The sequence below is a fragment of the Streptomyces meridianus genome, from assembly GCF_023703325.1.
GTDB lineage: Bacteria > Actinomycetota > Actinomycetes > Streptomycetales > Streptomycetaceae > Streptomyces > Streptomyces meridianus.
Map to the genome: position 1 here is coordinate 57,672 of NZ_JAMQGM010000033.1, position 57,166 is coordinate 114,837.

Sequence of the window (57,166 nt, forward strand, 5' to 3'; positions counted from 1 at the left end):
GGGCCTGCGCCGACCCCGGCATCCAGTACGACGACACCATCAACCACTGGCACACGTCGCCGGAGACCGGCCGCATCACCGCGTCCAACCCGTGCAGTGAGTACATGCACCTGGACAACTCCTCGTGCAACCTCGCCTCGCTGAACCTGATGAAGTTCCTGAAGGCCGACGACGAGGGCAACCAGTCCTTCGACGCCGCGCGCTTCGCCCAGGTCGTCGAGCTCGTCATCACCGCGATGGACATCTCCATCTGCTTCGCGGACTTTCCGACCGAGAAGATCGGGGAGACCACCCGCGCCTTCCGTCAGCTCGGCATCGGCTACGCCAACCTCGGCGCGCTGCTGATGGCCACGGGGCATGCCTACGACTCGGACGGCGGCCGCGCCCTGGCCGGAAGCATCACCTCGCTGATGACCGGCACCTCGTACAAGCGCTCCGCCGAGCTCGCCGCGGTGGTGGGGCCGTACGACGGCTTCGCCCGCAACGCGGATGCCCACAAGCGGGTCATGAAGCAGCACGCCGACGCCAACGCCGAGGCGACCCGCATGGACGACCTGGACACCCCGGTCTGGGCCGCCGCGACCGAGGCGTGGCAGGACGTCGTCCGGCTCGGCGAGAAGAGCGGCTTCCGCAACGCCCAGGCGTCGGTGCTGGCCCCGACCGGCACCATCGGCCTGATGATGGACTGCGACACCACGGGCGTCGAGCCGGACCTGGCGCTCGTGAAGTTCAAGAAGCTGGTCGGCGGCGGCTCCATGCAGATCGTGAACAACACGGTCCCGAAGGCGCTGAAGCGGCTGGGGTACCAGCAGGAGCAGGTCGAGGCGATCGTCGCCCACATCGCGGAGAAGGGCAACGTCATCGACGCGCCCGGACTGCGCCCCGAGCACTACGAGGTGTTCGACTGCGCCATGGGCGAGCGCTCCATCTCACCGATGGGCCATGTCCGCATGATGGCCGCAGCTCAGCCGTTCCTGTCCGGTGCGATCTCCAAGACCGTCAACGTCCCCGAGGCCGCAACCGTCGAGGAGATCGAGGAGGTCTACTTCCAGGGCTGGAAGCTCGGCCTGAAGGCTCTCGCGATCTACCGCGACAACTGCAAGGTCGGTCAGCCCCTCTCGACCAAGAAGTGGGAGGAGAAGGGCAAGGAAGCCGCTGCCCCCGTGGCGGAGAAAGTCGTCGAGTACCGTCCGGTGCGCCGTCGGCTGCCGAAGGGCCGGCCCGGGATCACCACCTCGTTCACCGTCGGCGGCGCCGAGGGCTACATGACGGCGAACTCCTACCCGGACGACGGTCTGGGCGAGGTCTTCCTGAAGATGTCCAAGCAGGGTTCGACCCTCGCGGGCATGATGGACGCCTTCTCCATCGCCGTCTCGGTGGGGCTGCAGTACGGCGTCCCGCTGGAGACCTACGTCTCGAAGTTCACCAACATGCGCTTCGAGCCGGCGGGCATGACGGACGACCCGGACGTGCGGATGGCGCAGTCGATCGTCGACTACATCTTCCGCCGCCTGGCGCTGGACTTCCTGCCGTTCGAGACCCGCTCGGCCCTCGGCATCCACTCGGCCGAGGAGCGCCAGCGCCACCTCGAGACCGGTTCGTACGAGCCGTCCGAGGACGAGGTGGACGTCGAGGGGCTTGCACAGTCCGCTCCGCGCCGCGTGGACACCTCCGCCGCGCAGCCGTCGAAGGCGGAGGAGTCGGCACCGCAGAAGCAGGCGCACAGCTCCACCGAACTGGTGGAGATGCAGCTCGGACTGAACGCCGATGCTCCCCTGTGCTTCTCCTGCGGCACCAAGATGCGCCGGGCGGGCAGTTGCTACCTGTGCGAGGGCTGCGGCTCGACCAGCGGCTGCAGCTGACGGTCGTCTGAGCGCGGGAAGGGGACCGGCCGGGTGACGGCCGGTCCCCTTCCCGCGTGCCGGCGGGACGCAGCGTTGGCCGGGAAGCCCCGTACGGAACGCTCCGGAGCCGTACGATGGCGCGGTGCTGGTCAAGTGGATGCGCTGCACGGTCGTCGACCGCCGCGGTTTCGAGCGCGGGCAGCGGAAGTGGGCGGGACTGCTCGGTGAACCGGGCTTCCGCGGGCAGGGCGGTGGCTGGAGCCGCAGCCGGCCGGGCGTGGTGCATCAGTTCGCGTTCTGGGAGAGCCGGGCCTTCTACGACTCGTTCATGGCGCGCTCCCACAACCGGCTTGCGGCGTCGCAGGCCGGCACGTACAAGGACCTCCGCACCCGCCTCTTCGAGCGCAAGTTCGACGTCAAAGTGGGGTTCCAGCCCCGTTTCCACGACACGGATGTCGCGCGGGTCGCCCACTGCCGGGTCCGTGAGGAGCGGGCCGAGCACTTCAGCCTCATGCAGGAGAAGGTCTGGAACCCCGCAATGGCCGGATCCCCGGGCATGCTGCGCGGTGTGTTCGGCGAGGCGCCCGGCAGCGAGTTCCTGGTGCTCTCGCTCTGGGACTCCCGTGCCGAGCACGGCAAGTACCGCTCCGAGAGGGTCGAGCGGCTGGCGATGCGGGCCCAACTCGAGGCCGATGTCTCCGCCATAGCGGGTGACGTCGTCGATCTCGAGCCTGCCTGGACGGTCTGAGCAGCAGGACGACCGGCGCGGTCGGTGCCTGCCGCAGCCGGGCGCCGCGGGGGCGATGCGGGCCCCGGGGGCGTCTTGTGGATCTTGCGGAGTTCGCGTGTCCCGGCGTCGCACCCCGAGACCGTCGGTCGCGGTCGCCGACGCTCCGCGTCGACCCTCTCCTCCGCCTTGCGATCCACGGCGCCGGACCCTGTTCACCGAACCGGCCCGATCCACGGGAGACCCCCTACGCTGGCTGCATGGCCAGGCCGCGTCGCATCGTTCTCATCAGGCACGGCGAGTCGGAGGGAAACACCGACGACACCGTCTACGAGCGGGAGCCCGATCATGCGCTCCACCTGACCGAAGCCGGACGGAAGCAGGCGGTGGAGGCGGGTGTCAGACTGCAGAAGCTGTTCGGCGAGGAGAGGGTCAGCGCCTACATCTCCCCCTACCGCCGCACCCACCAGACCTTCGGCCTGCTGGGCCTCGACCCGTCACGCGTCCGCATACGGGAGGAGCCCCGGCTGCGGGAGCAGGACTGGGGCAACTGGCAGGACGCGGTCGAAGTGCGCCGGCAGAAGGTCTACCGCGACGCGTACGGGCACTTCTTCTACCGGTTCGCCCAGGGCGAATCCGGCGCCGACGTGTACGACCGGGTGGGGGCGTTCCTGGAGAGCCTGCACCGGAGCTTCCAGGCTCCGGACCATCCGCCCAACGTGCTGCTCGTCACCCACGGGCTCACGATGCGGCTGTTCTGCATGCGCTGGTTCCACTGGTCCGTCGCCGAGTTCGAATCGCTCTCCAACCCCGGCAACGGTGAGACCCGGGTGCTGATGCTCGGCGAGGACGGACGCTACGTCCTCGACCGGCCCTTCGAGCGCTGGTGCACGCCGGAGTCGTACGGGGCCACGGGTTAGGGTGCAGGGCGATGACCACCGCTGACACCGCCCACGAGCTGCGGCTCGAACGCGCCCTGGCCAGCCTCCGCGGGCTGGCCGTGGGGGATGCGCTCGGCTCCCGTTTCTCCGTGCCCGCGCACCACGCCGCTCTGCGCCGGCGCGAGCTGCCCGCCGGCCCCTGGCGGTGGACGGACGACACGGAGATGGCCTGTTCCGTCCTGGCGGTACTCGACGGGCACGGCCGGATCGACCAGGACGCCCTGGCCCGGTCCTTCGCCGAACGGCATGACGCCGCACGGGGCTACGGATCGGCGGTCGACCGGTTGCTGGAACAGGTCCGGGCCGGCGGCGACTGGCGAGTGCTGGCCTCGGCGCAGGGCAACGGCCACGGCTCCTGGGGCAACGGCGCGGCGATGCGCATCGCCCCCTTGGGCGCCTGGTACGCCGGCGACCCCGAACAGGCCACGCACCAGGCCGAGATCTCCGCCTACACCACCCATCAGCACCGGGAGGCCGTGGCCGGTGCCATGGCCGTCGCTGCTGCCTCGGCGATGGTCGCCGATCCTGCCGGGTGCCCGGGCCCGGACGCCCTGCTGGAAGCTGTCATCGCCCTGCTGCCGCGCAGTGCCGTGCAGGCCGGACTGCGCCGCGCGCTCGACATGCTCGACTACGGCGACGTCGGCACCGTAGCGGCCGTGCTGGGCTGCGGTCGCCGCAACACCGCACACGACACCGTGCCGTTCGTGCTCTGGTCCGCGGCCCGGAACCTCGGCGACTTCGCCGAGGCTTTCTGGACCACGGTCCGGGCGGGCGGGGACGTGGACACCACCTGCGCGATCGTGGGCGGCGTCGTTGCCGCGGCGACTGCCGGTGCCCCGCCGACGGAATGGGCCGAACGCACGGAGGCGTTTCCCGCCTGGACACCGGTCGCCGCGAGCTGATCCGTCCCGGAGGCTGTGTCACGGTCGTGATACGAAGGCGCGGTTTCCGGGCGGTCGGCGGAAGCCGCCCCTAAATTGTGCCGGATGCGCGGATGACGATCATGACGCGCACCGAGGCAACGGGGCTCGGGCGCTGAATTTCGCCCGCGGGCCCCGGTCGGAGGGGGCCCCGTGAAAGATGTGCAACCAGCAGTTCCGCAGCAGCCGGACCGCTCGGCCGGACCGGCCGAGCCGCAGCCGCCGGTCCACGGGGGTGCGGCTCGGGCCGGCGCGGTTCCGCCGCCCGGGCCGCCGCCGGATCCGGAGTGGCTGGTGACCGTCCGTCCGGACACGGCCGCAGCGGTCCCCGCCGCCTCGCTGTGGTGCGCACTGGCGGCGGCGATCCTGGGCGGGCTGCTCCTCACGGAGGGGCTGGGACTCAATCTGCTCGTCGTCGCGGCCCCCGTCGTTCTGGCGGCTGCCTTCGCAGCGCGTGACGCGGGTCGCCGGGTCCGCCCCTGGACACTGGTCTGGTCGGCCGGGGGAGCGGCTCTGCTCGCTGTCCCGTTCCTGCGCGACGCCGGCTGGCCGACGTTCCTGGCGCTCATGGCCGCGGTCGGAGCGGGCTCGCTCGCGCTGCACGGCAGCCGTACCTGGCGCGGCGCGTTCCTGGGGTCCGTCGGTGTGTTCGGAGCCGTGCCGCCGGGTCTGCGCTGGGCCTGGCACGGTGTGCGCGAACAGGCCGGCGACGTACGCGACCGGTGGTGGCCCGTGGTTCGCGGGGTGCTCGCCGCGGTGCTGCTGCTGACCGTCTTCGGCGCGCTGTTCGCCGGTGCTGACGCCGCCTTCGCCGACCTGCTCGCCGACATCCTGCCCGATCTGTCCCTGGAAAGCCTCCCGCTGCACGCCCTCTTCTTCGCCCTGGTCCTGGCCGCGGCGGTCGGCGCCGCGCGGGCGGCTGCCGCCCCGCTGAAGTGGGACCGGCTGGAGGGCAGCCGTGGGGCGCCCCGGGGCCGCCTCGAATGGGCGCTGCCGCTCCTCGTGCTGAACGGACTCTTCGCTGCCTTCATCTCCGTCCAACTCGCCGTCCTCTTCGGCGGCTACGACAAGGTCCTTGAGCACACCGGACTCACCTATGCGGAATACGCTCGGCAGGGATTCTGGCAACTGCTCGTCGTCACGCTGCTCACGCTGCTGGTGATCGCCCTCGCCCTTCGCTGGGCACCGCGGCACGGCGGCCGGGGCGACCTGGTGCTGGTGCGGTCGGTGCTCGGCGCGCTCTGTGTGCTGACGCTTGTCGTGGTCGCTTCCGCCCTGCGGCGCATGGACCTGTACGTCGACGCCTACGGACTGACCCGGCTGCGGGTCTCGGTGACCGCGATGGAGTTGTGGCTGGGGGCGGTCATCGTGCTGATCATGGCCGCCGGGGCGACCCGGGCACACTGGCTGCCGCGTGCGGTCGGCGCGAGCGCGGTCGCCGCGGTCCTCGCCTTCGGGCTGGTATCCCCGGACGGACTGGTGGCCGAGCAGAACGTCCGGCGTTACGCGACGACCGGGAAGCTCGACGTGGTCTACCTGCGTCAGCTCTCGGCGGACGCCGTCCCCGGCCTCGACGCCCTTCCGGAACCCGAGCGTTCCTGCGCACTGCGGGACATCGCGGAGGAACTCGCAGCGCAGGACACACCCTGGTACGCCACGAGTTTCGGGGAGTTCCGGGCCCGCCGCCTGCTGGACGAGCGCCCCGTCTCTCCGGGGGATCCGTGCGACAACGCGCGCGTCATCTCGCTGACGGAGTACTACTGACACCGGTGACAGAAGCCGGCCGGCGGTTGCGGGGATGACGGGACACCCTCCCGACTGCCGGTCGGCGGCCCGGGCGACGTACCCTGTCTGGCGCCATGCCGTACGAACCGCCTACTCACAGCGTCGAGCGATCGCTCCGCGCGACCACGGGTGCCAGAGTCGTCGCGGGCGTCGACGAAGTCGGCCGCGGCGCCTGGGCCGGACCGGTGACCGTGTGCGCCGCGATCACCGGGCTCCGCCGACCGCCCGCCGGGCTCACGGACTCCAAGCTCCTCGCCCCGAAACGCCGGGCCGAGCTGGCGGACGAGCTCGAGCAGTGGGGTGCCACCTACGCCCTCGGTCACTCCTCACCCGGGGAGATCGACGACCTGGGGATGACCGCCGCACTGCGGCTGGCCGCGTCCCGCGCGCTGGAGGCGCTCCCGGTCCGTCCGGAGGCGGTGATCCTGGACGGCAAGCACGACTATCTGGGCGCTCCCTGGCGGGTGCGTACGGTGATCAAGGGCGACCAGTCGTGCATCGCGGTCGCGGCGGCGTCGGTGATCGCCAAGGTGCGCCGGGACGCGATGATGGCCGAACTGGACGCCGAATGCGCCGCGTTCGCGTTCTCGGACAACGCCGGCTACCCGTCACCGGTGCACCGGGCCGCCCTCGAAGAACTCGGGCCGACCCGCCACCACAGGATGAGCTGGGCCTACCTGGACGCGATGCCGCGCTGGCAGCACCTCAAGAAGCAGCGGAGCCCGGTGGTTGCGCCGGCCCTGCAGTGCGGGGGGCAGCTCGGCTTCGATTTCTGAACGGCCGCGATCCCGGGCCGTACCCCGCCCCGCCGGTGCATTCCGCACTGGCGTTTGATAGACATCAACGCATGCCTCTCATCCCCGAGGAGCCTGAGATTCACGAGAGTGTCCCGGGTCCCCGCGCTCCGCAGGCCGCCGGCCGCGCCGCGTCGACCCCCCGTCCCGTCCCCGGCCCCCGGCCGGCCGGCCCGTCGCGGCCCGGTCGTCCCGGCCAGTCCCGCGCCTCCACCGCAACAGCGGTGCGGGGTTCGCGCGAGAGCGCGAAGGCCGCGAAGCCCGCACAGCCCGCGGCGTCTGCGAGCCCGCAGGTACAGCTGATCCCCGCTCCGGTCGCCGGAGCCGTCGACGCTGCGGAGGAAGCAGTCGACCTGCTGCTGGACTCCGGCCGTGCGCCGCACGACGTCCTCGTGCTGACCACCGGTGACCAGCACCCGTGGGCGGCCCACGAGTTGTCGTTCGGCGGCACGTCCTACTGGGCGCAGCAGGATGCCCGCGAGGACGTGTTCTACGCCGACGCCTCCGCCGACCGACTTGCGCCGCGTCCTGTCGTGGTGCTGGCGGTCAACGGTGGCACGGACGAGGTCATCGCCCGTGCGCTCGCCGGTGCGATGACCAGGGCCGGTGCGCTGCTGGTCGTGTGCGGGGACCCGCAGCACATCAACACGCTTGCGGGCGTGGGTGCCTGAACCCGTTGCCGGGCGTGCCGGGCGGTCCCGGGAGGGCCGTCCGGCACGTCGGCGTTCCGGCTCCGTGAGCCGAGGTCCGACGCTTCACCCGGCCACAGCGTGCCGGTAGCCGTCCGGCACGTCCCTCCTCGCCCGGAGGGGTTCGACGGTCGCCCGGCGCGTGGCCATGTCCTGCCGGCAGGAGGCCACCGTGCGCGACCCGAGCGCGGGGCTGCGGCCGTTCCGGCCCTCGCCCAGGACCTGCCAGCCGGCGCGGGTGAGGGTGATGTAGGCGCCGCAGCGCAGGCCGTGCAGCGTGCAGGCATCGCGGAGCCCCCACATCCAGGCCCCGTCCTCATCGGTCCAGCCCTCTTCCTCCTCACGGCAGCACAGGACGACGGCGGTACGCACGGGCGCCCGTCGCCGCAGGTCGTGCGGTATCACCCGGCGGAGCTGGTCCAGCAGGGCGTTGCGGAACTTCCAGCCGTCGGCAGTTCCGGAGTCCCTGGTGAAGGAGGCGCTGGCAGTCACCCGTTCCGCGTGGTCCAGCACCGCGACGATGGCGGTGGACGATGTCGGACGGTGGCGTTCGTGCAGCCCGCTCACGACTTCTCGGGGGCTGCGCAGCAGGGGGATTCCGCCCGCGATCCATTCGGCGGGCTCCAGCAACCTTGCCGTGGTGCCGTTCGTTGGCCACAGAGCTTCGGTGGTGGACGGAGCGAAGCCGAGGGTCACGGTCCTCCCTTCGTCTGCGCGTCCGCGCGAGCGTGATGATCGTCGCGGCGCGCAGGGACATGCCGCTCCCGGCCGGAACGGTGCGGGAGGGTGCGTCAATTCTCGCGTCTGAACCGTGCAGCGGCAATAAGCAAGTTCGCCGTACCCTGCCGAATCGGCAGGTTGCCCCGGGTGACCGAGGCCGGAGCCGGGGCCCTCACCCTTCGGGACGCGCGTCGTCGCCGACGGCAGTTCCGCAACCGCCACCGGATCTCACCCCTGCACTCCCAGGACCAGGGGAAAGACCTGCTCGGCTCCCGCACGCCGCAGCAGCCTGGCGGCGACCGCGAGGGTCCATCCGGTGTCCGCGAGATCGTCGACGAGCAGCACGGGGCCACCGGCCGATGCGATGGCCCGGGCGAGCTCCGGGGGGACTGTGAGGGCTTCGTGCAGCACACGCATCCGCTGGGCGCTGTTGGTGCGCGGGATCCGCGTTTCCCGCTGTTCATCCGCGAAGGTGATCTCGCCCAGCAGGGGCATTCTGCCGACGGTGGCGATGTGCCGGCCCAGGGTGCCGACGAGTTGCGGCCGTGAGCGTGAAGCGATGGTGACGACTCCGGCGGGCCGTGCGGGTGCATCCGCTGCTTCGGAGGCCCAACCGCCTGGTCCCTTGGCCCAGTCGGCCAGTACGGTCACCACGGCCTCGGCCACGTCGTCCGGAACGGGGGTGTCTGCCGCGTGCGGGGAGAGCATCGGCCGCAGCCGGTTGCCCCACCCGATGTCGGACAGCCGCCCCAGGGCGCGGCCGGTCGCGGCCTGTTCGCTGTGCGGAATGCGGCCCTTGAACTCGATGCCGACGGCCGCCAGTCCCGTCGGCCACATCCGGCGCGGCTCGATCTCCACACCGGGGCGGCCGAGTTCGCCGCGAGCCGCCTGCAGCGCCTCTGCGGAGACCTCCGTGTCGAACCGGGGGCCGGCGCACGTGTCGCAGCGTCCGCACGGAGCAGCGCCTTGGTCGTCCAACTGGCGCCGCAGAAAGGCCATCCGGCATTCACCGGTGGTGGCGTACTCACGCATGGCCTGCTGTTCGGCCTCACGCTGCCGCGCCACCCAGGCATAGCGCTCGGCGTCGTACGCCCATGGCTCACCGGTGGCGATCCAGCCGCCGCGGACACGCCTGACCGCTCCGTCCACGTCCAGCACCTTGAGCATGGTCTCCAGCCGTGAGCGGCGCAGATCCACCTGAGGCTCGAGGGCGGGCAGCGACACCGGGTGGCCGGCGGCGGCCAGGATGTCGAGCGTGCGCCGCACCTGTTCCTCGGGAGGGAAGGCCAGCGAGGCGAAGTAGCGCCAGATCGCCTCGTCCTCACGTCCCGGCAGCAGTACCACCTCGGCATGGTCCACGCCGCGGCCGGCCCGGCCGACCTGCTGGTAGTAGGCGATCGGTGACGAGGGTGAGCCGAGGTGCAGGACGAAGCCGAGATCGGGCTTGTCGAAGCCCATGCCCAGGGCGGAGGTCGCGACGAGTGCCTTGACCTCGTTGGCGAGGAGCCCGGTCTCGGCCGCCCGGCGTTCGGCGTCCTCGGTCCTGCCGGTGTAGGAGGCCACGGTGTGGCCGCGCTGCCGGAGGAATGCGGTGACCTCCTCCGCCGCCGCGACGGTCAGCGTGTAGATGATGCCCGAGCCCGGCAGTTCCTCCAGGTGGTCGGCGAGCCACGCCAGCCGGTGGGCTGCGTCCGGCAGCCCGACCACGCTCATGGTGAGGCTCTCGCGATCGAGCGAACCCCGGAGAACGAGTGCTTCCGACGACGCCTCGCCCGTTCCCAGCTGGTCGGCCACGTCGGCGGTGACACGAGCGTTGGCCGTGGCTGTGGTGGCGAGCACCGGCACGCCCGGAGGCAGGTCCGCCAGCATCGTTCGCAGGCGCCGGTAGTCGGGTCGGAAGTCGTGGCCCCAGTCGGAGATGCAGTGGGCCTCGTCGACGACGAGCAGCCCTGTGCCGGCAGCGAGCTTCGGCAGCACCTGATCGCGGAAGTCGGGGTTGTTCAACCGCTCGGGGCTCACCAGCAGGACGTCGACCTCACCGGCTGCCACCTGATGTTGGATCGCCTCCCATTCCTCGGTGTTCGACGAATTGATCGTCTGCGCCCGGATGCCGGCCTGCTCGGCGGCCTCCACCTGGTTGCGCATCAGCGCCAGCAGCGGCGAGATGATCACCGTCGGTCCGCTGCCGACGGCTCTGAGCAGGGCCGTGGCCACGAAGTAGACCGCTGATTTGCCCCAGCCGGTCCGCTGCACGACCAGGGCACGTCGGCGATCGGCGACCAGGGCCTCGATGGCGCGCCACTGGTCCTCGCGCAGCCGTGCGGTGCCGGTCGTGTCGCCCACGAGGCGGCCGAGTACGGCATCTGCTCTTGACCGGAGGTCGTCGTTGCTCATGGCACCATGCAACCCGATCGGTCGGACATCGCGCGAGCGGGGCCCCGGGCTGTGGAAAACCCGTTGTCCACAGCCGAGGTACGACAAGATCCCCGAGTTGTCCACAGGGGTGGCGGAGACAGGCCGCGTGGCGGGACCGTCGGGTCATGACGAAGCACACCGAATCAACGCAACCCTCTACCGCCGGACAGATCACCCTGCGCAGCCCGGCCGAGCTGGCCGACGCGCTGCCCTATCTGATGGGGTTCCACCCTGACGACAGCATCGTGATGGTGGCCCTGCACGGTGAACGCGGCCGCTTCGGCGGGCGCCTGCGCCTGGGTATCCCAGCCGCGAACGAGGAGTGGGCCGAAACCTCGAAGCAGCTCGCCGAGTGCCTGGTGTCCGGGAGCGAGAGGCGCGGCGACCGGCCCTCGGCCGTCATCGTCTTCCTCTGTCAGGATCCGGCCGAGGGGGAGGCGCCGGAAGCGGTGATGGAGCGGTTGCGTCCGCTTGCCCAGCGGCTGCGCCTGGCCTGCGGCAGGCTGGACGTCCCGGTCCTCGAGGCGCTGTGCATCTCCCGGGGACGCTTCTGGTCCTACTGCTGCCCCGACAGCCGGTGCTGCCCACGGGGCGGCACGCCTCTGGGCCTTCCCGGAACCACGGTCATGGCGGCCGCCGCTGTCTACGCGGGCATCGAGGTACGGGGATCGCTGCGGGAGATGGAGGCGCGGTTCGCTCCTCTGACCGGACCCCGCGCCCAGGAACAGGAAACCGCCCTCGACGAGGCCGGATCGGCACTCATCCCGCGCATTCTCGGCGGGGCGGACCGAGGGGTCGTCCGTGAGGAGACGCTCGATCTCGTGCGCCTGCTCATCGAACGCTTCCGGAAGGCATCGGCGGTGACGGGGCCCGTCTCGGCCGACATCGGCGACGACGGGCTCGTCGCTCCCGGTGAGGCGGCCGCGATCATTCTCGGGCTCCAGGATCGACAGACCCGGGACCGTGCCGCGGAATGGATGGAAGCACCGGATGCCGAGCCCGCACTCCGGCTCTGGCGCGCCGTCGCGCGACGATGCGTGGGTGCGTACCAGGATCACGCGGCAGCACCGTTGACCCTGGCCGGCTGGGTGGCGTGGTCATCCGGTGACGAGACGGTGGCCCGTGTGGCCTTGGCGCTCGCCCTGCGTGTGGACCCCGACTATCTCTTCGCCAAGCTGCTGCACCAGGGTGCCAACGAAGGGCTCGACCCCGAGGCGCTGCGGCGATGCCTGCGGGAGGAGCGGGATGAGCGGGAGGCTGGTGGGGCGACATGTGCCGAGAGCCCTGTCCGGCCCCGGGGCGGACGGCCCCGCGGGCGGCACCCGGTCGGCAGGGCCGGTCGTGCCCCTGATGCACATCCCGCCGCGGCCGGCCGGGGGCGAATCCCTGCGAAGAGGAGGGGGGACGGCCGCAGGCCGGTCCGGAGGCGCCGCGTATATCCGCGCAGCCGCCGGTGAACCATGCGGTTCCGGGGCGCCGCGGGCGCCCCCACCGTCGCGCGCGACCCTGTTTATCGTCAGGGAGACGACTATGATCGCAGCATGTCGCCCTACGACCCGTCGGCTTTCCCGTCCTTCGCTGTCACCGTCGACCTGGTCGTGCTGACCGTCCGCCGGCACGCCCTGTGCGCTCTCACCGTGAGACGCGGTGAGCCGCCGTTCCAGGGCCGGTGGGCTCTCCCCGGTGGTTTCGTCCGCGTCGATGAGGACCTCGGCACCGCCGCAGCGCGCGAACTCGCAGAAGAGACAGGCCTGACGGCACACGACCCGGCGGAGCCCACCCCCGTCAACGGTGCACACCTGGAGCAGCTGGCGACGTACGGAGAACCGGGACGCGACCCTCGGATGCGCGTGGTCAGTGTGGCCCACCTGGTGCTGGCTCCCGATCTGCCGGCTCCGCGAGCCGGAGGGGACGCGCACAGCGCCCGCTGGTCCGCAGTGGAGGATCTGCTGCACGCCGACGGGGCGAAGGCGCCGGTGACAGGCGAGGCCGGCGGGCTTGCCTTCGACCACGACCGCATTCTCGCCGACGGGGTCGAGCGAGCCCGCTCGAAGATCGAGTACTCCTCGCTCGCGACGGCTTTCTGCCCGCCGGAGTTCACGGTCGGCGAGCTGCGCCGCGTGTACGAAGCAGTCTGGGGAGTCGCCCTCGATCCGCGCAATTTCCACCGGAAGGTCACGGGGACCCCCGGATTCCTCGTACCCACCGGTGGTACGACGACCCGTCAGGGTGGGCGGCCCGCACAGTTGTTCCGTGCCGGTGGCGCTACGTTGCTCAACCCGCCCATGCTCCGCCCCGACGTCTGATCGCTCCCGGCCGGCAGGGGCGGGGCATGGTCCGGCCGGCGGCCGAGCCGATGCGGGAACGACAGCTGACAAAGGGACGCGACAGGCCGTCACCAGCCTGCCCTCCCGAAAAATAGGACATTCAGCGTTATCTTGCTCGGGTACGTTCCCGCACGCGCCGCCGAGCGCTCTCACGCCCTGCGAGAGAAGCGATGATTCAGGCCATCGGACTGACGAGCACTTCCCGCAGAAGCCGTCCCTCATGCGTCGATGATCTGACGCTCGAGGCACGCTCCGGGAACATCACCGTTCTCCTCGGTGCCCGTGGAGCGGGGAAGAGCACGGCCATGCGCCTCATGCTCCATCTCGAACCGGGGCGTGGCATCACGTTGTTCCGCGGGCGTCCTCTGCATCGGATCAGTCACCCGGCCCACGAGGTGGGTGCCGTACTCGGCGATGTCCCCGGTCACCCCGGCCGGACTGCCCGTAATCACCTCCGGATGGTCGGTGCCGCGGTGGGAGCCCACCCGGGCCGGGTCGACGACGTGCTCGAGCTCGTCGGGCTGACGGACGCCTCGGACAGCCGGCTCGGCTCGCTCTCCGTCGGAATGGACCGCCGGCTGGGACTGGCCGTTGCACTGCTGGCGGACCCGCACTCCCTCGTGCTCGACGAACCCGCCCGAGGCCTGTCGTCGCGCGAAGCAGTCTGGTTGCACCGGCTGCTCCGAGGATTCGCGGGTCAGGGGGGCACGGTTCTTCTCGCGTCCCGGGACCCCCGTGAGGCCGCGCGCATCGCCGATCGGGTCGTGACCCTCGAGGCCGGGCGCGTCGTGGCGGACCAGTCCGTCGCCGACTTCGCGGCCCGACGGCTGCGTCCGCGTGTCAGTGTCCGCTCACCGCACGCTGCGCGGCTCGCCTCCCTCGTTGACGCCGAACGCCGCGCTGCCGGCAGTCCCGTGGAGGTCGTGCGCGAGAGCGGCAACCGCATCGCGGTCTACGGGAGCACCTGTGCGGCCGTCGGGGAGACCGCGTTCCGCAACGGCATCCTGATCCACCAACTTGCGGACGAGGTCTTCGACGCAGGTCCGACGCCAGCGCGAGAGCGTACGAGCGGCCGTCGCTCCGGAGGCAACGGAGGCCCGGAGGCGGGGGATGCATCCGGAGCGGATGCCGCCGGACACACATCACGCCCCAGGCTCTCGGCAGTCGATACCGGACCCTCGATCGAACCCCGATCACCCAGCAGTCCTGTGTGGCCGCTGCGTTACGAACTGATCCGGGCCACGGGGGTGCGCGCCGGCCTGCTGCTCGCTGCGGTCAGCATGGGGGTCTCCCTGGTCGCCGCTCTCCTGCTGGGCCTGATCGGCGAAGGTCCGGCCCCACGGGTTTTCGCCGGCTGGCTCCCCGAACTCCCGCTACCCCCGGCCGCGGTCGCCTCCGGCATCTTCGGCGCACTCTCCTTCGGGCAGGAATTCCGTTATCCGGCCCTCGGGTTCGTGCACGGGCCGGTTCCCCGCCGGCTCGCACTGCTCACCGCCAAACTCGTTGTCACTGCCGCGTTCGCCGTCGCTCTGTCACTGGCGACGCTCGCCCTGAACATGGCAGTCGTGCGGCTGCTGTTCGGTTCGGCACCGCTGCGTCTCCCCGCCGGCGGCATTGTGCAGACGGTGGGTTGGGCCGGAATCGTCATGGCCTGCGGATGGGCCGGTGTGATCGCCGCCGGTCTGCTCAGGTCCACTGCCGCCGGCGTCGCCGTGGTGCTCGGGATTCCTCTCGTCGTGGTGCCTGGGCTCCGGATGCTGGCGGACGGGGGCGAGGGGACGGGTTCGCTTCCCGGTCCGGTCGACGGGCTGCAGACGGCGTCCCTGTTCCACGGTGTTTCCGCAGACGGGCGTTGGACGGCCACGGTCAACGATCTTCTGGCCTGGTCCGTTCTCGGAACCGGGGCGGGGCTTCTCGGGGTTTCGGCATCGTTGCTTCTGATCGGCTTGCTACGAGGCAGGGTTCGGTGAGCAGACTCGAGGAAACCCCCCACATATGTTCGCCAAAACCCGGCGCAAGAGGCCGAGTTGATCCTGATATACCGTCAATTGCGGGTTTATGCGCGATCACCCTTTCGTGTGCTTTTCAGCAAAGACCTCAAGGGTGCCACGGGCGTCGCCGACAAAGGATTCGTGAGTACCCTTGCGCACACCACGATGACATCGGCTCGCCCCGTCGACTCCGGCATCGCCGGACAGGGCGACCTCGACCGCTACCCGTACGCCGAGAACTCGGGCTCCAGCACCGGTCTCGGTACCCAGACCTGGGAGGCCGCCGAGCCCGACATGGGCCGGGTCGGCCGCCGCCCCGCCGGCAACCGGGGCCGGGGCCTTCACGGGCAACTCGTCCAGCAGCTCGGCCAGATGATCGTTTCCGGTGACCTCGGAGCCGATCGCCCCCTGGTGCCCGAAGAGATCGGCCAGCGGTTCGAGGTCTCCCGAACCGTCGTGCGCGAATCGCTTCGCGTGCTCGAGGCCAAGGGGCTGGTGAGTGCCCGGCCGAACGTCGGCACTCGCGTCCGGCCGGTCAGCGACTGGAATCTCCTGGACCCCGACATCATCGAGTGGCGGGCGTTCGGACCCCAGCGCGACGACCAGCGCCGTGAGCTCTGCGAGCTGCGCTGGATGATCGAACCGCTGGCGGCCCGGCTGGCTGCCGGCCACAGCCGGGAGGACGTCCAGCAGCGGCTCGCCGAGATGATCGGCATCATGAGCCAGGCGCTGACCCAGGGCGACTCGATGACCTTCTCCCGCGCCGACGTCGAGTTCCACATGCTGCTTCTGCAGGTCGGGGGGAACCGCATGCTCGAGCACCTGGCGGGGATCGTGGCCTCCGCGCTGCAGGTCTCCGGCGGCTCGGTCATGGGCTGTGACCGGCTGTCCGAAGCCGCTGTGGCGCACCACTCGCGCATCGTCGAGGCGATCGGCGCCGGTGACGGGGCGGCTGCGGAGGCCGCGATGCGGCAGTTGCTCACCGTCCATCCCGAGGTCGAGCGCGTGGTTCCCGCTCCGCGTGAGCACTGACAAGACCGCCCGAGCGGTGCCCCCGGACGGGTGTCCGGGGGCCCGGGCCGGGGCCGGTGGAGTCCAGCCCCGAGCCTGTGCGATTGTGCTGAGGCCGCTCTGATTCATCCGGTTCATCCCGCTGTGATCCCGAATGGGCTGTGACCCGGCCCACGCGGATTGGGCGTAACGCTCTGCCGGGGAGCGCGATGACCTAAGAGGTGATAGCCGCAGAGGGAATACGGATGTCCATTGCGACGCTGTGTTACTCCGCGGTTGCCCCCGCGTCGTCGGTTCATCCCCGCCGACGGTCGTCGGCTCAGCTCGTTGCGCGGGTGGAGCCGGAAGCCGTTCCCATCGTTCCGAGAGGTTGTTCGTGTCGGCCAGCACATCCCGTACGCTCCCTGCCGAGATTGCCGAGTCCGAGTCCGTTCTGGCGCTCATCGAGCGGGGAAAGGCCGAGGGGCAGATCGCAGGCGATGACGTTCGTCGGGCCTTCGAGGCTGACCAGATTCCGCCAACCCAGTGGAAGAATGTTCTGCGCAGCCTCAACCAGATCCTCGACGAGGAGGGTGTGACGCTGATGGTCAGTGCCGCAGAGGCGCCCAAGCGGACCCGCAAGAGCGTCGCAGCGAAGAGCCCGGCGAAGCGCACCACCGCCACCAAGACCGTAGCCGCCAAGACGGCCGCGGCCACGAAGACAGCCGCTGCCGCAGCGACTGACGGTGCCGACGGCGTGACCGAGGAGACTCCGGCGCCGCCCGCCAAGAAGACCGCGGCCAAGAAGACGGCCGCCAAGAAGACCGCGGCGAAGAAGACGGCCGCCAAGAAGACGGCCGCCAAGAAGACCGCGGCGAAGAAGGACGTCACCGACGAGATCCTCGAGTCCGCCGACGTCGTCGAGGAGACCCCGGCGGCCGCCGGGAAGCCCGGTGCGGCGCCGGGTGCCGAGGGGGAGCCCGAGAGCCAGGGTTTCGTGCTCTCCGACGACGACGAGGACGACGCCCCCGCGCAGCAGGTCGCCGCCGCCGGTGCCACCGCGGACCCGGTCAAGGACTACCTCAAGCAGATCGGCAAGGTCCCGCTCCTCAACGCTGAGCAGGAGGTCGAGCTCGCCAAGCGCATCGAGGCCGGTCTCTTCGGCGAGGACAAGCTCGCCAACTCCGAGAAGCTCGCCCCGAAGCTCAAGCGCGAGCTGGAGATCATCGCCGAGGACGGCAGGCGGGCCAAGAACCACCTGCTGGAGGCCAACCTCCGCCTCGTCGTCTCGCTGGCCAAGCGTTACACGGGCCGCGGCATGCTCTTCCTGGACCTCATCCAGGAAGGCAACCTCGGTCTCATCCGCGCCGTCGAGAAATTCGACTACACCAAGGGCTACAAGTTCTCGACCTACGCCACGTGGTGGATCCGTCAGGCGATCACCCGCGCCATGGCCGACCAGGCCCGCACCATCCGCATTCCGGTGCACATGGTCGAGGTCATCAACAAGCTCGCACGCGTCCAGCGCCAGATGCTCCAGGATCTCGGGCGTGAGCCCACCCCGGAGGAGCTGGCCAAGGAGCTCGACATGACCCCCGAGAAGGTCATCGAGGTGCAGAAGTACGGCCGCGAGCCCATCTCCCTGCACACCCCCCTCGGCGAGGACGGCGACAGCGAGTTCGGTGACCTCATCGAGGATTCCGAGGCCGTCGTGCCGGCCGATGCCGTCAGCTTCACGCTCCTGCAGGAGCAGCTGCACTCGGTGCTCGACACGCTCAGTGAGCGCGAGGCCGGCGTCGTCTCCATGCGTTTCGGCCTCACCGACGGACAGCCGAAGACGCTCGACGAGATCGGCAAGGTCTATGGCGTCACGCGTGAGCGCATTCGCCAGATCGAGTCGAAGACGATGTCGAAGCTCCGCCACCCGTCCCGCTCCCAGGTGCTGCGCGACTACCTGGACTGATGTACCGGCCGGCGAGCCCCCGACCCGCACTCCTCCCGCGGGCCGGGGGCTTTTCCGTTCGGCGCAGCGCCGCACGCCGGGAATCCCGGGCCTCCCATGGCCGACGGCCGTTCGGGCTGCGACCGTCCGGGTGCGATCAGCCGCAAAGTGCCTCACTCTGAGTGGGCACAGTGCATCGCAGAGTCAGGAGCCATTATGCGTCCCACAGTACGAGCGATGATCGGAACACTGGCGCTGATTGCGGCAACGGCAGCACTCCCTCTGATCGGAAGTTCCCGGGCCTTCGCGGACGGTGTGGTGATCGGGGGGAAGCCGGTGGGGGTGAAGGACAGTCCCTGGGTGGTGGCACTCGCGAGCAAGGAACGCTTCGGCAGCGGACGCTCCGGGCAGTTCTGTGGGGGAGCGGTCGTCTCTCGGAAAGCCGTGGTGACGGCCGCGCACTGTCTGAGCCGCCAGGTCCTCGGAGTGGACCGGAACGAGGTGCGCGACCTGACCGTGGTGGCGGGCCGGGGGGACCTGAGCAGTTCCGGGGGCAGTGAGGTGGGGGTGAGCCGGACCTGGGTCAATCCGGACTACGACGAGGTCACCAATGCAGGGGACGTTGCGGTCCTCACGTTGGAGCGGTCGCTGCCGGCGGACTCCGTGATATCCCTTGCCGTGGCCGGGGACTCCGCCTACCGGGCGGGCACCGCCGCATCCGTCTACGGCTGGGGCGACACCACGGGCTCCGGCGCGTACGCCTCCTCGCTCCGTGCGGCCGCGGTGCACGTGCTCGACGATGCGGTGTGCGAGAACGCGTACCCGGGGAGCGTGGACGGAACATACAGCAAGGCGGCCATGGTCTGTGCGGGTGAGTCCCGGGGCGGCCGGGACGCATGCCAGGGCGACAGCGGTGGACCGCTGGTCGCACAGGGCCGCCTGGTCGGGCTGGTGTCCTGGGGCAGTGGGTGCGGCGAGCCGGGGATGCCCGGGGTCTACACCCGGATCGCCGCCGTGGCGGATCTTGTGACCCGGCAACGGTGACGGCGCGGCCGGGCGGACGAAAGCGGGCGGTCATCGCTGGTGATCCAGCGTGACCGCCCGCTGTCCGACTCTTGCCGGGCCGCAGGGGCCCGGCGTTGGTGCGACCTGTCAGCGCTCGTCGTCGGGCGCCGTCGCCGGAGGGCTTGTGAGGCGCTCCGTCTCGTCCTGTATTTCGGCGGCGATCTTCTTGAGTTCCGGCTCGAACTTGCGCCCGTGGTGGGCACAGAAGAGCAACTCACCGCCGCTGGTCAGAACGACGCGCAGGTACGCCTGGGCGCCGCAGCGGTCGCAGCGGTCAGCGGCCGTCAGCGGGCTCGCGGGTGTCAGAACAGTAGTCACGTCGCCTCTTCTCTAGCTCGACGAGCTGTCGTACCAGGGTCAACATCCAGTCGGCCCGAAAACGTTCCCGCTCGAGTGTGTTCTTCCCGACATCACGCTTCGGTCCGGGTGGATGGTGGCGGTTGGCGGCGAATGAGTCGTATGTGCGGGGCCTTACGTATTCATCGCGCTTGGTCTGGTTTCGTCCCACGGCTGGATTGCCGTTGTAGATGAGGACGTGCCCGGAGCCTAAATGGTTCATGCCTCGATGGGAACGTGATGTTCATGTCACCCTCAAAGGTGATCGAACGTTTACTCGAAACAGGATTAGCATGGGGAGCGTCGTGGGTGGTGTCGCATCGGCTCTATCAAGCCTCGGTACCCTCTCATCGGCGAACTGCGCCACTGCGCCCGGGATCCGGGGCAGCCGTGAAATTCAGCGAGGAGCGAACCGCGTGACCGCCGAGACGTCCGTGCCGTCCACTGCGTTGCTGACCGGAGCAGACCGGGACGGCGGCAATTACACCGCGCGGCACCTGCTCGTCCTCGAGGGTCTCGAAGCAGTGCGCAAGCGCCCCGGCATGTACATCGGGTCGACCGACAGCCGCGGCCTCATGCACTGCCTCTGGGAGATCATCGACAACTCCGTCGACGAGGCCCTGGGCGGCCACTGCGCCCGCATCGAGGTGATCCTCCACGACGACGGCTCGGTCGAGGTGCGCGACGACGGCCGCGGTATCCCGGTGGACGTGGAGCCCAAGACCGGCCTGTCCGGCGTCGAGGTCGTGATGACCAAGCTGCACGCGGGCGGGAAGTTCGGTGGCGGCTCCTACGCGGCCTCGGGCGGTCTCCACGGCGTGGGCGCGTCCGTCGTCAATGCGCTGTCGTCGCGTCTGGACGTGGAGGTGGACCGGGCCGGCCACACGCACGCGATCAGCTTCCGGCGCGGGGTCCCGGGCATCTTCACCGAGTCGGGACCGGAAGCCCCCTTCGACCCGGCCAACGGGCTGCGCAAGGCGAAGAAGATCCCCAAGAACCGCACCGGCACCCGTGTCCGCTTCTGGGCCGACCGGCAGATCTTCCTCAAGGACGCCAAGCTCTCCCTGGACACGCTGTACGCGCGGGCCCGGCAGACGGCGTTCCTGGTCCCCGGTCTGACGATCGTCGTCCGCGACGAGCGGTCCGCCGACGTCCGCGGGGGCACTGCGGAGGGGCCGGTCGAGGAGACCTTCCGGTTCGACGGCGGCATCAGCGAGTTCTGCGAGTTCCTCGCCCAGGACAAGCCGGTGTGCGACGTCGTGCGGCTGAGCGGGGAGGGCACCTTCAAGGAGACCGTTCCGGTCCTCGACGACCGCGGGCACATGACCCCCACCGAAGTGACCCGGAATCTGGGTGTCGACATCGCGCTGCGCTGGGGTGCCGGCTACGACACCACGATGCGCTCGTTCGTCAACATCATCGCCACCCCCAAGGGCGGCACCCACGTCTCCGGCTTCGAACGAGCGGTGGCCCGGACCGTCAACGAGGTGCTCCGCTCGGCCAAGCTGCTGCGCGTGGCCGAGGACGACGTCGTCAAGGACGACGCCCTGGAAGGCCTCACAGCCGTCATCACCGTACGTCTCGCCGAGCCGCAGTTCGAGGGCCAGACCAAGGAGGTCCTCGGCACCTCGGCGGCCTCGCGGATCGTCGCCAACGTCGTCGCCAAGGAACTCAAGGCGTTCCTCACCTCGACCAAGCGCGACGGGAAGCAGCAGGCCCGGGCGGTGCTGGAGAAGATCGTCGCCGCCGCGCGCACCCGGATCGCCGCCCGGCAGCACAAGGAGGCCCAGCGGCGCAAGACGGCCCTGGAGTCGTCGTCGCTGCCGGCGAAGCTGGCGGACTGCCGCAGTGACGACGTGGACCGCAGCGAGCTGTTCATCGTCGAGGGTGATTCGGCTCTCGGCACCGCCAAGCTGGCCCGCAACTCCGAGTTCCAGGCGCTGCTGCCGATCCGTGGCAAGATCCTCAACGTCCAGAAGTCGTCCGTCTCGGACATGCTGAAGAACGCGGAGTGCGGAGCGATCATCCAGGTCATAGGAGCCGGCTCCGGGCGGACCTTCGACATCGACCAGGCCCGCTACGGCAAGATCGTCCTGCTCGTCGACGCGGACGTCGACGGGGCACACATCCGCTGCCTGCTGCTGACGCTCTTCCAGCGCTACATGCGGCCCATGGTGGAGTCCGGCCGGGTCTTCGCCGCGGTCCCCCCGCTGCACCGCATCGAGCTCACGAACCCGAAGAAGGGCCAGGAGAAGTACGTCTACACGTACAGCGACAACGAACTGCGCAACACCCTCCTGGAGTTCCAGCGCAAGGGGATCAAGTACAAGGAGTCCATCCAGCGTTACAAGGGCCTCGGCGAGATGGACGCGGACCAGCTGGCGGAGACCACCATGGATCCGCGACACCGGACCCTGAGGCGGATCAACATCGGCGACCTGGACGCGGCCGAGCAGGTCTTCGACCTCCTGATGGGCAACGACGTCGCCCCGCGCCGCGGCTTCATCACCGAGTCCGCGGCGACCCTGGACCGTTCCCGGATCGACGCCTGAGACGTCACCTTCGCCCCTCCGCTGCCCCGCCCGGTTCCGCCGGTCCGGGGCGTCGGAGGGGCGTGGCACTTCCGGCTCCGGCAACCAGCTCGGACATACATCACCTGATGAGGTGAATGTCGGTAATCGTGCCGCCCGGCTCTTCCCGCTCTGTCCATGCTTGGTCATGCGGTCACGCAGGCTGCGGGCAAGGAGAGTTCGGGTGGACGACCACGACGAGCGGGATCCGGGCACGACCCGTCTCGACGACCCCTGGCGTGACGAAACCGAGAGCCGCGACACCGACTCCGGCGACGACCAGCTCCCCAACGTCCCGGAGATCCCGGCACTCCGGTCCCGCGGGACGTGGGAAAGCAGCCACGAGACTCCCGGGGCTTCAGGCAGAATCTGCACGCGCCCGGGGCGGGACGGTCCCGGCACGGCCTCCGCCGGTGCCGGCTCCCGCGAAGCGGTCTACCTCGAGGTCCATCGAAGTCCGGCGTTCCGTGAAGTCCGTCGGCGTTACCGGCGTTTCGTCCTCCCGGCGACCGTGCTGTTCCTGGGCTGGTACTTCGCCTACGTCATCACGTCCACGACGGCACCGGAGTTCATGGCCCGCCCCGTCGCCGGCGGACTGAACATCGCCTTCCTCGCCGGGCTCGGCCAGTTCGCCACCACGTTCCTGCTCACCTGGGCCTACGCCCGGCACGCCCGGTTGCGCCGTGACCGGGCAGCCATGGAACTGAGATGGGCCGTGTACGAGCAGAACCGGCACCACGGCGACACGGGACAGGAGCAGGTACGTTGACCGGGGACCACCGAAGCCTGGCACTCCTGCTCTTCGGGCTGTTCGTCGCCGCCACGCTCGCCATCACCACCCTGGTGAGCCGCAGACGCCGGGGATCCCCCGAGGAGTTCTACGCCGGCGGGCGACTCTTCTCACCGATGGAGAACGGGTTCGCGATCGCCGGGGACTACATGTCCGCCGCGTCCTTCCTCGGCATCTCAGGGCTGATCGCGCTCTACGGATACGACGGCATGCTGTATTCCGTGGGGTTCCTGGTCGCCTGGCTGGTTGTTCTGCTGCTGGTGGCCGAACTCGTCCGCAACTGCGGCCGGTTCACCCTCGCCGACGTGGTCGCCGCGCGGATGCGGGAACGGCCGGTGCGGATCGCGGCCGGTGTTTCGGCCGTCACCGTCTGCGTGCTGTACCTCGTCGCCCAGATGGTCGGCGCGGGCAGCCTCGTGGTCCTGCTGCTCGGCGGCTCGTCCGCGACGGCGCCCACCTGGACCGTGATCGGTGTGGGCGCGCTCATGGTCGTGTACGTCGTCTTCGGCGGGATGCGGGCCACGACCTGGATTCAGATCGTCAAGGCGGTGCTTCTGCTTTCGGGCGCAGTCCTCCTGACGGCCTTCGTCCTGGTGCGGTTCCGGGGAGACCTCGGCGCCCTGCTCGGCACGGCCGCGGAACGCAGCGGTCACGGGGCTGCCTTCCTCGCGCCCGGCCTGAAGTACGGCGGCGACTGGCGGTCGCGGCTCGACTTCATCAGCCTCGGCCTTGCGCTGGTGCTCGGCACCGCGGGTCTTCCGCACATCCTGTCCCGCTTCTACACGGTGCCCACCGCCCGGGCCGCGCGGCGCTCGGTCGTCTGGTCGATCGGGCTGATCGGCAGCTTCTACCTGATGACGATCGTCCTCGGCTTCGGTGCCGCCGCACTCGTCGGGCAACAGGCAGTGCGGGAATCCAATCCCGCCGGCAACACGGCCGTCCCGCTCCTCGCGGCGGATCTCGGCGGTGGACCGGGATCGACCGGCGGGGCCGTACTGTTCGGAGTCGTCGCGGCCGTCGCCTTCGCGACCATCCTCGCCGTCGTCGCCGGCATCACCCTCGCCTCCTCGGCGTCCGTGGCCCACGACCTGTACGCGTCGCTGAGCAGAAGCGGTGCCGGCAGGTTCAGCGAAGTGACGGTGGCCCGGACGGCCTCCGTCGGCATCGGCATCGTCGCGATCGGCCTGGGACTGCTCGCCCGGAACCAGAACGTGGCGTTCCTGGTCGGGCTCGCCTTCGCCGTCGCCGCTTCGGCCAACCTGCCCGTGCTGCTCTACACCCTGTTCTGGCGGCGCTTCACCACCAGGGGAGCCGTGTGGGCCGTGTACGGCGGACTGGTGCCTGCCGTCGTACTGGTGCTGCTCTCCCCGGTGGTCTCCGGCAGCCCTGGTTCCCTCTTCCCGCAGGCGGACTTCCACCTCTTCCCGCTCGAGAATCCGGGGCTGGTGTCGGTGCCGCTCGGCTTCCTCGCCGGATGGCTGGGGACCTGTCTCTCGGAGGACGAGCCCGATGAGGCCAAGCATGCCGAGACCGAGGTGCGGGCCCTGACCGGAGCGGGAGCGGTCTGAGGCTTGTTGTGAAAGTCCCGTCCGGCTCGCGGCGCCCGGCACGCACATCCGCTGCGTCGTCGACACCTTCGAGCAGCCCACTATGAGGACGTCTCTCCGTCCGGCGGACAGCGCCATGTGTCGGACAGGGCCCGGAAGTTTCCGCTCCCGGGAGGAGACGGAGCGGTCCGGCGCTCGGTCCTGACCGTGTCCGAGAGGGCGTCCGGAAGTACCACCGTGAACTGCGCCCCGCCGTGCTCGGCGGTGGTCACCGTGGCGCTGCCGCCCTGACGCTCGGCCAGCCGCCGCACCAGGGCGAGCCCGATGCCCCGTTTCCCGTGTGCCGGAGGCCTCTTGGTGGTCCAGCCGTCGTCGAAAACCGACTCCCGGTGTTCCGGCGGCACCCCCGCTCCCGAGTCGGAGACCTGGAGGACAGCGGCCCGTCCCTCGCTGCGCAGCGAGACGACGACCCGCGGGCGAGGGACGCCGACCGTTGCGTCCAGGGCGTTGTCCACCAGATTGCCCAGTACGGTGACCAGGCCCTGCGGGTCGACCACCCGATCGGGCAGCCGGGTGTCGGGGGAGACGGACAGTTCGACGCCGCGCTCCGCCGCCACGGTGGTCTTGCCGACGAGCAGCGCCGCCAGCATCGGATCCGCCACGCGCTCCGAGACCTGTTCGGCTGTGGCCCGGTGCACGCCGACGGCGTCGGAGACGAACTCCACGGCCTCGTCGTACAGGCCGAGTTCGAGCAGTCCGAGCATCGTGTGCATCCGGTTGGCGTGCTCGTGGTCCTGGGCGCGCAATGCGTCGATCAGACCGCGGGTACCGTCCAGTTCGCGCCCGAGCCGTTCGAGTTCGGTGCGATCCCGCAGGGTGACGACCGCGCCGTCGTCGTCCGTCGGCATGCGGTTGGCCACCAGGACCCTGCTGCCGCTGACCATCAGCAGATCGGCGCCCGTCACCCGTCCGGCGATCACATCTGCGGCCCGGCCCGGACCCAGCACCTCGTCGAGCGGGCGGCCGGTGGCCTCCGGCCCGATGCCCAGCAGTCGTTGCGCTTCGTCGTTGACCAGGCGGATCCGGCGCAGGCCGTCGAGCGCGACGACCCCCTCCCGGATGCCGTGGAGCATGGCCTCGCGTTCGGCCAGCAGGGCGGAGATGTCCGAGAACGCGAGGTCGTGGGTACGGCGCTGCAGGCTGCGGGACACCAGGAAAGCGGCGACGGCACCGACCACCAGGGCGCCGCCCGCGTAGGCGAACAGCCCCGGCACGGCGCCGAGCAGGCGGGCCCGTACACCCTCGTAGGCGATGCCGACGGACACCGCACCGACGATCCTCCCATCGGAGTCCCGCAGCGGTACCTTGCCGCGGGCTGAGCGGCCCAGGGTGCCGCTGTCGATCTGCATCGTCTCCCGGCCGGACAGCGGCAGGCTGGGGTCGGTCGAGACGTGTTCACCGACCCGGCGCGGTTCGCTGTGGGACCAGCGGACACCCCGCAGGTCCATGATCACCACGTATTCGGCGTCCGTCGCATGGCGGATGCGCTCCGCCTCCTGCTGGACGGGGCCGTCGGGTGCGGCCGGTGTCGTGCGCAGGAGCCGGGAGATCCGGGGCTGCGCCGCCGTGCTCTGGGCGATGGCGAGGGCGCGTCGCATTGCCTGGTCGTCGAGCTGGGCGTTGAGCGGGGCGATGAACAGCCCGGTCGCGAGCACGGTGACCCCGGTCGTGAGCACCAGTTGCATCAGCAGAACCTGGGAGAAGACCCGCTTCGGCCGTCCGATGCCGGTCAGGAACCGACCCAGACGGCTGCGGATGCCTCTCGGCGCGGTCGCGATCACACCGCGTTGTCCGTCCCTGTTATGTTCCGGAGCGCCACCGTGTCCATGCGGGCCGGGGTGCCCGCTTCGGCACCGCAGCTCTCCGGGCGCGGTGGCTCGGCCTCGCCACGGTCGACGTCCGCCTCCCAGACGCGTCCGTCGTGGTGGGCGAGGGTCACGGTCCAGCCCGTGCCGGGGGCTGCTGTCCGGGGCCGGGTCGCGATCACGTCGACGGCGTCGGCCCGCCACTCGCCGATCATTTCGCGCACGGCCAGATCGGCGGCCTGGCCGGCCCGGTCCCAGGTGGAGCGCCCGCGACAGCCGTGGGTGACGATCCGGCCGTCGCCGATCGCTTCGAGGACGTCCTTGGTCGCGTGTGCGGTTGCCCGTCCGTAGGCGTAACCGTGGGGCAGGACGAGCAGGGTCGGGGCGAAGCGGTGACCGCCGATGTGGGTGATCTCCCAGATGCGGTGCTCCGACCCGGGGCCCAGACCGGCGACCAGTTCGGCCGCGAGAGGGCGTCCGAGCAGGGCGCAGCAGCGGTCCCGCTTGGCGTTGGTGCACACGAAGGCGAGCGGTGCGCCGAGGTACGGGTCCCAGATGTCTCCGTGCTCGCCGGCACCCAGCGCGGTGAAGTCGAGTCCCAGCAGTGCGGACGGCCCCGGTCCGCCGGTGCCGTCCATGGTGAGCACCGTTGTGCGGATCCAGGAGTTTCCCGGGGCGGTGTGGGCGAGGAGGACCCGGCGGCGCACGGGTTCGTGTCCGTCGGGGTGCCGGCCGGGACGCCTGATCAGGGCCACGCGTACACCGCTGCCGTCAGCGGCCGTCTCGAGGGCGCGGCCGAGCGCGGGGTCGAGGTGGCTCGAGGTGAGGGCCTTGGCCCCCCACGGGCCGGGCTGTTCGATCAGCAGCCAGGTACGGGCGGTGGCCGCGGTTCCCGCCAGGGGCTCGGCCAGTTCCCGGGAAGCTGAGGCGCACGTTCTCACGAAGGTGAGCCTAACCCGGGGGCGCGGCGGTCGGACTCCGGCCCTGCCCGTCCGTGATGGTCCGGGATCGAGTCGTCGCATCAAGGAAGCGGCTGCGGCGGCCGGGGTCCCCGGTACTCGCCCCGGGGGCGCATCCGCAGCGGTGCTTCCCGGTATTCCTCCAGCGCGTGCGCGAGCCAGCCCGCCGTCCTGGCGACGGCGAACAGCGTCTCACCGGACTCCGCGGGCATGCCGGCGGCGACGGAGAGCACCGCGAGGGCCAGATCGACGTTCGGGTGCCGATCCGTGTGGCGCGCGACGACGGCGGCGACGTCTCGGGCGGCGGCGAGGGCGGGTTCGGCCCACGGGGTTTCTCCCAGGGCCCCGAAAAGAGCCACGGCCCGGGGGTCGGGGCCCGGGTAGAGCCGATGCCCGATACCGGGGATGCGTCGCCCGGCTCGCAGGTGGTCGGCGACCACGGCTGCCGCGCTGCCCCGCTCCAGGACTTCGCTGAGCATGCGGTGCGCAAGGCCGCTGGCTGCCCCGTGCAGGGGCCCGTCCACGGCGCCGAGCCCTGCGGAGACGGCTGCGTAGGGGTGGGCGCGAGCCGATGCCGCGACGCGGACGGCCAGGGTCGAGGCGGCCAGATCGTGGTCGATCAGAAGGGTGAGCGCCCGGTCGAGGACGGCGATCCCCGGCCCCTCGGGCACCCTCGGGGTCAGCCTCGGCCACAGCCGCTCGGCGACGGACGCGCCGGGCGGTGCCTCTGCGGCCACCGGCGGGAGAGCGTCCACGAGGGTGGCGATGAGGGTCCGGCCGGTCGCCAGGACCCGTTCCTCGGTGGTGTCGAACCGCAACGGATCGGCGGTTGCCGCCGCTGTGACCGCCACCCGCAGCCGGTCCATCGGCCCGCTGTGCCGGGGTAGCGCGGCGACGGCCTGCCGCGCCGCCGTGGTCGTCTCCGTCGAAGCCGAAAAACGCGTTCCGGGTTCCATACGGCCCGTCCAGAGCCACTCGGCGACGTCCTCGTAGCCGTAAGCCTCGGCGAGTTCTGTCGCATCGACGCCGCGGAAGAAGTAGCGGTCCTCTTCGATCAGGGTGATCCCGGTCCGCAGCGTCCCGCCGGTGAAGGCCGTTTCAGCCGCCGTGGGGCGGTCCCTTCGTCCTCGCCGGAGCAGAGTGTCGACCTCGTCCGCGGCGAAGGTGCTGCCCCGGCCTCCGGGCCCGCGGCGGCTGGTGAGCAGGCCGCGGCTCACGTACGCGTACACGGTCTCCGGCTTCACACCGAGCCGTTCGGCGGTCTCGCGCGTGGTGAGGCGCCGCTGGTCCTCCGTCATGGGTCCATCCCACCTCATCGCTGGTGTTCGGCTCACCTAAATGTTGATTGAATCAATATTGACAATTTTTAATCAACAGTAGACGGTTGTGCCACACATAAGGAGGACGCCATGACGATCACCGAGCAGACCACCCCCATCTCCGTCCCCCGTGGACTCAAGGGCGTCGTGGTCACCGACACCGCGCTCGGCGACGTGCGCGGCAGCGAGGGCTTCTATCACTACCGGGAGTACTCGGCCGTCGAACTGGCCGCCGGCCGGACCTTCGAGGACGTCTGGCACCTGATGTCCGAGGGCTTCCTGCCCGACGCCACGCAGCGTGAGGCGTTCGCCTCGCGCACGGCCGCTCTGCGTCATCTGCCCGGAGAGGTACGCGACGCGCTCCCGACCATCGCCCGCGCCTGCACGCCGTCCGGTCCACTGGCCGGCCTGCGCACTGCGCTCTCCCTGTTCGGCAGCGCCGCCGGTTTCCGCCCGCTGTACGACATCGACCCGGATGCCCGTCGTGCCGACGCGCTGGCCGCCTGCGCGGTGGTGCCGACCCTGCTGACCGCGCTCCACCGGATCGGGCGGGGAGAGGAGCCCGTTGAGCCGCGCGACGACCTGCCGTACGCAGCCAACTACCTGTACATGCTCACCGGGCAGGAGCCGCGGCCGGACCGGGCGCGAGCTGTCGAGCAGTACCTGATCTCCACGATCGACCACGGATTCAACGCCTCGACGTTCACCGCCCGCGTCATCGCATCCACCGGCACCGATGTCGCCGCGTGCCTGGCCGGCGCTGTCGGCGCACTGTCGGGGCCGCTGCACGGTGGGGCACCGAGCCGCGCCCTGGACGCCCTGGACGCCATCGGCACGCCGGACCGCATCGACGGGTGGATCCGCCGCCGCGTGCTCGCCGGCGAACGGCTCATGGGATTCGGGCACCCCGTCTACCGCACCGAGGACCCGAGGTCACGGATGCTGCGCGGCATCGCGGAGTCCCTCGGCGGGCCGCTCGTCGACTTCGCGGTGCAGGTCGAGGAGCGGGCAGAGGCGATCCTCGCCGAGCTCAAGCCCGGCCGGGACCTGCACATCAACGTGGAGTTCTACGCCGGCGTCGTCATGGAACTGTGCGGGCTGCCCCGGGAGATGTTCACCCCGACCTTTGCGTCGGCGCGGGTCGTCGGGTGGAGCGCAAACATCCTCGAGCAGGCCGACGACTCCAAGATCATCCGCCCGCTCGCCCGGTACGTCGGGCCATCGGCACCGCGTCCCCTGCCCGCGGCCTGAGCTGCGAACGTCCGTGGGGGCGCGGCACCACCCGGTGCCGCGCCCCCACGGACAATCCGTCATGCCCTCCCGTCACACGGGTCCGGCGACCACCGCGACCGGCTTGGCCAGTGGGGTGCCCGAACCGTCACGCCGGGGGTCGGGCTCCGGCAGGGCGACGGGGGAGCCGTCGGCCTTGGCGGCCAGCGCGGGAGTGTGCCCGGCCCAGGCGAAGGCGAGGCGGTTCTCCCCCTTGAGGAAGCGCTGGCAGCGCACGCCGCCGGTGGCCCGTCCCTTGCGGGGGTACAGCTCGAACGGCGTCAGCTTGGCCGTGCCCTGCCCGTTGTCGTCGAGTGTGCCGTCCGAGCCGGCGACGGTGAACACGATCGCGTCGGCGGCCGGATCCACCGCCGTGAACGAGATGACCCTGGCGTCATCGCCCAGTTTGATGCCCGTCATGCCGCCGGCCTGGCGCCCCTGCGGACGGACCTGGCCCGCGGGGTAGCGGAGCAGTTGCGCCTCGTCGGTGATGAAGACGAGATCCTCCTCGCCGGTCCGCAGCTCGGCGCCGCCCACCACGCGGTCACCCTCCTTGAGGCTGATGACCTCCAACTCCTCCTTGTGGGAGGGGTAGTCGGGCACCACACGCTTCACAACACCATGTTCGGTGCCGAGGGCGAGGCCCGGCGAGGACTCGTCCAGCGTGGTCAGGCAGATGATCTGCTCGTCGGGTTCCAGGGTCAGGAACTCGGCGATCGGGGCGCCGCCGGACAGGTTCGGCGTCCCTGCGGTCTCCGGGAGCATCGGCAGGTCGATCACCGTCAGCCGCAGCAGACGCCCGGCCGAGGTGACCGCGCCGACCTCGGCACGGGCCGTCGTCGGGACCGCCGACACGATCACGTCGTGCTTGGACCGTTTCGCGTCCTCCAGGGCGATCGGCTCGCCGGTCGCCGTGCGGGCCAGCAGGCCGGTGGACGACAGCAGGACGCGGCACGGGTCGTCCGAAACCTCCAGCGGCACTGCGGCGACCGGAGCCGCGCCGGACTCCAGGAGCACCGTCCGCCGCTCGTTGCCGAACTTCTTCGCCACGGCAGCCAGCTCGCTCGAGACGAGCTTGCGCAGCTCGGCGTCGGACTCCAGGATCCGGGTCAGCTTCTCGATGTCGGCGCCCAACTGGTCGCGCTCCGACTCCAGCTCGATCCGGTCGAACTTCGTCAGCCGGCGCAGCGGAGTGTCCAGGATGTACTGCGTCTGGATCTCACTCAGTGAGAAGCGCTCCATCAGGCTCTGCTTCGCCTCGGCCGAGTTCTCGCTGGACCGGATGATGCGGATGACCTCGTCGATGTCCATGAGCGCAACGAGCAGGCCCTCGACCAGGTGCAGCCGGTCGCGCTTCTTCCCGCGCCGGAACTCGCTGCGCCGCCTGACCACGGTGAAGCGGTGGTCCAGGTAGACCTCGAGCAGTTCCTTGAGGCCCAGGGTGAGCGGCTGTCCGTCCACCAGGGCCACATTGTTGATGCCGAAGGAGTCTTCCATCGGCGTCAGCTTGTACAGCTGCTCGAGCACCGCCTCCGGGTTGAAGCCGTTCTTGACCTCGATGACCAGGCGCAGACCGTGTGACCGGTCCGTGAGGTCCTTGACGTCCGCGATGCCCTGGAGCTTCTTCGCGCCCACCAGGTCCTTGATCTTGGAGATGACCTTCTCGGGTCCGACGGTGAACGGGAGTTGGGTGACGACCAGCCCCTTGCGGCGTGCGGTGACGTCCTCGACCGACACCGTCGCGCGGATCTTGAAGGTGCCGCGCCCGGACTCGTAGGCGTCGCGGATGCCGTCGAGCCCCACGATCCGGCCGCCGGTCGGCAGATCGGGCCCCGGCACGTATCGCATGAGCGTCTCGAGGTCGGCGCCCGGGTGCTTGATGAGATGGCGGGCAGCGGCGATCACCTCGCCGAGGTTGTGCGGCGGCATGTTCGTCGCCATGCCCACGGCAATGCCCGAGGCACCGTTGACGAGCAGGTTCGGATACGCGGCGGGCAGCGCGACCGGTTCGCGCTCCTGGCCGTCGTAGTTCGGCGTGAAATCGACCGTGTCCTCGTCGATCGACTCCGTCATCAACGAGGTCGCCGACGCCATCCGGCACTCGGTGTAGCGCATCGCGGCCGGCGGGTCGTCGTTGCCCAGCGAGCCGAAGTTGCCGTGCCCGTCCACCAGCGGCAGCCGCATCGAGAACGGCTGCGCCATCCGCACCAGCGCGTCGTAGATCGAGGCGTCACCGTGCGGGTGCAGCTTTCCCATCACCTCGCCGACCACCCGCGCGCACTTCACGTAACCGCGGTCGGGGCGCAGGTTCATCTCGTTCATCTGGTAGACGATGCGCCGGTGCACCGGCTTCATCCCGTCGCGGGCGTCGGGCAGCGCGCGCGAGTAGATGACCGAGTAGGCGTACTCCAGAAAGGATCCCTGCATTTCGTCGACGACGTCGACGTCGAGGATGCGCTCCTCGATGTCCTCTGCGGAGGTGCCCCCATGCGGCTGGGTCTTCGTACTGCGGCGGGCCATCGCGGCTGCTGCTCCTTAGAAGTGCCTGAGCGGGTTGGTGACGGGACCATTGTGGACCCACCCTCGGACAGCGGGATCCGGGACCCGGTCAACGCCGCAGCGTACGGGAACGTCAGCAGGTCCCAGCACGGTTGCATACAGTGGCAGCGACTCGACAACGAAGTCTGCACGCGATCGAAGGGACGTACATGCCCATGGGTCACACGGCCACGCAACAGGCCGGCTCCGGCGGCCTGACAGCGACCGAGCACCGCCTGGCCAACGGCCTGCGCGTGGTGCTCTCCGAGGACCACCTGACCCCGGTCGCCGCGGTCTGCCTCTGGTACGACGTGGGTTCGCGCCACGAGGTCAAGGGCCGCACCGGTCTGGCTCACCTTTTCGAGCACCTGATGTTCCAGGGATCGGCCAGCGTCAAGGGCAACGGCCACTTCGAGCTGGTCCAGGGCGCAGGCGGCTCGCTCAACGGCACCACGAGCTTCGAGCGGACCAACTACTTCGAGACGATGCCTGCCCACCAGGTCGAGCTCGCGCTGTGGCTCGAGGCCGACCGGATGGGTAGCCTGCTCTCCGCGCTCGACGAGGAGAGCATGGAGAACCAGCGCGACGTCGTGAAGAACGAGCGCCGCCAGCGCTACGACAACGTGCCCTACGGCACGGCCTTCGAGAAGCTGACCGCGATGGTGTATCCCGAGGGGCACCCCTACCACCACACCCCGATCGGCTCGATGGCCGACCTCGACGCGGCCTCGCTCGAGGACGCGCAGAACTTCTTCCGCACGTACTACGCGCCGAACAATGCTGTGCTCTCCGTGGTCGGCGACATCGACTCCGAGCAGACCCTCGCCTGGATCGAGAAGTACTTCGGCAGCATCCCCTCGCACGACGGCAAGCAGCCCCCGCGGGACGGTTCGCTGCCCGACGTCATCGGGGGGGAACTCCGGCAGGAGGTCCGCGCCGAGGTGCCGGCCCGGGCCCTGATGGCCGCCTACCGGCTGCCCGAGGACGGCCGGCGCGAGGCCGACGCGGCGGACCTGGCGCTCACCGTCCTCGGCGGCGGTGAGTCGTCGCGACTGCACAACCGCCTGGTGCGCAGGGACCGTTCGGCCGTCGCGGCCGGTTTCGGTTTGCTGCGCCTGGCGGGCGCGCCCTCGCTGGGCTGGCTGGACGTGAAGACCTCCGGCGGTGTGGAGGTGCCGGCCATCGAGGCTGCAGTCGACGACGAACTCGCCCGCTTCGCCGCCGAGGGCCCGACGGCCGAGGAGATGGAACGCGCCCAGGCGCAGATCGAGCGCGAGTGGCTCGAACGGCTGGCGACCGTCGGCGGCCGTGCCGACGAACTGTGCCGGTACGCCGTGCTGTTCGGGGATCCGCAGCTCGCGCTGACCGCCGTGCACCGGGTCCTGGACATCACCGCCGAGGAGGTGCAGGCCGTGGCCGCGGCCCGGCTGCGCCCGGACAACCGCGCGGTGCTGGTGTACGAACCGACGAGCCCCGAGAGCACTGAGGCCGCCGGCGACGGCGAGCACGGCGAGCACGGCGAGCACGGCGACAACACGGAAGCGGAGGCGGCCCAGTGAGCGACGCCGCAGTCACCTCGATGAAGTTCCACCCGCAGCCGCAGGGCGGCGAGGCCAAGCCGTGGGCCTTCCCGGCCCCCGACCGGTCCGTACTCGGCAACGGCCTGACCGTGCTGCGCTGCCACCGCCCCGGCCAGCAGATCGTCGCGGTCGAGATCAACCTCGACGCCCCCCTCGACGCCGAACCCGAGGGCCTCGACGGGGTCGGCACGATCATGGCCCGGGGACTCTCCGAGGGCACGGGCAAGCTGAGCGCCGAGGAGTTCTCGGCGGAGCTGGAGCGCTGCGGCGCCACCCTGGACGCGCACGCCGACCACCCCGGCGTCCGCGTCTCCCTCGAAGTGCCCGCCTCCCGGCTGCCCAAGGCGCTCGACCTGCTCGCCGACGCACTGCGCGCCCCTGCGTTCCCCGAGAGCGAGATCGAGCGGCTGGTCCGCAACCGGCTCGACGAGATCCCCCACGAGCAGGCCAACCCGGCCCGGCGCGCGGCGAAGGAACTCTCCAAGCAGCTGTTCCCGGCCGAATCCCGCCTGTCCCGCCCGCGGCAGGGCACCGAGGGAACGGTCGAGCGCATCGACGCAGCGGCCGTGCGCGCCTTCTACGAGGCGCACGTACGGCCCGCGACGGCCACCGTCGTCGTGGTGGGCGACCTGACCGGCATCGACCTCGACAAGGAACTCGCCGCGACGCTCGGCGCGTGGACCGGCGACTCCGCCCAGCCGCGGCCCATGCCGCCGATCACCGCCGACGACAGTGGCCGGGTGGTCATCGTCGACCGCCCCGGCGCCGTCCAGACCCAGCTGCTCATCGGCCGGATCGGCCCGGACCGTCACGACCGGGTCTGGCCCGCCCAGGTACTCGGGGTGTACTGCCTCGGCGGCACCCTGACCTCGCGCCTGGACCGGGTGCTGCGCGAGGAGAAGGGCTACACCTACGGGGTGCGTGCCTTCGGTCAGGTGATCCGTTCCGCCGCCGACGGTTCGGGCGCGTCGCTGCTCGCCGTCAGCGGCTCGGTGGCGACGGAGGTGACCGGCCCGGCTCTCGCCGATGCCTGGCGGGTGCTGCGCACCCTCGCGGCCGAGGGCCTTGACGACGCCGAACGCGACGTGGCCGTGCAGAACCTGGTGGGCGTCGCGCCGCTCAAGTACGAGACCGCGGCGGCCGTCGCGAGCACCCTTGCCGACCAGGTCGAGCAGCACCTCCCGGACGACTACCAGGCCCAGTTGTACGCGCGCCTGGCCGAGACGGGCACCGTCGAGGCGACCGCCGCCGCGGTCAGCGCCTTCCCGGTGGACCGGCTGGTCAGCGTTCTGGTCGGCGACGCCTCGGTGATCACCGAGGCCGTGACGGAACTGGGCATCGGCGAGGTCACGGTGGTCAGCGGCTGACCCGACACCGCTGCGCACCGGCCACCCTGACTGCACGTCGGGCGAACCGGAACACCCCGGCATCCCACGCGGTGCCGGGGTGTTCGCGTATGCCCGGGTTCCTTGCCGGGGGTCCGTTTCGCCTGTGGCATGCGCGACAAAAGCCCGTTTGAGTTTGGCGATGGGAAGTTGCCCTGTTTAGCGTGGCCCGGCTGTCCGGCCAGGCATCAGCCGCACTCGCGGCACCGGGCAGCGATCGCCGAGTCCCCGTACGACGTGAGTCAGGGGAGCCGGGGACCCGATCCCCTGGGGTGAATCGGGCAGTTCGCAACGAGCGGCCCGTAGGAGACCTTCCTGCTCCGAACCCGTCAGCTAACCCGGCAGGCGACAGGGAAGGAAAGGAGTACGCCGCCACATGGCGTTCACGCGTGCCAACGGCAAGCACCGGCGCCCCGGGCGCGTCGCGCGGGCCGGTACCAATGTCGGTGTTGCAGCCCTCGCCACCACCGGAGTCGTCACCACGCTGGCAGGACCTGCTGCGGCCCACGGGGCCCCCGCGCCGGCCGGTCTCCGTCAGGCTTCCGTGATGGGCGATTCGCTCGCCCACGTCGTCGATGCCCAGGCCGAGGCCCAGAAGGTCGCCGCCGAGGCCGCTGCCGCGCAGGCCAGGACCCGGGCCGAGGCGCGCAGGAGCGCCGAGGAGGCCCGCAGGATCGCGGCCGAGAAGGCGGAGCGGAAGCGGGAGGCCGAGGAGCGGGCCGCCCGCGCACGGGAGCGCAAGAGGCTCAACACCTTCGTGCTGCCGGTCAAGGGCTCCTCCGTCTCCACCGGCTACCAGGCGTCGGGCGGCGCGTGGTCGTCGGGCAGCCACACCGGTATCGACTTCCACGCGGATCCGGGCACTTCGGTGCACGCCGTCGGCGCGGGCACCGTCGTGGAAGCGGGCTGGGGCGGCGCTTACGGCAACAACATCGTCATCAAGATGCGCGACGGCTCGTACACCCACTACGCGCATCTGTCCTCGATCGCGGTCTCGGTGGGGGAGTCGGTCACGCCGGGCAAGCAGATCGGTCTCTCCGGCAGCACCGGGAACACCAGCGGTCCGCACCTGCACTTCGAGGCCCGCAGCACGGCCGAGTACGGCTCGGACATCGACCCGGTCGCCTACCTCAGGGCCCACGGCCTCAGCCTTTGAACCGCGCTCGGACCGGCGCAAGCGAGCTCCGCGCGGGCGGACCGCGAACGGAACGCCCCCGACGAAACGCCGTCGAAAGGGGCCGCGGCGGCACTCCTGCCGCCACGGCCCCTTCGCGCTGCGCGCTCCGGCCGGCTCAGACGGTCTCCGGAAGCTCCTCGAGCCCCTCGGCGACGAGCTTCGCCAGGCGGTCGAGTGCGGCCTCGGCGTCCTCGGCCTCGGAAGCGAGGACGACCTCCTCCCCGCCCTGCGCGCCGAGCCCCAGCACGGCGAGCATGGAGGCGGCGTTCACCGGGTTGCCGCCGGGCTTGGCGATGGTCACCGGGACACCGGCGGCACTCGCCGCGCGGACGAAGATCGATGCGGGCCGGGCGTGCAGCCCCTCGGTCCATCCGACGTTGACGCGGCGCTCTGCCATGGTGATGCCCTTCGGTTTGCACGGTGGTACCCGACCAGCTTCTCATTTTCCGCCGACCCGGTGACCGGGCGGGCTCCGCCCGTCCGCGCCGACCGCCCGTCCTTGCGCACCGAGAGGCCTGCACGACTCTCCACCGGAACCCGTCTCGCCCGTAGGCTGGGCGCATGCGCACCCCGGCGGAGCATGCCTACCCGACACACTGGGAAGCGGACGTGGTGCTGCGCGACGGCGGCACGGCACGCATCCGCCCGATCACCGCGCAGGACGCGGAACGCCTGGTCAGTTTCTACGAACAGGTCTCGGACGAGTCGAAGTACTACCGTTTCTTCGCCCCGTACCCCCGCCTGTCCGACCGGGACGTCCACCGGTTCACGCACCACGACTACGTCGACCGGGTGGGCCTCGCCGCGGTCGTGGGCGGCGAGTTCATCGCCACCGTGCGCTACGACCGCATCGACGCCTCCGGCCGTGCCGCCGGCTCCCCGGCCGACGAGGCCGAGGTCGCTTTCCTGGTCCAGGACGCGCACCAGGGACGCGGTGTCGCCTCCGCCCTGCTCGAACACATCGCCGCGGTCGCCAGGGAGCGGGGCATCCGGCGGTTCGCCGCCGAGGTGCTCCCCGCCAACACCAAGATGATCAAGGTGTTCACGGACGCCGGGTACACCCAGAAGCGCAGCTTCGAGGACGGCGTCGTCCGCCTCGAGTTCGACCTCGAGCCCACGGAACAGTCGCTGGCCGTGATGCGCGGACGCGAGCAGCGTGCCGAGGCCCGCTCCGTCCAGCGGCTCCTCACCCCTGGCTCGGTGGCCGTCATCGGCGTCGGCCGCCGCCCCGGAGGCATCGGCCGGACCGTGCTGCACAACCTTCTCGAGGCGGGCTTCAAGGGCCCCGTCCACGCCGTCAACCACGCCTTCGCCGAGGACCTGGCCCGGCTCGACCCCGAGGACGTGCCGGCGCACCGCTCGGTCCTCGAGATCGAGGGAGCGCTGGACCTCGCCGTCATCGCCGTCCCCGCACCCGCAGTGCCCTCCGTGGTCGCCCAGTGCGGCGAGCACGGCGTCCAGGGGCTGATCGTCCTCTCCTCCGGTTACGCCGAGAGCGGCCCCGAGGGGCGGGAACGCCAGCGCGAACTGCTGCGGCAGGCACGCTCGTACGGCATGCGGATCATCGGGCCCAACGCGTTCGGCGTCATGAACACCGCCGATGCCCGGCTCAACGCCTCCCTGTCGCCGGAGCTGCCCACCCCGGGCCGCCTCGGGCTGTTCACCCAGTCGGGGGCCATCGGCATCGCCCTGCTGTCCGCGCTGCACCGGCGCGGTGCCGGACGCTTCGGCATCTCCACCTTCGTCTCCGCCGGGAACCGGGCCGACGTCTCCGGGAACGACCTGCTGCAGTACTGGCACGAGGACCCCGATACCGACGTCGCCCTCATGTACCTGGAGTCCATCGGTAACCCGCGCAAGTTCACCCGGCTCGCCCGGCGGACCGCCGCTGCGAAGCCCGTCGTCGTCGTGAAGGGCGCCCGGCACAGCGGCAGCGCCCCCACCGGTCACGCGGTGCCCACCACGCGGATGCCCGACGCCACCGTCTCGGCGCTGCTGCGGCAGGCCGGCGTCATCCGGGTGGACACGGTCACCGAACTGGTCGACGCCGGGCTGCTGCTGGCCGCACAGCCCCTGCCGGCCGGGTCCCGGGTGGCGATCCTCGGCAACTCGGAGTCCCTGGGGCTGCTGACGTACGACGCGTGCCTGACGGAGCAGCTGCGTCCGCTGAGCCCCCGCGACCTGACGACCGCCGCCACCCCCAAGGACTTCCGCGCGGCCCTCGCCACCGCGCTGGCGGACGATCTCTGTGACGCCGTCGTCGTGAACGCCATTCCCTATGTCGGGGAGGAGGAAGCCCCCAGCCCCGACTTCGGACAGGCCCTCGGCGCCGCCCTGCGCGCGGCCCGGGCCGAAACCGGAATCTCGAAACCGGTCGCCGTGGTCGACCTGGAGATCGGCGGACTCGCCGAGGCGCTCAGCGGTTCGGACACCGGGGCCGGCTCTCCGGGGGACGACGGCCGGGACGTCGTACCCGGCCTCGACATCCCCACCTACCCGGCCGCCGAACGGGCGGTGCGGGCCCTCGCCGAGGCCGCGCGGTACGCGGACTGGAAGCGCCAGTCGGCGGAACCGGGCCGGGTGCCCGAATACGAGGACATCGAGGAGAGCGCGGCGGGCGACGACATCGCACGGCTGCTCGCAGCCGGCACCGGCGGCGCCGCCGGGCCGGAGGGCGCCGTTCCGCTCCCGCCGGCCGATGCGGAACGGCTGCTCGGCCGGTACGGAATCACGGTCCGTCCCACGCTGCCCGCCCTCGACGCGGATGCGGCCGCCGAGGCCGCCGGCCGCCTCGGCTACCCCGTGGCGCTCAAGACCACCGCCCCGCACCTGCGGCACCGTGCCGACCTCGGCGGGGTCCGGCTCGACCTCACCACCGAGATCGAGCTGCGCCGGGCCCACCACGAGATGACCGCCGCCCTCGGCACCGCGGAGGAATTGTGTCCGGTGGTCCAGGCGATGGCCCCACGCGGCGTGGACACGGTTGTCCGGGCCGCCATCGATCCCGCCGCCGGGGCGGTGCTCTCGTTCGGGATCGCCGGAGCGCCCTCGGAGTTGCTCGGCGACACCGGGCACCGGCTCGTCCCCGTCACCGACCGCGAGGCGGCGGCTCTGCTCCGCTCCGTCCGGACCGCGCCGCTGCTGTTCGGCTGGCGCGGCGCGAAACCGGTCGACACGGCCGCCCTCGAGGAACTGCTGCTGCGGCTGTCACGGCTGGTGGACGACCATCCGGAGGTCGTCGACATCGAACTCGAGCCGGTGGTCGTCGCCACCCGCGGGGTGAGCGTGCTGGGTGCGTCCGTCCGTCTCGCGCGGACACAGCCCTTCTCCGGCGGAGCCGACCTCGGCCCCCGGCGGCTCCCCGTCTACTGAGGCCGCGGCCTCAGTAGACGGGGAGCAAGCAGGGGCTGCGCCGCCCCGTAGGATGGCCTCATGGCGAAGACCGGTACGACCACCCAGGGGCTGCACTCCGCGATCGAGCGCAGCGGCTACTACCCGGCGCTCGTGGCCGAGGCGGTGGAGACCGCCGTGGGCGGCGAGCCGGTGACGTCGTTCCTGGTCCATCAGGAGACGACCTTCGACTCGAACGAGGTCCGCCGGCACGTGACGGTCCTCGTCCTCACCGGCACCCGCTTCATCGTCAGCCACACCGACGAGCAGGCCGCCGACGGGACGTCGCCCTCCCCGTACGCCACGACGTCCACCGAGTCGGTGCGGCTGGAGCGGATCTCGTCCGTGGTGCTCAGCCGCGTCGTGGCGAACCCGGAGTCCTACAAGCCCGGCACGCTGCCCCGCGAGGTGGTGCTGACCATCGGCTGGGGCGCGGTGAGCCGGCTCGACCTGGAGCCCGCCTCCTGCGGCGACCCCAACTGCGAGGCCGACCACGGTTACACGGGCTCGTCCACTGCCGACGACCTGAGCCTGCGGGTCAGCGAGGCCGGCGACGGACCGGAGACGGTCCGGCAGGCCCTGGCGTTCGCGCAGGCGCTGTCGGAGGCCACGGTCGCCTCGACGACCGGTCGCTGATGGTTCAGCCGACCACCGCGGACGCCGCCTGGCAGGAACCCGTGCCGCTCGATCCGGTGGCTGCCCCGCTGCCGCGCTACGGCACGGGCGCCCTCAACGACCTGCTGCCGACCGTTGCCGCCGGGCTCGGCGTGCCCGGGCTGGAGTCCGGACTGGACCTGCCCACGGCGGACCGGGTGTGCGTCTTCCTCGTGGACGGGCTCGGCTGGGAGCTGCTCAAGGCCCATCCCGACGAGGCACCGTTCCTGACCTCGCTGCTCGCGAGTTCCTGCGGCGGCCGCGGCGAGCCCCTGACGGCAGGCTTCCCGTCGACGACGGCAACCTCGCTGGCGTCCGTCGGAACCGGCCTCACTCCGGGCGCGCACGGCCTGCCCGGTTACACCGTGCGTGACCCCGGCACCGGCGCGCTGATGAACCAGCTGCGCTGGCAGCCCTGGACCGACCCGCACGTGTGGCAGCCGTATCCGACGGTCTTCTCGCTGGCCGACGCGGCGGGGGTGCACACCTGTCAGGTCTCCTCACCCGCTTTCGAGCACACTCCGCTGACCCGGATCGCGCTGAGCGGCGGCCGGTTCCACGGCCGGCTCACCGGTGAGGAGCGGATGGACCTCGCCGCGGAGCAACTGGCCTGCGCCGACCGGGCTCTCGTGTACACGTACTACAGCGAGGTCGACGGCAAGGGACATCGTTTCGGCACCGACTCCGACGCCTGGCGGGGGCAGTTGATGTACGTCGACCGCCTCGCGCAGCGCCTCGCCGAGCAGTTGCCGCCGCGTTCCGTCCTGTACGTCACCGCCGACCACGGAATGATCGACATCCCCTTCGACGAGGACTCCCGCATCGACTTCGACGAGGACTGGGAGCTGAGCGCAGGAGTCGCCCTGCTCGGTGGCGAGGGCCGGGCCCGGCACGTCTACGCGGTGCCCGGTGCGGCCGCCGATGTGGCCGCGGTCTGGTCCGAGGTCCTCGGCGACCGGATGTGGGTCGCGACCCGCGAGCAGGCGATCGCGGCGGGGTGGTTCGGCCCCGAGGTCGACGAGCGGGTCGTGGCGCGGATCGGGGACGTGGTCGCCGCCGCTGCCGATGACATGGCGATCGTCGCCTCACGGACCGAGCCCAACGAGTCCGCGATGGTCGGCCTGCACGGTTCGATGACAGCTGTGGAACAACTCGTTCCGCTTCTCGAAGTACGCTCCTGAACGCACCCGCGGACGGTGCGGGGCCCCGCGCCCACGCCGTCCGTGCCGCCGCCTCCACGAAAGGTTCTCGCACCGCCATGCCCGAGCTGGCGTTCTTCAGTGGAACGATGGATTGCGGCAAGAGCACCCTGGCTCTGCAGATCGGGCACAACAGGTCCGCTCGGGGCCTCGTCGGGGTGGTCTTCACCAAGGGCGACCGGGCGGGGGAGGGAAAGCTGTCCTCCCGGCTGGGCCTGGTGACCGAGGCGGTCGAGGTCGAGGACGGCATGGACCTGCACGGCCATCTGTCGGGCCGCATCAGGGCCGGCGACCGGGCGGACTACGTCATCGTGGACGAGGCGCAGTTCCTGACCGTGCCGCAGATAGAGCAACTGGCCGATGTCGTTGATGAGTTGGGCCTCGACGTCTTCGCGTTCGGCATCACCACGGACTTCCGTACCGCCCTGTTCCCCGGGTCGCAGCGGCTGATCGAACTGGCCGACCGGGTGGAGACGCTCCAGGTCGAGGCGCTCTGCTGGTGCGGAGCCCGCGCCACCCACAACGCCCGGACCCTGGACGGCGTGATGGTGGTCGAGGGCGAACAGGTCGTGATCGGTGACGTGGACCGGGGCGTGGGCGAGGTGGGCTACGAGGTGCTGTGCCGCCGCCACCACCGCCGCCGCATGACGGCGGTCACGGCGCGGGTGGCTTCTCCTTCTGTGTCCCTGTGACGGCTGCGGGTTCAGTTCGCGTGAGTCCATACGGCTGACGGCCGGCGATCTCTCACTCCTCTTCGCCGCGTTGTTCGCGGGCAAGGGCGGCGCGGCTCGCCCAGACCCCCGTAATCCCCACGACCGCCACCCCCGCTCCTATGGCCGCTTTGCGCCCCGCTTCTACGGCCGCGTTCTTCAATTGCGCCGGATCCCGGACCGCGTCCCACCATCGCGTGGCCTCCATTGAATGTCGACCGGACTTGATTCCGAGTGGCCCGCGGAACTCACCGACGACGATGCCGACATGATTGATCGAGCCCACCACAGCCCGGTGCGCCGACAAGTGCAGCAGCACATTCGAGTTGGCCGTGTCGGCGGCCGCATCCATGCGTGCCATCAGTCGAGTTCCGGTGCGTGGTCGTGATCGGGGTGCACGACGAAGCCCTGCCGTTCCCGCGGGCGCTGACCCCTGTCGAGATCGACGCGGTCCAGCACGAGACGGACCTGATGTCGGAGCGGTGCCTGCTCTTCGTCTCGTGCACGCGGGCCCGGGACGGCCTGTACGTGTCCTGGCACGGCGAACCGAGCCCGTTCCTCACCGAGGCGGGGGCGGCCGCCGGTTGAACCGAGCGCTTGCGACGAGGGGTTGGTGGGGGCGGCAGCCCGATCGTGCATCTCCTCGGGGATCGGCCTTGCCCGGGACTCGTTCTCGGCGAGGAGCTCTTCGAGCAGATCGCGCTGGGCCGCCGATCCACGGCCGCGCTCGGGTCATACTCGCACGGCGCAAACGATATCGGTCGCTATCGTTTAGTGGTATCGTTTTCGTGCTCTGGATTTCCATGGATTCCCCGGAAGGACCCGCTCGCATGGCCAGAACCGTGATCGACCTCGATGACGACATGGTCGCCGAGGCCATGCGCATCTTCGGCACCAAGACGAAGGCCAAGGCTGTCCGCCTTGCCATGGAGGATGCCGTGAAGCGGCACCTGCGCCAGGAGTTCTTCGACGCGATGGACGCCGGTGACCTCGACTTCAGTGAAATCGTCGAGACCACCGGGCCCCGCAATGCCGACGGCTCCCTCAAGCGCGGCAACGGTCACGACGGAGGTCGCGCGGCCTGATGCAGGACCGCTACCTGATCGACAAGTCCGCGATGGCCCGCTGGACGAAGCCGCACGTCAAAGAGGTTCTCAAGCCACTCCACGAGCGCTACCTCCTCGCGGTGTGCCGGCCCACCGAGTTCGAGATGATCCACTCGGCACGGGACAGCGCCGAGGCTACCCGCATCAGCACCTGGCTCCACGCCTTCGACTACCTGCCCACGGACGACGACGCCTTCGAGCGCGCTCTGGAGATCCAGCGCCACGCCCTCAACGCCGGCTTCCACCGTGCCCTCTCCCTTCCCGACCTGCTCATCGCCGCCACAGCGGAGCTGAACCGGCGAACGGTCCTCCACTACGACGGCGACTTCGACATGATCGCCTCCCTGACCGGTCAGCCAACCGAATGGGTCGTCCCACCGGGCACCGCCGATCGTTGAGCAGGTCGCCTGACCATTGATCAAGGGCGTCGGCGGGGGACCTCAGGCACGCCAGCAGGCCGCACCATCCCGGCGCTGCGGATCATGATCGGCAAGGGCCTCGGCCGCACGGAGCGCCTGGGCAGCGCGATCGTGCATCTCCTGGGGGATCGTCTCTGTCCGGGACTCGTTCTCAGCGAGGGGCTCTTCGAGCAGATCGCGGCGAAGTCGCCTCTGAGCCGGGTTCACGCCGTGATCTTCTCGCCACGTGGTGCGCCTGATCATGTCGGAGCCCAGTACGCCGCCCAGCGGTACGGGTCGGGCAGCAGCTTGTACGGGTTGGGCTCCGTGACCGCCCGGCGTGCCGTCGCGTTCGCCGTGTGGAGCCCTTCCAACTCGGCGAGGCGTGAGGCGGGACACGTATGGAAACCATCCGGTCCCAACGGCGGGACCCCCGGCATGACCCCCGGCATCAAGAGACGGACGACGACCGGCCCGGCATCTGGGTCGGTTACGGCAAGCTGGTCAAGCTCTTCCGAGAGCGGGCCGGGCTCACCCAGCAGCAACTGGCCGACGCCATCGGTTACTCCTGCGAGCTGGTCGCCTCCGTGGAACGGGCCCGCCGCCCCGCCAAGGCCGCATTCACCACGGCCGCCGAACGCGTCCTCGATGCCGGCGGGGCCCTGCAAGCCCTCCAGGAGCAGGTGGACCTGGCCAAACTGCCCGCGTTCTTCCAGGACTTCGCCCGACTGGAGACCGAAGCGGTGAGCCGCTTCTCCTACGACCCCCTACTCGTCCCCGGCCTGCTGCAGACGGAGGACTACGCCCGCACGCTGATCAGCGCGCATTTCCCACCCCTTGACGTGCAGACCGTTGATGAACGTGTCGCCGCGCGCCTGGCTCGTCAAGCCTTGCTCGCCCGCAAGAGTCCGCCCATCGTCTTTGTCTTCATCATCGAGGAGGCGGCGCTGCACCGAGCCGTAGGCGGAAGGCGTGTGATGTGGCACTGCGGTGGCAGCGGCTCAGGCTGCGTGCAGAGCAGGCGACGACCGGCCGCACCTGGGATCCGAACGGGCTGATCTTCGTCACTCGAGAAGGGCGGCCGATCGAGCCCGGGAACCTCAACCGGGACTTCTCCGCGGTGTGCAAGAAGGCCGCGATCAATCGACGCGTGCGGGTACACGACCTGCGCCACACCTGCGCAACTCTCCTCTTGGCCCAAGGCGTCGACGCACGATGCCGAGCGCGGCACGTCAACGCCGATGCTGCCTGCCCGCTCCCGCCACGCCTCCGTACGGTCTCTGGAGCGGTACGCCCACCCCGGCGTCGACGCGGTCGCCGCGAGCGACCCGGCTGCCCGCCGTCGGGCTTGATCACAGCGGCCTACGGCACGTTTCCGGCGCATTTCGGCTGCCCTCGGGTTGGCGCGACTGAAGAGGCAGCGGCGTTCTCGTTCAGCGCCACCCAGGTTGATCACAAATGTGCACACTGGGCGTTCACGTGTACGCGATGCGTGATAAATCAAGATCGATTCATGCCGATGTTTGCCTTGATCTTCACTCCCCCCCTCCCGGCTGCTCTTTGTAATCATTTTGTGTGCTCGAGATCAGTTGGCGTATACACACTCCCTCGAAAGTGAGTTGATAGCGATGCTCAAGCGCGCACTCAAGATCGCAGCCATGTCCGGAGCGCTGATCGTTGCCGGCGCCGCTCCCGCTATGGCTACCATCGCGTAAGTCGGCGGTGGCACCTGGGACTACGGGGCTGGCACCTCCTACGTGTGGTCGGACTACTACCACGGGTCCAAGTGCCACGGCTCGACGTCGGTCGGCCAATACATCGACAGCGACGAGGCGTCCGCCGGTAACTGGTCCATCACGAGAGCGGACGCCGCCCTCTCGGGCAACGAGTCCTACTACAGGACCACCTGCTGACCAGTCAGCAGTACGCGTAGCATGCCCCCGAAGGGGCCCGCGCATCGCGGCCCTTCGGGGGCATGCGTGCTTTCCGTCATCCGGCCAATCGATCCCCCACAGTCTCGTAGGACACGTATGCTGCATCGAGGCGTCAAGTTCGCCCACGCCGTCATCCTGGCGTTCTCCGCCCTGTTTTCCTTCCTGTTCCTCAGGAGCTTCGAAGACCAATGGACTCTGGGCTACGATGCGGTCGTCCAGGTCACGGAGTCGCGGGACACCAGTGGCAGCCGCGCCATCGAGCAAGCCGTCGAAGCGTTCGCCCGCGACCACGGTGTCACCGTGGGCCGCCAGGAACCCGACCTGGAACACCCCGATCGCAGCCGCGACCTCTACCTGACCCCGACCGGCCCCCGCGCCGAGTGGCTCGACAGCGGCTACCCTGAGTTCAGCCCCGGCCAGGTCACCACGACTCGGCCGTTCTCCGAGGTCGCAGACCGCGACCCGCGCGGCCTGTACTACCTCTTCGGCGATCCCGACACCGTCCGGCCCTTCCTCGGCCTGCTGGAGCAGCACGGCCTCACACCATGGCACCCCCAGCCGGCCTCCCTCGACCAGCTCTCCTACGCCTACGGCGGCAGCGCCCTGGCCGGTTCCCTGGTCGTCGTCGCCCTGGTCGTCGTCACCATGACCGGCGCTGGTGTCCTGCTCAACGCCAAGGCCTACGGAGTACTGCGCCTGCAGGGCATGTCCCTGCCCGCGATCCTCGCCCGCGACCTGCGCCGGCTCGCCCGCTTCTGGACGGCCGTACTCGGGGTCGTGACGGTCGTGGCGACCGCCCTGTTGGCCTGGTACAACCACCTTGCCTGGTTCGGTCTATTCGCCCTGCTCACGGCCGCAACGGCGTTCTTCTTCACAGTACTTGTCCTTGCCACCCATGCCGCGATGCTCACCCTGACCGCGCGCACCAGCATTCTGTCCGCCCTCAAGGGCGAGATACCCGCCCGCTCCACCGCGGCCGCCGCCTACCTCGTGCGTGTGCCGGCCCTCCTGCTCGCCCTCGGTATCGCCGCCTCGGTCCTGCAGGCCGGACAGGACCTCGCCCGGCGCGAAGGCACCTTCAGCGTGTACGAGAAGGCGGGCAACGCCTCCACCATTCGCCTCAACGGCTACCTCGGCGCCCCCGACGCGCTGAAGAAGCTGGAGGCGAAGGCTGGCCCCTGGCTGCGCCGGGCCGATGCCGACGGCCAGATCGTCCTCGCCGGCCACAAGGACCTCGCACGCTCCCGCGACGCCCAGGGCATCCCGGCCGACGACCTGATGGTGGTCAATGAGACGTTCCTCGATCAGCAGAAGATCCTCGCCCCGAGCGGGCGCCCCTATCCTGCCGCCACAGGCGACGACGGCCGCATCCTGCTGCTGGTTCCAGAACACCTCGCCGCTCATGCCGACAAGCTCACGACCCTGGTGCCCGGACTGGTCAGCCCTTCCGACCCGGACCAGATCTCATCCGGGCAGATCGATGCAAAGACCACCGCGGACAGCCAGGAGATCTTCACCTACAACGCACGCGGCACCCGCGAGGCCGGACAGGACCGGCTCTCGGACGAGTCCTTCCTCACCGACCCGGTCATCGTCGTCCTTCCCAATGGCACCGATTACATCAGCGACAAGGGCTACACCGCCTACGCTTCCAAGCGCAGCATCGTCTTCCCCGATCCGGCCGACGTCACCTCCGGCATCGACGCCCACCATCTACGCAACGAGGTCGTCGGGATCAGTCCCATCGCTGCCGACGCCGCCCAGGCCATCCGCGACATCACTGCGGACTTCCGGCTGCGACTGTTCAACCTGGCCGTCGCCCTCCTGGTTCTGCTCGTCACCGGCGTCGGCGTCGTCATCGTCCACACCCGCAAAAACGCCCAGCGAATCTTCGCCCGGCACATCCACGGCTGGACCTTCGCTACCACCCACCGCACCCTCTTGGCCGCCGAGGCTGCGATCGTCGCCCTGCTCGTCTCCTGGCTCCCCTACCAGGTCCACCAGTGGAATCAAGGCCTCGAGCAGTACAAGACCATGGGCATCCCTGCCCCCCGTGACCCGATGACGATCACCGGCCAGGACCTGACCCTCATCATCGGCCTCGTCGCGGTCGAGATCGCCACCGCCCTCACCGTCCTGGCCTTCTTCCACCGCCGCATCGTCAAGGAAGGATCGACCGAAGCGTGATCGACCTGACCGGGCTGTCCAAGTCCTTCGGCCCCCGCGTCCTCTGGCAGGACCTGACCTTCACCATCGAGGCCGGGCGGATGCTCGCCCTGACCGGCCCCAGCGGATCAGGCAAATCCACCCTCCTCAACTGCCTCGGCCTCCTCGACACTCCCACCACCGGCACCATGCGCCACCATGACCAGAACATCACCAGGCTCAGCCCACGCAGGGCCCGCGCCTATCGCCGCGACACACTCGGCTACCTCTTCCAGAACTACGCCCTGATCGACAACGCCACCGTCGCCGACAACCTCAGCGTCGCCATCAAGCCCGTCCGCTCGAACCACGGATCCCGCCCCACCCTCGCCCAGTCACTGGAGCAGGTCGGACTCGCCGGTCGCGGAGACGACATCGTCCACCGCCTCTCGGGCGGTGAACAACAACGCGTCGCCCTCGCCCGCCTCATCGTCAAGCAACCCGCCATCGTCCTGGCTGACGAGCCCACCGGCGCCCTCGACCTCGACAACACCCACATGGTCATCGCCACTCTCCGCGCCCTGGCCGACGCCGGCTGCGCCGTGGTGATCGCCACCCACGACGCCATCGTCAGGGACCTGTGCGACAGCGTCCTGCAGGTAGGAATCACCACCCACCCTCAACCCGCCAAGGAGATCACCGCCGCATGAACCCCCGTCTCACCTGGTCTCTCGCAGGAATCCTCGCCGTGGCCGCCGTCGTCTTCCTCGTCTACGGCACCCACGCGCTGACGATCATCCAACGCGTCGCTCTCCGGGTGTTCTGAGTGGACGTTAAGTCCGATCTTTCTCGGTTCGTGATCGCTCGATCGTGGTATTGATCGCCACGTCGGAGCAGCTGACCACCTTGCTGGAATGCTCGAACATGCGGAACGTCGAAGTTCAGGTCATGCCGACGAAGCGTGCGGCACACAGTGGTCTGAACGGCCCGATGGTTCTGCTGGAGACCATGGAACGACGGCAGTGCGTCTACATCGAGGCGCAGGATGTCGTCAGTGTCAGGACCGATCGGAACGAGGTGAGCGAATTCTGGCTGCGATATGGAATGCTGCGCACGCAGGCTCTCAACACCGAAGAGTCCGCACGTCTCATCGAGCGCGTGGCGGGGGAGCAATGAGCAGAGAAGACGACATGAACAGCTCCTGCGAACTGGCCTGGTTCAAAAGCAGCTACAGCGGAACCAGCGGCGGCGACTGTGTGGAGGTGGCCGCGGCGGAGTCCGCCGTCCACGTCCGGGACTCGAAGAACCGCCGCGGCCCGGTGCTGCGCTTCTCGGCGACGGAATGGGCCGCCTTCATCGCCCGCACCCGCGCGGAGTCCTTCGGCGAACTCTGAGCCCCGGGCGCGGTGGCCGAGCGAGCGGAGGCCGTTCGGCGTGCCTCATCCCCCCGGGGGGAAGGACAGCCGATCCGGTCGCAGCGGCTCAACCACTCTGCTGCACCGCCCCGTTCGCAGGATCCACCAGGGCGAACACCGCCCCGTCCGGGTCCGCCGCCGTCACCGTCCGCCCGGCCGGGCCGTCCGACGGTCCGCGCAGCACCCGTCCGCCCAGCTCGACGACCCGGGCAGCCGCCCCGTCGGCGTCCTCGACCTCGAAGTACGTCCTCCAGTGCGATCCCTGAGGCCCCGGGGCGCCGTCGTCCGGCTCCCGCAGGGCGGCGACGGGCCTGCCGTCGAGCAGCAGCGTCAGCCGACCGGGGCGGGCGCCGGCAACCGACTCCACCTCGAAGCCGAAGACGGACGCGTAAAACGTTCCTGCCGCGACGGAGAAGGGTGTCGTCAGCTCGTTCCACACCGGCGTCCCCGGCCCCGACGGCATCGCGCCGTCCGCGTCCTCGTGGGGCTGCCACACGCCGAAGACGGCCCCGGTCGGGTCGGAGGCGATCACCAGCCGGCCCGCGTCACCGGTGTCCAGCGGTCCGACGGCCACCGTGCCGCCGTGGAAGCGGATCTCCTCGGCCGTGAGGTCGGCGTCGCCGCTCAGCGGATAGGGCGTCCAGGCGGGCAGCAGCCCCCGGTCGTCCGGAAGCCTGCCGAGACCGGCGACCACGTGCCCGTCCAGCATCGCCCGGACGTACGGCCCGAGTTGCCTGGGCCCCGGGGCGAACGTCCAGCCGAACAGTCCCCCGTAGAAGTCCTGGGTCGCGCTCAGGTCGTGGACCATCAGGCTCACCCACCAGGGCGCGTGCGGCCCCTGCCCCGCGATCGTCCGATGGCTGCGCTCGGACACCCGCTGCCCGGTTCCCATCATCCACTCCTCAAGAACTCGAGGCGCCGACCGGTGCGGTCGGATGCATCTGCGGTTACCCCGTCAAGATGCTTGCACCACACCGCGCGTTGTATGCCCTGGCCGCGCCGGTTTCGGCACCTTCCTGTCGGGGGACGGCCGATTTGCCGTTTCCGGCCGTTGTGGAAGCGGCCTTCCCGTGGCGCGTATCGCCCCGATGACGGTCCGGGGGCACGGCGGGCGACGGAGCCGGACCTACGCAAGGATGGGTGCCATGAATCCGCTCATCTCCGCAGCAGAACTGGAACGTTCCCCGGGGGCCGTCCTGCTGGACGTGCGCTGGCAGCAGGGTGTGCCGTCCGGGCGGCCGGCGTACGAGTCGGGCCATCTGCCGGGCGCCGTCTACGTCGACCTCGATGCCGAACTCGCCGCCCCGCCGGGCAGGTCCGGGCGGCATCCGCTGCCGGACGTCGAGGCGTTCGGCCGGGTGATGCGCCGGGCCGGCGTCTCGGCCGACCGGGACGTGGTGGTGTACGACGGCGGACAGGGCTGGGCCGCCGCCCGCGCGTGGTGGCTGCTGAACTGGGCCGGGCACAACCGGGTCCGGGTGCTCGACGGCGGGCTCGCGGCCTGGACCGCAGCGGGACACCCCCTGTCGACGGACGAACCCGACGCCCCGGAAGGGGATTTCGTAGCCCGTCCGGACAGCCTTCCGGTGCTCGACGCGGACAGCGCCGCAGCGCTCGCCCGCAGCGGCCTGCTGCTCGACGCGCGGGCCGCCGAACGCTACCGGGGCGAGACCGAGCCGATCGACCCGGTGGCCGGCCACATCCCCGGCGCGGTGTCGGCCCCCACCACCGCCAACGTGCGGGAGGACGGACGCCTTCGCCCGGCATCCGAACTGGCCGAACGCTTCGCCTCGTTGGGAGCGGACTCCGCCACCCGGGTCGGCGTCTACTGCGGTTCCGGGGTCTCGGCCGCGCACGAGGCGCTGGCGCTGGCCGTCGCCGGCATCCCCGCGGCGCTCTACGTCGGGTCCTGGAGCGAGTGGACCGCCGATCCCTCCCGGCCCGTCGCCACCGGTGCCGCTCCCGGCTGACGGGCCGAGGCCGTCGCGGGTGAGAGCCTGTTCGGCGAGCCTCTCACCCGCCGAGAGGGAGGAAGGAGCCGCCGCATGCCCGCACGGACCGCGACGATCCGCGAAGCGGACCGTCCCGGAGACCTCGGAGCGGTCGCCGCGCTGCACGGGGTGCTGTATGCCCGCGAGTACGGCATGGACCGGACCATGGAGGCCCATGTGGCCGCCGGCATGGCCGAGTTGGTCCTGGCCTGCGAGCGCGAGGGCAGCTCCGCCCCGGGGCGGTTGTGGGTCGCCGAACTCGACGGCCGGGTCGTGGGCGCCACCGGGCTCACCCGCGCGGACGACGAGCCCGGATGGGCGCAGCTGCGCTGGGTGATTCTCGATCCCGCAGCCCGGGGCGGGGGAGTGGGCCGGCGTCTGGTCGGCACGGCGCTGGACGAGGCCCGCCGCCGCGTTTGCCGGGGCGTGTTCCTGAGGACCGTTGCGGGCCTCCACGCGGCCCACCGCCTCTACGAGAAGGCGGGGTTCCGCGTCACCGAGTCCCACCCCGCCCGGGCCTGGGGCGTCGAGACGGTCGTGCAGCGCATGGAGCTGCGCCTCTGACGGTTCCCGGGGCCGCGAGGAGGCGGCGGTGCTCGCCCGCGGCTTCCCGGCTCGACCGTCGCGGGCGGAGGGCCGCGGGGGCGCACCGGGAGCCGCCGTCCCGCATCGGTGGCCGGCCGGGGGCCGTCCCGTCACCGTTCCCCTGTGCCGGCAGCCTCCTGGACGTCCTCGTGCAGGTGGACGATCAGCCATCCCCTCTCGCTGCCGTCGCGCCGCAGGACCGCCGTGTTGCGCACCGACTCGGGAGGGCCGTCACGGAAGTCGACCCGCAGCCAGTAGCGGGCCACGGCCAGATCGGCGAAGACGTCGATGACGTCGTCGTGCACCGACAGTCCGGCTTCGGCCGGTCCCGTGCCGTCGGTGGGACGCCCGTCGCGGACGCGGTCCAGCTCGGCTTTCCCGCACAGCAGATCCGCGGTGGCGGAGTCCCAGATCGTGGCGTCGGGGTCCAGGAAGGAATCGACGCGCGCGCGTTCGCCCGTGGTGTAGGCGCCGTACATGCCGGTGATCACCGCCCGGACGGCCGCGAGGTCGGCGGGTGCACCGCCGGGGCGCGCACCCGCGGACGCGGGCGGGGTGGGACGGGGCGGTGAAGCGGGCATGGCTGGGTCCTTCGACGGTGGTACGGGTGGGGCTGCTGCCCCATGTCATCGGGCTGGGCCTGCGGTGTGAGCGCCGGTCAGGGCAGGACGACGAGGTCGCGCCGGCTGCGGTTGAGGCGCTCGCCCCCGTCCTCGGTGCACAGGAGGATGTCCTCGATGCGGGCTCCGTACCGGTCGGGAAGGTAGATGCCCGGCTCGATCGAGAACGTCATGCCGGGTTCCAGGGCCAGCCGGCTGCCGGCCACGATGTACGGCTCCTCGTGGCTCTCCAGACCGATGCCGTGGCCGGTGCGGTGGATGAAGTACTCGCCGTACCCGGCGTCGGTGATGATGTCCCGCCCGACGGCGTCCAGTTGTTCGGCGGTGATGCCCGGCCGGACCGCGTGGGTCTGGGCGCTCTGGGCGCGCAGCAGGACCTCGTACAGGCGGCGGAACTCCTCGGACGGCTCGCCGACCACGTACGTGCGGGTGGAGTCGGAGCAGTAGCCCTCGTGCGTGGTGCCGCCGATGTCGACGACCACCGGCTCGCCGGGGAGGATCACCCGGTCGGACAGTTCGTGGTGCGGACTGGCACCGTTGGGACCGGAGCCGACGATCACGAAGTCGGCCCGGGCATGGCCCTCGGTGATGATCGCGTCCGCGATGTCCCGGCCCACTTCCCTTTCGGTTCGGCCGGCCCGCAGCCATGCGCCCATGCGGTCGTGCACCCGGTCGATCGCCGCCCCGGCCCGGCGCAGCGCCGCGGCCTCCTGCGGGGTCTTGCGCATGCGCAGCCCGTTCAGCACGGCCCCGGCGAGTTCCTGCCGGACGCCGGGCAGCGCGGTACGGAAGGCGACGGTCTGCTCCGCCCACATGTGGTTGTCCACACCGATGCGTGCGATGCGGGACGGCAGCCGGGCCGCGACGACGGCGTAGGGGTCCTCGGTCTCGTTCCAACCGGTGATCTCGATGCCCAGGCCGCCGGCCGGGGACACCTGCGCGACGGGCTTCTCCAGGGCCGGCACGAGCAGGAACGGGTCGCCGTCGACCGGGAGGACCAGGCAGGTCAGCCGCTCCAGCGGTTTGGCGTCGTACCCGGTCAGGTAGCGAAGGCCGGCGCCGGGGGACAGCAGCAGGGCGTCGAGCCCGGCGTCGGCCGTGGCCGCACGTGCGGTCTCGAGGCGGTCGGCCGGCCAGAGCTCGTGGCCGTGCCCGGTGGTGTCGGTCCGATCGTGCATCGAGGTCTCCGTGGATGGGGGCCGCCCGGGTCGGGCGGCCGGGTGGGGCCGCCCGGGTCGGGCGGCCGGGTGGGGCCGCCCGGGTCAGGCGGCCGGGTGGAGGTGACAGGCGACCCCGCCGGAGGTCAGCCGAGGCTCCTCGCGGTCGCAGCCGTCGAAGGCGTGGGGGCAGCGGGGGTGGAAGTGGCAGCCGCTCGGAGGGGCGGAGGGGTCGGGTACGTCGCCGGGGAGTTCGGCCGGCAGCACCCCGGCGCCGTCGGGCTGGGGGATGGAGGCCAGCAGGGCCTGGGTGTAGGGGTGCCGGGGGCTGTCCCAGAGCTCCGCGGCAGGACCGGTCTCCACGATCCGGCCGAGGTACATGACGGCGATGCGGTCGGCGATGTGCCGGACCACGGACAGGTCGTGGCTGATGAACAGCAGTCCGGCGCCCGACTCGAGGGCCAGGGACCGCATGAGCGTGGCCACGTGGAGCTGGGCGGAGGCGTCGAGAGCGGAGATGGGCTCGTCGCCGACCAGCAGACGGGGCCGGGCGGCCAGGGCGCGGGCGATGGCGATGCGCTGCCGCTGGCCGCCGGAGAACTCGTGCGGGTAGCGCTGCGCGTCGCTCTCCGGGAGGCCGACGCGGGACAGGTACTCCTCCGGGGTTCGCGGGCCGTCCGTCTCGCCGCGCCCGGCCGCCGCGCGGATGCCGTCGACGATCTGGGCGCCCACCCGGCGGCGGGGGTTGAGGGATCCGTACGGATCCTGGAAGACCATCTGGACGGCGGTCAGTGCGGGATCCCGGCGGCGCACGTTCAGCGGGCGCACCGGTGTGCCGTCGAACGTGATCCTTCCTTCCTCGGCCGGGGTCAGCCCGCAGACCGCGCGGGCCAACGTCGACTTGCCGCAACCCGACTCGCCCACCAGGCCGACGACTTCCCCGGACCGCACCTCCAGGCTGACTCCGCCGACCGCACGGGTCGGGGCCGCGCCGGGACGGCGGTACTGGACGACGAGGCCGTCGACGCCGAGCAGCGGCGGCCGGGACTGCGAGGTCAAGGCGTGTTCCTTCCGGGGAGCGCGTCCAGGAGCGTTCGGGTGTACTCGTGACGCGGCGCGGTGAGCACCTGGCCGCGGGGTCCGGTCTCGACGACGCGGCCGCGGCGCATCACGCTGACGGAGTCGGCGAGGGCGGACATCACGCCCAGGTCGTGGGTGATCAGCAGGACGGCCAGGCCGAGTTCGTCGCACAGCCGGCGCAGCAGCCGCAGCACCCCGGCCTGGACGGTGACGTCGAGCGCGGTGGTCGGTTCGTCGGCTATCAGGACCTGGGGGTCGCAGGCCAGTGCGATGGCGATGGCGATGCGCTGCCGCATACCGCCGGAGAACTGGTGCGGGTAACTCCGCAGTGCGGCAGCCGGGTTGGGAATGCGGACCTGTCCGAGCAGCTCGACGGCCCTGGCCCGCGCCGCCTTCCGGTCCAGCTTCCGGTGGTGGCGCAGGTGGTCGGTGAGCTGGTGCCCGATGCTCAGCATGGGGTGCAGGCTGGTGGACGGGTCCTGGAACACCATGCTCACCGCACGGCCGCGCAGTGCGCCGAGCTGCCGGGGCGGCAGCGTCAGCAGATCGGTGCCGTCGAGCCGGATCCGCCCGCCCGTGCGGGCGCCGTCGGGGAGCAGGCCGAGAACGGCCAGGCCGGTCATGGTCTTGCCCGATCCGCTCTCTCCGGCGAGGCCGTGAATGCGGCCGGGCCGCAGCGCGAGGTCGATGCCGTGCAGGATGCGGTGGGCGCCGTGTTCGGCGGGCAGGTCGAGCGTGAGCCCGTCGATCCTCAGGACCTCGACGGCCTTCCCGGTCGCGGTGGTCTCGGTGGTGGTCATCCCACACGCTCCTTCTCCGCGCCGAGGGTCCGCGCGGTCACGGGGTCGAGGGCGTCCCGCAGCGCGTCGCCGAGGAAGTTGAAGGCGAGCACGACGGTGAGGATCGCCAGTCCCGGAAAGACCCCGATCCACCACATGTCGAACTGCTGCGTGCCGGCCGCCACCATCGCTCCCCATTCGGCGGTCGGTGGTTTGGCGCCGAGGCCGAGGAAGGACAGCCCGGACAGCAGCAGCGTCGCCGTCCCGATGTCGAGTGTGGCAAGGACCAGCAGCGGACCGAGCACGTTCGGCAGGATGTCCACGCGCAGCGAGTGCCAGGCGGAGAAGCCCAGCAGCCGTCCGCTGAGGACGAATTCGCGGGTGCGCAGCCCCACGACGAGACCGCGGGTGACGCGGGCGTACGACGGCCAGGCGACGACGAGGACGGCCAGTACCGCGTTCTCCAGGCTCGCGCCGAGCGCGGCGGCGACGACCATGGCCAGAATGACGGTCGGGAAGGCGAACACCAGGTCCGCGATCCGCATGACGGTCTCGTCGATCCAGCGCCCGAAGAAGCCGGCGCAGGCCCCGAGGACCCCGCCGATCAGCAGGGACATCGCCACCAGCAGCAGCGCGAGGGGAATGGACACCCGGGCCCCGTACAGCACCCGGCTCAGCACGTCACGGCCCAGTTCGTCGGTCCCGAACCAGTACGCGGTGCCGGGCCCGGCCAGCCGGGGCAGGTCCTGCGCCAGCGGGTCGTGCGGGGCGATGAGCGGGCAGGCAACGGCGATCACCAGCCAGAGGGCGCCGACCGCGCCGCCGATGACCGCGAGCGGCCTGCGCCAGGCCGGAGGCAGCCGCTCGAGGAGGCTGAAGCGGAACACCTTCACTGGACCCTCACCCTCGGATCGATTACGCCGTACAGCACGTCCACGGCGAGGTTGACCGTCAGATACACGATGCCGACGACCAGACCGACGCCCATCACGGCAGGCAGGTCGAGGGTGGTGGCACTCCGGTAGGCGTACGCCCCGAGGCCCGGCCAGGCGAAGATCGACTCCACCAGGACGGTGCCCGACAGCAGCGCGCCGAAGGCCAGCCCGGCGATCGTGACGACGGGCACGAGAGCCGCCCGGAGCACGTACTGGAGGAGCACCGTCCGGCCGGGCAGGCCCTTGGCGCGGGCCGCCCGTACGTAGTCCTGACCCAGCACGTCCAGGACCGCGGAGCGGGTGAAACGGGTCAGCAGGCCGACGGTGTACGCGGTGAGCACCAGGGCCGGAAGGACCAGGTGACCGGCTGCGCTCCAGAACACCGGCCACTGCCCGGCGAGGGCCGCGTCGATCGTGTGGAGGCCGGTGACATACGGGGGCGGGGCCATTCCGGGTGCGAGACGGCCGCTGCCCGGCGCGACACCGAGTTGGTAGAAGAAGACGTAGAAGGCCAGCAGGGCCAGCCAGAACGTCGGTACCGATACGCCCAACAGGCTGACCACCCGCAGCAGTTGGTCGGTCA

General features: G+C 70.7%; 50 protein-coding genes, 2 pseudogenes and 1 riboswitch (2 of these 53 only partly in view). Of the genes and pseudogenes, 36 read left to right on the forward strand and 16 right to left on the reverse strand.

What is annotated here, in order from left to right:
- The 7 genes from M1E25_RS15905 to M1E25_RS15935 all read left to right on the forward strand — a co-directional run.
- Positions 1 to 1,862, forward strand: the 3' portion of a protein-coding gene (locus M1E25_RS15905) for a vitamin B12-dependent ribonucleotide reductase (protein WP_251415881.1). The gene continues 1,003 nt to the left of window position 1, outside the view; the window shows 1,862 of its 2,865 coding nt (coding positions 1,004–2,865); its start codon lies beyond the left edge, outside the window; it ends in the stop codon at positions 1,860 to 1,862.
- A gap of 124 nt (positions 1,863 to 1,986) precedes the next feature.
- Positions 1,987 to 2,592 (forward strand): YdbC family protein, encoded by a 606-nt coding sequence (locus M1E25_RS15910; protein WP_251415883.1) that lies wholly within the window; start codon positions 1,987 to 1,989, stop codon positions 2,590 to 2,592.
- A 239-nt stretch (positions 2,593 to 2,831) separates the two neighbouring features.
- On the forward strand, positions 2,832 to 3,491 hold the full coding sequence (locus M1E25_RS15915; RefSeq protein WP_251415885.1) for a histidine phosphatase family protein: 660 nt from the start codon (positions 2,832 to 2,834) through the stop codon (positions 3,489 to 3,491).
- Between the two features lie 11 nt (positions 3,492 to 3,502).
- The gene (locus tag M1E25_RS15920) at positions 3,503 to 4,414 is read left to right on the forward strand and encodes an ADP-ribosylglycohydrolase family protein (RefSeq protein WP_251415887.1); all 912 of its coding nucleotides are present in this window, start codon (positions 3,503 to 3,505) and stop codon (positions 4,412 to 4,414) included.
- Positions 4,415 to 4,726: 312 nt separating this feature from the next.
- Complete coding sequence (locus M1E25_RS15925) at positions 4,727 to 6,196, forward strand: DUF4153 domain-containing protein (protein WP_308290435.1); 1,470 nt, start codon at positions 4,727 to 4,729, stop codon at positions 6,194 to 6,196.
- 95 nt (positions 6,197 to 6,291) lie between these two features.
- Complete coding sequence (rnhB, locus tag M1E25_RS15930; protein ID WP_251415889.1) at positions 6,292 to 6,993, forward strand: ribonuclease HII; 702 nt, start codon at positions 6,292 to 6,294, stop codon at positions 6,991 to 6,993.
- A gap of 71 nt (positions 6,994 to 7,064) precedes the next feature.
- On the forward strand, positions 7,065 to 7,682 hold the full coding sequence (locus M1E25_RS15935) for a hypothetical protein (protein WP_251415891.1): 618 nt from the start codon (positions 7,065 to 7,067) through the stop codon (positions 7,680 to 7,682).
- An 84-nt stretch (positions 7,683 to 7,766) separates the two neighbouring features.
- Here M1E25_RS15935 and M1E25_RS15940 read toward each other — a convergent pair whose 3' ends face one another.
- Entirely contained in the window at positions 7,767 to 8,396 is a 630-nt protein-coding gene (locus tag M1E25_RS15940; RefSeq protein ID WP_251415893.1) for a hypothetical protein, read from the reverse strand.
- Positions 8,397 to 8,648: 252 nt separating this feature from the next.
- Entirely contained in the window at positions 8,649 to 10,814 is a 2,166-nt protein-coding gene (locus tag M1E25_RS15945) for a RecQ family ATP-dependent DNA helicase (protein ID WP_251415895.1), read from the reverse strand.
- 146 nt (positions 10,815 to 10,960) lie between these two features.
- Here M1E25_RS15945 and M1E25_RS15950 point away from each other — a divergent pair, with 146 nt between their 5' ends.
- From M1E25_RS15950 to M1E25_RS15975, 6 genes are all read left to right on the forward strand, one after another.
- Complete coding sequence (locus tag M1E25_RS15950) at positions 10,961 to 12,292, forward strand: DUF4192 domain-containing protein (RefSeq protein ID WP_251415897.1); 1,332 nt, start codon at positions 10,961 to 10,963, stop codon at positions 12,290 to 12,292.
- Positions 12,293 to 12,376: 84 nt separating this feature from the next.
- A complete protein-coding gene (locus M1E25_RS15955) occupies positions 12,377 to 13,141 on the forward strand; it encodes an NUDIX hydrolase (RefSeq protein WP_251415899.1) in 765 nt (254 codons plus the stop codon).
- 191 nt (positions 13,142 to 13,332) lie between these two features.
- A complete protein-coding gene (locus M1E25_RS15960) occupies positions 13,333 to 15,132 on the forward strand; it encodes an ATP-binding cassette domain-containing protein (protein ID WP_251415901.1) in 1,800 nt (599 codons plus the stop codon).
- 162 nt (positions 15,133 to 15,294) lie between these two features.
- A complete protein-coding gene (locus tag M1E25_RS15965; protein ID WP_251415904.1) occupies positions 15,295 to 16,185 on the forward strand; it encodes a FadR/GntR family transcriptional regulator in 891 nt (296 codons plus the stop codon).
- A 349-nt stretch (positions 16,186 to 16,534) separates the two neighbouring features.
- The gene (locus tag M1E25_RS15970; RefSeq protein WP_251415907.1) at positions 16,535 to 18,106 is read left to right on the forward strand and encodes an RNA polymerase sigma factor; all 1,572 of its coding nucleotides are present in this window, start codon (positions 16,535 to 16,537) and stop codon (positions 18,104 to 18,106) included.
- Positions 18,107 to 18,298: 192 nt separating this feature from the next.
- Positions 18,299 to 19,129 (forward strand): serine protease, encoded by an 831-nt coding sequence (locus M1E25_RS15975; protein ID WP_251416041.1) that lies wholly within the window; start codon positions 18,299 to 18,301, stop codon positions 19,127 to 19,129.
- Positions 19,130 to 19,237: 108 nt separating this feature from the next.
- Here M1E25_RS15975 and M1E25_RS15980 read toward each other — a convergent pair whose 3' ends face one another.
- Entirely contained in the window at positions 19,238 to 19,468 is a 231-nt protein-coding gene (locus M1E25_RS15980; RefSeq protein ID WP_251415910.1) for a DUF7455 domain-containing protein, read from the reverse strand.
- A gap of 434 nt (positions 19,469 to 19,902) precedes the next feature.
- Here M1E25_RS15980 and M1E25_RS15985 point away from each other — a divergent pair, with 434 nt between their 5' ends.
- The 3 genes from M1E25_RS15985 (at position 19,903) to M1E25_RS15995 (ending at position 24,414) form a co-directional block, all read left to right on the forward strand.
- Positions 19,903 to 22,038 (forward strand): DNA gyrase/topoisomerase IV subunit B, encoded by a 2,136-nt coding sequence (locus tag M1E25_RS15985; RefSeq protein ID WP_251415913.1) that lies wholly within the window; start codon positions 19,903 to 19,905, stop codon positions 22,036 to 22,038.
- 202 nt (positions 22,039 to 22,240) lie between these two features.
- Complete coding sequence (locus M1E25_RS25785) at positions 22,241 to 22,825, forward strand: DUF485 domain-containing protein (protein WP_251415915.1); 585 nt, start codon at positions 22,241 to 22,243, stop codon at positions 22,823 to 22,825.
- Entirely contained in the window at positions 22,822 to 24,414 is a 1,593-nt protein-coding gene (locus M1E25_RS15995; protein ID WP_251415917.1) for a monocarboxylic acid transporter, read from the forward strand. Before M1E25_RS25785 ends, M1E25_RS15995 begins: the two co-directional genes overlap by 4 nt.
- Positions 24,415 to 24,494: 80 nt before the next feature.
- On the opposite strand, the gene M1E25_RS16000 is transcribed toward M1E25_RS15995, so the two are convergent.
- The 3 genes from M1E25_RS16000 to M1E25_RS16010 all read right to left on the reverse strand — a co-directional run bounded on the left by M1E25_RS16000 (position 24,495) and on the right by M1E25_RS16010 (position 28,515).
- The gene (locus tag M1E25_RS16000; RefSeq protein ID WP_251416043.1) at positions 24,495 to 26,138 is read right to left on the reverse strand and encodes a sensor histidine kinase; all 1,644 of its coding nucleotides are present in this window, start codon (positions 26,136 to 26,138) and stop codon (positions 24,495 to 24,497) included.
- A 92-nt stretch (positions 26,139 to 26,230) separates the two neighbouring features.
- Positions 26,231 to 27,199, reverse strand: coding sequence for a ferredoxin family protein (locus M1E25_RS16005; RefSeq protein WP_251415919.1), 969 nt, complete (start codon positions 27,197 to 27,199; stop codon positions 26,231 to 26,233).
- A gap of 80 nt (positions 27,200 to 27,279) precedes the next feature.
- Positions 27,280 to 28,515, reverse strand: coding sequence for a citrate synthase (locus M1E25_RS16010; protein WP_251415921.1), 1,236 nt, complete (start codon positions 28,513 to 28,515; stop codon positions 27,280 to 27,282).
- 111 nt (positions 28,516 to 28,626) lie between these two features.
- Between M1E25_RS16010 and M1E25_RS16015 the strand changes: the two genes are divergently transcribed.
- A complete protein-coding gene (locus M1E25_RS16015; protein ID WP_251415923.1) occupies positions 28,627 to 29,787 on the forward strand; it encodes a citrate synthase in 1,161 nt (386 codons plus the stop codon).
- 72 nt (positions 29,788 to 29,859) lie between these two features.
- Here the strand turns inward: M1E25_RS16015 and M1E25_RS16020 are convergent, their stop codons facing one another.
- Positions 29,860 to 32,325, reverse strand: coding sequence for a DNA gyrase/topoisomerase IV subunit A (locus M1E25_RS16020; RefSeq protein WP_251415925.1), 2,466 nt, complete (start codon positions 32,323 to 32,325; stop codon positions 29,860 to 29,862).
- Between the two features lie 188 nt (positions 32,326 to 32,513).
- Between M1E25_RS16020 and M1E25_RS16025 the strand changes: the two genes are divergently transcribed.
- The 3 genes from M1E25_RS16025 (at position 32,514) to M1E25_RS16035 (ending at position 36,464) form a co-directional block, all read left to right on the forward strand.
- Complete coding sequence (locus tag M1E25_RS16025; RefSeq protein WP_251415928.1) at positions 32,514 to 33,902, forward strand: M16 family metallopeptidase; 1,389 nt, start codon at positions 32,514 to 32,516, stop codon at positions 33,900 to 33,902.
- 20 nt (positions 33,903 to 33,922) lie between these two features.
- Positions 33,923 to 35,290, forward strand: a complete 1,368-nt coding sequence (locus tag M1E25_RS16030) for a M16 family metallopeptidase (protein WP_285830842.1) — start codon at positions 33,923 to 33,925, stop codon at positions 35,288 to 35,290.
- A 226-nt stretch (positions 35,291 to 35,516) separates the two neighbouring features.
- Positions 35,517 to 35,671: riboswitch (cyclic di-AMP (ydaO/yuaA leader) on the forward strand.
- 13 nt (positions 35,672 to 35,684) lie between these two features.
- Positions 35,685 to 36,464, forward strand: coding sequence for a M23 family metallopeptidase (locus tag M1E25_RS16035; RefSeq protein ID WP_251415932.1), 780 nt, complete (start codon positions 35,685 to 35,687; stop codon positions 36,462 to 36,464).
- Positions 36,465 to 36,600: 136 nt separating this feature from the next.
- Here the strand turns inward: M1E25_RS16035 and M1E25_RS16040 are convergent, their stop codons facing one another.
- Positions 36,601 to 36,882, reverse strand: coding sequence for an HPr family phosphocarrier protein (locus M1E25_RS16040; protein ID WP_251415934.1), 282 nt, complete (start codon positions 36,880 to 36,882; stop codon positions 36,601 to 36,603).
- Positions 36,883 to 37,046: 164 nt separating this feature from the next.
- Here M1E25_RS16040 and M1E25_RS16045 point away from each other — a divergent pair, with 164 nt between their 5' ends.
- The 4 genes from M1E25_RS16045 to M1E25_RS16060 all read left to right on the forward strand — a co-directional run bounded on the left by M1E25_RS16045 (position 37,047) and on the right by M1E25_RS16060 (position 42,420).
- Positions 37,047 to 39,857, forward strand: coding sequence for a bifunctional acetate--CoA ligase family protein/GNAT family N-acetyltransferase (locus M1E25_RS16045; protein WP_251415936.1), 2,811 nt, complete (start codon positions 37,047 to 37,049; stop codon positions 39,855 to 39,857).
- 60 nt (positions 39,858 to 39,917) lie between these two features.
- Positions 39,918 to 40,511: a DUF5998 family protein gene (locus tag M1E25_RS16050; RefSeq protein ID WP_251415938.1), complete on the forward strand. Its 594-nt coding sequence runs from the start codon at positions 39,918 to 39,920 to the stop codon at positions 40,509 to 40,511.
- Complete coding sequence (locus M1E25_RS16055; RefSeq protein ID WP_251415941.1) at positions 40,511 to 41,710, forward strand: alkaline phosphatase family protein; 1,200 nt, start codon at positions 40,511 to 40,513, stop codon at positions 41,708 to 41,710. Before M1E25_RS16050 ends, M1E25_RS16055 begins: the two co-directional genes overlap by 1 nt.
- A 77-nt stretch (positions 41,711 to 41,787) precedes the next feature.
- Positions 41,788 to 42,420, forward strand: coding sequence for a thymidine kinase (locus tag M1E25_RS16060; protein WP_251415944.1), 633 nt, complete (start codon positions 41,788 to 41,790; stop codon positions 42,418 to 42,420).
- A gap of 52 nt (positions 42,421 to 42,472) precedes the next feature.
- Here M1E25_RS16060 and M1E25_RS16065 read toward each other — a convergent pair whose 3' ends face one another.
- A complete protein-coding gene (locus M1E25_RS16065; protein WP_251415946.1) occupies positions 42,473 to 42,799 on the reverse strand; it encodes a hypothetical protein in 327 nt (108 codons plus the stop codon).
- Positions 42,800 to 42,801: 2 nt separating this feature from the next.
- Between M1E25_RS16065 and M1E25_RS16070 the strand changes: the two are divergent.
- From M1E25_RS16070 to M1E25_RS16115, 10 genes and pseudogenes are all read left to right on the forward strand, one after another.
- A pseudogene (locus tag M1E25_RS16070) lies at positions 42,802 to 43,026 on the forward strand (DNA helicase UvrD); the annotation flags it as partial.
- Positions 43,027 to 43,268: 242 nt separating this feature from the next.
- Positions 43,269 to 43,523: a type II toxin-antitoxin system VapB family antitoxin gene (locus tag M1E25_RS16075; protein WP_251415948.1), complete on the forward strand. Its 255-nt coding sequence runs from the start codon at positions 43,269 to 43,271 to the stop codon at positions 43,521 to 43,523.
- Positions 43,523 to 43,942, forward strand: coding sequence for a PIN domain nuclease (locus tag M1E25_RS16080; protein WP_251415950.1), 420 nt, complete (start codon positions 43,523 to 43,525; stop codon positions 43,940 to 43,942). The genes M1E25_RS16075 and M1E25_RS16080 overlap by 1 nt, the downstream gene beginning before the upstream one ends.
- Before the next feature lie 401 nt (positions 43,943 to 44,343).
- Positions 44,344 to 45,000: a helix-turn-helix domain-containing protein gene (locus M1E25_RS16085; RefSeq protein WP_308290436.1), complete on the forward strand. Its 657-nt coding sequence runs from the start codon at positions 44,344 to 44,346 to the stop codon at positions 44,998 to 45,000.
- The gene (locus M1E25_RS16090; RefSeq protein WP_251415952.1) at positions 44,922 to 45,560 is read left to right on the forward strand and encodes a tyrosine-type recombinase/integrase; all 639 of its coding nucleotides are present in this window, start codon (positions 44,922 to 44,924) and stop codon (positions 45,558 to 45,560) included. Before M1E25_RS16085 ends, M1E25_RS16090 begins: the two co-directional genes overlap by 79 nt.
- 112 nt (positions 45,561 to 45,672) lie before the next feature.
- Positions 45,673 to 45,855 (forward strand): annotated as a pseudogene (locus M1E25_RS16095) (lactococcin 972 family bacteriocin); the annotation flags it as partial.
- A gap of 117 nt (positions 45,856 to 45,972) precedes the next feature.
- The gene (locus M1E25_RS16100) at positions 45,973 to 48,063 is read left to right on the forward strand and encodes a bacteriocin-associated integral membrane family protein (protein WP_251415956.1); all 2,091 of its coding nucleotides are present in this window, start codon (positions 45,973 to 45,975) and stop codon (positions 48,061 to 48,063) included.
- Positions 48,060 to 48,731 (forward strand): ATP-binding cassette domain-containing protein, encoded by a 672-nt coding sequence (locus M1E25_RS16105; protein WP_251415959.1) that lies wholly within the window; start codon positions 48,060 to 48,062, stop codon positions 48,729 to 48,731. Before M1E25_RS16100 ends, M1E25_RS16105 begins: the two co-directional genes overlap by 4 nt.
- Positions 48,732 to 48,891: 160 nt before the next feature.
- Entirely contained in the window at positions 48,892 to 49,197 is a 306-nt protein-coding gene (locus M1E25_RS16110; protein WP_308290437.1) for a Scr1 family TA system antitoxin-like transcriptional regulator, read from the forward strand.
- A gap of 14 nt (positions 49,198 to 49,211) precedes the next feature.
- Positions 49,212 to 49,415, forward strand: a complete 204-nt coding sequence (locus M1E25_RS16115) for a DUF397 domain-containing protein (RefSeq protein WP_251415965.1) — start codon at positions 49,212 to 49,214, stop codon at positions 49,413 to 49,415.
- An 88-nt stretch (positions 49,416 to 49,503) separates the two neighbouring features.
- Here M1E25_RS16115 and M1E25_RS16120 read toward each other — a convergent pair whose 3' ends face one another.
- Entirely contained in the window at positions 49,504 to 50,328 is an 825-nt protein-coding gene (locus M1E25_RS16120; protein WP_251415968.1) for a VOC family protein, read from the reverse strand.
- Between the two features lie 253 nt (positions 50,329 to 50,581).
- Here M1E25_RS16120 and M1E25_RS16125 point away from each other — a divergent pair, with 253 nt between their 5' ends.
- A complete protein-coding gene (locus tag M1E25_RS16125) occupies positions 50,582 to 51,406 on the forward strand; it encodes a sulfurtransferase (RefSeq protein WP_251415971.1) in 825 nt (274 codons plus the stop codon).
- A gap of 75 nt (positions 51,407 to 51,481) precedes the next feature.
- Positions 51,482 to 51,991, forward strand: a complete 510-nt coding sequence (locus M1E25_RS16130) for a GNAT family N-acetyltransferase (RefSeq protein ID WP_251415974.1) — start codon at positions 51,482 to 51,484, stop codon at positions 51,989 to 51,991.
- Between the two features lie 131 nt (positions 51,992 to 52,122).
- On the opposite strand, the gene M1E25_RS16135 is transcribed toward M1E25_RS16130, so the two are convergent.
- The 6 genes from M1E25_RS16135 to M1E25_RS16160 all read right to left on the reverse strand — a co-directional run.
- Positions 52,123 to 52,593: a nuclear transport factor 2 family protein gene (locus tag M1E25_RS16135; protein WP_251415977.1), complete on the reverse strand. Its 471-nt coding sequence runs from the start codon at positions 52,591 to 52,593 to the stop codon at positions 52,123 to 52,125.
- Positions 52,594 to 52,670: 77 nt separating this feature from the next.
- Positions 52,671 to 53,810 carry a M24 family metallopeptidase gene (locus M1E25_RS16140; protein WP_251415980.1) on the reverse strand — a complete coding sequence of 380 codons (1,140 nt, stop codon included), beginning with the start codon at positions 53,808 to 53,810 and terminating at the stop codon, positions 52,671 to 52,673.
- A gap of 84 nt (positions 53,811 to 53,894) precedes the next feature.
- On the reverse strand, positions 53,895 to 54,848 hold the full coding sequence (locus M1E25_RS16145; RefSeq protein ID WP_251415984.1) for an ABC transporter ATP-binding protein: 954 nt from the start codon (positions 54,846 to 54,848) through the stop codon (positions 53,895 to 53,897).
- Positions 54,845 to 55,669 carry an ABC transporter ATP-binding protein gene (locus tag M1E25_RS16150; RefSeq protein ID WP_251415987.1) on the reverse strand — a complete coding sequence of 275 codons (825 nt, stop codon included), beginning with the start codon at positions 55,667 to 55,669 and terminating at the stop codon, positions 54,845 to 54,847. Before M1E25_RS16150 ends, M1E25_RS16145 begins: the two co-directional genes overlap by 4 nt.
- Positions 55,666 to 56,541, reverse strand: coding sequence for an ABC transporter permease (locus M1E25_RS16155; RefSeq protein WP_251415990.1), 876 nt, complete (start codon positions 56,539 to 56,541; stop codon positions 55,666 to 55,668). The genes M1E25_RS16150 and M1E25_RS16155 overlap by 4 nt, the downstream gene beginning before the upstream one ends.
- Positions 56,538 to 57,166: the 3' portion of an ABC transporter permease gene (locus tag M1E25_RS16160; RefSeq protein ID WP_251415992.1), read on the reverse strand. 421 nt of this gene lie beyond the right edge of the window; only the last 629 of its 1,050 coding nucleotides appear in the window; the start codon falls outside the window, past its right edge — the gene reads right to left on this strand; it ends in the stop codon at positions 56,538 to 56,540. Before M1E25_RS16160 ends, M1E25_RS16155 begins: the two co-directional genes overlap by 4 nt.

What these genes read in the sequence shown, in the direction of transcription:
- M1E25_RS15915 (WP_251415885.1), top strand. Translation starts at nt 2,832, where the DNA reads ATGGCCAGGCCGCGTCGCATCGTTCTCATCAGGCACGGCGAGTCGGAG.
- M1E25_RS16065 (WP_251415946.1), bottom strand. Translation starts at nt 42,799, where the DNA reads ATGGCACGCATGGATGCGGCCGCCGACACGGCCAACTCGAATGTGCTG.
- M1E25_RS15920 (WP_251415887.1), top strand. Translation starts at nt 3,503, where the DNA reads ATGACCACCGCTGACACCGCCCACGAGCTGCGGCTCGAACGCGCCCTG.
- M1E25_RS16085 (WP_308290436.1), top strand. Translation starts at nt 44,344, where the DNA reads ATGGAAACCATCCGGTCCCAACGGCGGGACCCCCGGCATGACCCCCGG.
- M1E25_RS16120 (WP_251415968.1), bottom strand. Translation starts at nt 50,328, where the DNA reads ATGGGAACCGGGCAGCGGGTGTCCGAGCGCAGCCATCGGACGATCGCG.
- rnhB (WP_251415889.1), top strand. Translation starts at nt 6,292, where the DNA reads ATGCCGTACGAACCGCCTACTCACAGCGTCGAGCGATCGCTCCGCGCG.
- M1E25_RS16055 (WP_251415941.1), top strand. Translation starts at nt 40,511, where the DNA reads ATGGTTCAGCCGACCACCGCGGACGCCGCCTGGCAGGAACCCGTGCCG.
- M1E25_RS16010 (WP_251415921.1), bottom strand. Translation starts at nt 28,515, where the DNA reads ATGACGGAGGACCAGCGGCGCCTCACCACGCGCGAGACCGCCGAACGG.
- M1E25_RS16080 (WP_251415950.1), top strand. Translation starts at nt 43,523, where the DNA reads ATGCAGGACCGCTACCTGATCGACAAGTCCGCGATGGCCCGCTGGACG.
- M1E25_RS16020 (WP_251415925.1), bottom strand. Translation starts at nt 32,325, where the DNA reads ATGGCCCGCCGCAGTACGAAGACCCAGCCGCATGGGGGCACCTCCGCA.
- M1E25_RS16045 (WP_251415936.1), top strand. Translation starts at nt 37,047, where the DNA reads ATGCGCACCCCGGCGGAGCATGCCTACCCGACACACTGGGAAGCGGAC.
- M1E25_RS16030 (WP_285830842.1), top strand. Translation starts at nt 33,923, where the DNA reads ATGAAGTTCCACCCGCAGCCGCAGGGCGGCGAGGCCAAGCCGTGGGCC.
- M1E25_RS16060 (WP_251415944.1), top strand. Translation starts at nt 41,788, where the DNA reads ATGCCCGAGCTGGCGTTCTTCAGTGGAACGATGGATTGCGGCAAGAGC.
- M1E25_RS16150 (WP_251415987.1), bottom strand. Translation starts at nt 55,669, where the DNA reads ATGACCACCACCGAGACCACCGCGACCGGGAAGGCCGTCGAGGTCCTG.
- M1E25_RS15935 (WP_251415891.1), top strand. Translation starts at nt 7,065, where the DNA reads ATGCCTCTCATCCCCGAGGAGCCTGAGATTCACGAGAGTGTCCCGGGT.
- M1E25_RS15945 (WP_251415895.1), bottom strand. Translation starts at nt 10,814, where the DNA reads ATGAGCAACGACGACCTCCGGTCAAGAGCAGATGCCGTACTCGGCCGC.
- M1E25_RS16100 (WP_251415956.1), top strand. Translation starts at nt 45,973, where the DNA reads ATGCTGCATCGAGGCGTCAAGTTCGCCCACGCCGTCATCCTGGCGTTC.
- M1E25_RS16075 (WP_251415948.1), top strand. Translation starts at nt 43,269, where the DNA reads ATGGCCAGAACCGTGATCGACCTCGATGACGACATGGTCGCCGAGGCC.
- M1E25_RS15955 (WP_251415899.1), top strand. Translation starts at nt 12,377, where the DNA reads ATGTCGCCCTACGACCCGTCGGCTTTCCCGTCCTTCGCTGTCACCGTC.
- M1E25_RS16035 (WP_251415932.1), top strand. Translation starts at nt 35,685, where the DNA reads ATGGCGTTCACGCGTGCCAACGGCAAGCACCGGCGCCCCGGGCGCGTC.
- M1E25_RS16000 (WP_251416043.1), bottom strand. Translation starts at nt 26,138, where the DNA reads ATGCAACTGGTGCTCACGACCGGGGTCACCGTGCTCGCGACCGGGCTG.
- M1E25_RS16135 (WP_251415977.1), bottom strand. Translation starts at nt 52,593, where the DNA reads ATGCCCGCTTCACCGCCCCGTCCCACCCCGCCCGCGTCCGCGGGTGCG.
- M1E25_RS16040 (WP_251415934.1), bottom strand. Translation starts at nt 36,882, where the DNA reads ATGGCAGAGCGCCGCGTCAACGTCGGATGGACCGAGGGGCTGCACGCC.
- M1E25_RS16125 (WP_251415971.1), top strand. Translation starts at nt 50,582, where the DNA reads ATGAATCCGCTCATCTCCGCAGCAGAACTGGAACGTTCCCCGGGGGCC.
- M1E25_RS15950 (WP_251415897.1), top strand. Translation starts at nt 10,961, where the DNA reads ATGACGAAGCACACCGAATCAACGCAACCCTCTACCGCCGGACAGATC.
- M1E25_RS15960 (WP_251415901.1), top strand. Translation starts at nt 13,333, where the DNA reads ATGATTCAGGCCATCGGACTGACGAGCACTTCCCGCAGAAGCCGTCCC.
- M1E25_RS16025 (WP_251415928.1), top strand. Translation starts at nt 32,514, where the DNA reads ATGCCCATGGGTCACACGGCCACGCAACAGGCCGGCTCCGGCGGCCTG.
- M1E25_RS16115 (WP_251415965.1), top strand. Translation starts at nt 49,212, where the DNA reads ATGAACAGCTCCTGCGAACTGGCCTGGTTCAAAAGCAGCTACAGCGGA.
- M1E25_RS16130 (WP_251415974.1), top strand. Translation starts at nt 51,482, where the DNA reads ATGCCCGCACGGACCGCGACGATCCGCGAAGCGGACCGTCCCGGAGAC.
- M1E25_RS16050 (WP_251415938.1), top strand. Translation starts at nt 39,918, where the DNA reads ATGGCGAAGACCGGTACGACCACCCAGGGGCTGCACTCCGCGATCGAG.
- M1E25_RS16015 (WP_251415923.1), top strand. Translation starts at nt 28,627, where the DNA reads ATGACGATCACCGAGCAGACCACCCCCATCTCCGTCCCCCGTGGACTC.
- M1E25_RS16140 (WP_251415980.1), bottom strand. Translation starts at nt 53,810, where the DNA reads ATGCACGATCGGACCGACACCACCGGGCACGGCCACGAGCTCTGGCCG.